Here is a 57,671-nt window from a genome sequence, read left to right as displayed (position 1 = left end):
TGACAAGGTACTGATCCCCGAGATCAATAATGGCCAGCTGATCAAAATCATCCGCGACCAGTACCTGATCGATGCGCAGGGTTATCACAAGATTATGGGCGTACCCATTACCAAGGGTGAGCTGGTGGTAAAGATCAAAGAAATGCTGGCCTAAACGCTGTTTACCGGCTTTATATTGCATGAATTGAAATAATTATTTTTTTAAATATTTTAAGCGAATCCTGCCCATCCGGGCAGGATTTTTCGTATTTTCCATATTGTAGTACAGGAGTATTTTTATGAATCGTCTTATCCGCCTGTGTTTTATAATTGGATCTTGTTTAGTGGCCAGCAACCCGCTTCAGGCACAGGTACATACATTTGAGATAAGACTGGGCTCGCACCCTGTAGGAACCGTGGAGGCGCGTTGTAACATAAACGGTGCAGCCAGGCACATGGAAATAAAAAGCAGCCTGGAAACCCGCTTTGTATCCAAGTTCACGGATATATCCTGCGACTACAATAACAATGTGCTGGTACAGTCGCGGGTAACACGCAGCTCCGGCAAGAACAGTGATGATGCCAAGGCCACCATTACCCGCCGGGAAGGCGCCCGTTACCTGATAAATGTAGAAGGGGAACAAAGCGCGCTCAATAATACCGAGATCCTGCATTCCGTATCTGATCTGTACTTTGCAGAACCCAAACAGATCAACCGTATTTATTCCGAAACCCTGGGTAAGTTCCTGGTGCTGAAATCCCTGGGTAATGGCGAATATGAACTTACATTACCGGATGGTAAAAAGAACTTTTACCGCTACCAGAAAGGAACCTTAAAAGAGGTAGAAGTAAATCATACGCTGGGGAAAGCGTTTATTGTGAGAACGGGTTGATTAGATGTGCAGATGAATTGATCTAAGCGAAATACTTTGCCATAATATAAAGCCCTGACAAGTAAAATCTGTCAGGGCTTTTTGCTTTTTATCAGTAATGTCAGCGCATTTACAGCGTTTTCTCAATAATCTGCCCGCTCTTTTTATCTTTCAATATCACTTTCTTTGCGCCAAAGTGGGTCATTTCTTCTTTTACCAGGTAGTACTGCTCATCATATTCCGTATAGCCTTTTCCTTTTTCCACACCGGTTTTACCCCGCCATACATCCAGCTGCACAGGCTCCCATAATTTGCTTTTTGCGCTGCGGTAAGCGGCATCCAGCACGGCATTCACCACATATCCGTCATAGAAGGTTTCACGGGCAGGTTTGCCGCTTTCCATGGAGTTGAACATATCGGTGAACATATGGTTATAACCCAGCTCATTCAGCTCATCGCCTACGGGGAATAACCAGCCGGTGTTGCTTTCTGCTTTTTCCGCAACATAGTCTGCGCCCTTGCCGGTGGTGAACATTTCAAAACCGGTACGCAAAAAGCTGTTCACCCAAATGGTACCTTCCGTACCCATTACTTCATCGCGCAGGTCCAGGCCGCCGCGGAAGGTCCAGCTTACTTCAAACTGCCCGATAGCGCCATTCTCATACTTTACCAGGCCAATGGCATGGTCCTCCGCATCAATGGGTTTTACCTGCGTATCGGCCCAGCACATTACTTCAACGGGTTTAATATCCTTGCCAATAAAGCTGCGGGCTATTTCCACGCAATGGCAGCCCAGGTCAAGGATACAGCCGCCGCCGGCCTGCTCCTTATCCCAGAACCATTCGCTGTGCGGGCCAGGATGTGTTTCTCTTGACTTAGCCCAGAGTATGCGGCCCAAAGCCCCGTTTTGCACGCTTTCCAGCGCTTTCAGGAATTTGGGGGTATACACCAGGTCCTCCAGGTAACCGTTAAAAATACCGGCCTTTTCTACGGCCTCCATCATACGTTTGGCTTCTTCCGCATTACGGCCCAGGGGCTTGGTGCAGATAACGCCCTTTTTATGTTTGCAGCATAACAGCACGGCTGCCTCGTGCAGGTTGTTAGGCAGGGAAATACATACTACTTCTACCTCTGGATGCGAAATAGAAGCCTCCATTTCGGTAGTCCAGTGGGCTACCTGGTAATCTTCCGCAAACTTCTTTGCGCTTTCTTCCCGGCGGGAATAAATACTAACAATCTTGTCCCTGCTTCTTTGTCCCTGCAGGGAATCTGCATAGAAGCGCCCGATAAAACCGGAGCCTAACATTGATATTTTAGCCATAGTATGAAGAGATTTTAGATGTACGATTTACGATTTTAGATCTGATGACCGTGGATGATTAATGTATACGATCCCCAAATCTAAGATCGTAAATCTAAAATCGTAAATAGAATCATTTCGTTGTTTTGCTTTCGCGGAAAAACAGCACAAAGTACACCAGTACAGCTGCTGCAATATAAACAGGCACCATCCAGATAGGTTTCCAGCTATAAGTATGATTAACGGTATAGTGTTCGGCTACAAAGCCGGAGAACCAGGTACCGATGAACATGCCTAAGCCATAAGTGGCAAAGGTAAACATGCCCTGTGCAGCGTTCTTTATATTTTCACCGGCTTTCTTTTCCGTGTACATATAACCTGTTACAAAGAAGAAGTCGTAGCAGATGCCATGCAGCACTATACCGGCATATAACATCCACAGGCCCGCTCCGCTATCGCCATAGGCAAAGCAGATGTAACGCAGTATCCAGGCGGCCATGCCCAGTAACAGCATGTTCTTAACGCCAATGCGGTTAAATAATAATGGAATAGCCAGTATGAACAGGCCTTCGGAGATCTGCCCCAGGATCATTTTACCGGCAGCATTATGCATACCTGCATCATTGAGGAACAGGTTGGCAAAGCCATAATAGAAAGAGAGCGGTATGCACACCAGTATGGCCGCAATGAAGAAGATAACATAAGACCTGTCTTTGAACAGCACAAAGGCCTCTGTGCCCAATGCTTTAGCAGCGCTGACATCACTGGCTTCCCGGGCTTTGGGCGGTGTTTTAGGCAGCATGAAGCTGAACAGGCCCAATAGAACAGAGGCGCCTGCAGCAATGTAAAAGGTGATGGAAGTAGTTTCTATACCCAGGTTGCCTACCAGTGCACCGGCTGCAATCCATCCAATGGTACCAAACACCCGTATGAACGGAAACTGTTTGCCCGGATCGCTCATCTGCGAAAAAGCCACTGTATTGGAAAGCGCTATAGTAGGCATATACAGCAATGAGTACAATAATATCACCCAGTAAAATACCAGCGTATTAGTTATTTGCGGGGTTAAAAAAAGTACAAGGCCGCCCACCAGGTGCAGCACCCCCATGAGCTTTTCCGCTGCAAAAAAGCGGTCGGCAACCATCCCTACAAAAAAAGGAGAGATCATGGTGGCAATGGCCAGTGCGCTATAGGCAGAGCCTATCTGCACCCCATTAGCCTGCAGGTGTACCGACATGTAGGTGCTCATAGTTACGTACCATGCGCACCATACAAAGTACTCAAGGAACATCATGAGGGCAAGCTGCAATATAACGGCTGGTTTCATACGTTGGACCTTTAGCTTGTTCTTGTAATAAGGGATGACGATTAGGCATTTAAGATAGTAAAAAAGATTTACGATCTGTACTACAAATTAAAACATGCAGGCAGCTTACAAACGCAGCTTGGGCTGCACGCTGATATCAGAACCTTCCGCCAGTAATGCAGATACCGGCTTTTGTGCAAGCGCCTCTGCAAATGCAGGCCCATACAGCGCTTCCGCGTTACAACGGTAATCATAATCAAATACTTCATGCACGCGCCACTGGGGATGTGTTACTTCATAAACAGAGGTAAGTTCAGGACCGCTTTGCGTATAGCCCCAGTAGTGTTCCGTAATAAATTCAGCTTCGCTGCCGGGTATAATAGCGGTGGGGGCCGCAGCTGCATTGGCTTTCAGGAAGTTCCATTCATTGCCTACTTTCCACTCATACGCTACGTGTAAGGTATTTTCATCCGGCGAATGCCAGCGGTGCCGCATGGGCAGTGTAGCATATTTTTCTTTATACAAAGTATTGGCTACAAAAGTGATCAGGTATTTGGGCACCAGCTCTTTAATGAATACCACACCGCGTTTCCAGCTGCTGCCTTCTTTATAACGAACATAAAAGCGCAGGTTCACCTCCTCAAATGTGCGGTACATGGGAAAGCCAATACCTTTTACTTTGGTATCCCGGAAAAGGAAACCCACAAGACTTATGTAGTTCGTATCGTTCCAGGTATCCAGCTCCGTGCGGTGTGGCACATATTTTTGCAGCAGGGCAGGCGTAATGGCAAAATTGATCATGAGCAAATTGCGCCATTGTGCTGTGAGGAAGGGCTTGGCCATGTGTTATTGTTGTTTACTGATCACCTGTTGGTAATACTTGCACACCTTTCTTAAACCGCATTCTCCGCACTTTGGTGTGCGTGCCACGCAAATGTAGCGCCCATGCAGTATAAGCCAGTGGTGGGCAATATGTACTTTCTCTTTAGGAATGTATTGCAGCAATTGCTGTTCTGTTTGCAGCGGTGTTTTGGCATTGGTGGTCAGGCCTATCCGGGCCGATACGCGGAACACATGTGTATCCACCGCCATGTTGGGTTGCTGATGTACAACAGAGGTGATCACATTGGCTGTTTTGCGCCCTACACCCGGCAGGGTTATCAGTTCAGCTACCGTGGCCGGTATTTCCCCGTTAAAATTTTCCACCACCATATTGGCCATGCCAATGAGGTGTTTGGTTTTATTGTTGGGGTAACTGATGCTTCTGATGTAAGGGAATAATTCGTCAAACGTGGCTTTGCTTAAGGCATAAACGTCGGGATACTTTTCAAAAATAGCAGGGGTGGTCATATTCACCCGCTTATCGGTACACTGTGCAGACAGGATCACGGCTACCAGCAGCTGGTAGGGATTGTCATAGATAAGTTCCGTTTCAGCATTGGGTGCGTGCTCTTCAAAGTAGTGCAGCACGAATGCGAAGCGCTCTTTTTTCGTCATGCTGTAAAAATAGCTTACAGCCAGCAAATTGCAATTATTTCACGTCGGCTTGTAGTACCGCCGCTGCCGCTTAGCCTTTTTTCCGGGCGTGCTCGAAAATAGCCTTTAGGGTTTCAGCGCGGGGAGAGAACTTGATGGTGTTCAAAGCCTTTTTGGTTTGGGTATGACAAACCCGCTCCTCACGGGGGAGCTCCTGATCTTTAGACATATCCTGAAAATTGTTTTTGCTATCAGCCACAGAACGTAAAACAGCAGAGAAGGATAGAGTAGAATTGCCCATGCAAATTTGTTTTAATACAATAAACTAATATTCAGCTTAATAACGGAGAACACGCGGAATCTATTGTTAAGGTATAGCAATTTTTTAGAAAAGTGCAAGCTTATTTATCAGTGGTGGCTTCTTCCCTGATAATGAACAGGTCTTCATTATCCTTTTTCATCAGGTATTGTTCCCGGGCAAATTTTTCCAGTTTTTCGGGGCTGGAAAGCAGCTCCCGTTGTTCCTCGCGGGTTTTGTCTATTTCCGTTCTAAAAAATGCTTTCTGGGACTCCAGCTTGTTCACTTCAGCTTGTAGCTGGTACTGGGAGAGCAGGTTATTACGGTCCAGGAAACCCAGCCATATTACAAAAGCTGCAATAGCTATCACAAACTTGTTGCGCAGCAGCGGGTGTATTTTTATGGACTTGGGCAGTGTCAAAATGTATTGGTTTAAGTGGCAAAGGTCTTAAAAGATCCGGGTTCTGGAATAACCCAGGACCCGGACGTATTGACCACTAAAATTGAGATCTGGTTTATTTCTTACCAAATTTAACGGATTTTCCCGGATAAAAGCCAACATTACCCAGCGCTTCTTCAATACGCAGCAGCTGGTTGTATTTAGCCATACGGTCGGTACGGGAGGCAGAACCGGTTTTGATCTGTCCGCAGTTCAGGGCTACAGCCAGGTCAGCGATGGTAGTATCTTCCGTTTCGCCGGAACGGTGGCTCATGATGGAGGTATAACCGGCTTTGTGGGCCATGTTCACCGCATCAATGGTTTCCGTTACGGTACCAATCTGGTTTACTTTGATCAGGATGCTGTTGGCAATATCCTGGTCAATGCCTTGTTTCAGGCGTTTTACGTTGGTTACGAACAGGTCGTCACCTACCAGCTGTACAGTGCTGCCTACAGCCTGGGTCAGTTTCTTCCAGCCATCCCAATCGTCTTCAGCCATACCGTCTTCAATAGACAGGATGGGGTATTTCTTACACCACTCAGCCCAGTAAGCAACCATATCATCGCTGCTGATCACTTTCTGAGAGCTTTTGTAGAATTTGTAAGTTTTGTCAGCATCGTTAAACATTTCGCTGCTGGCAGCATCCAGGGCAATACCTATCTGCTCGCCTGCTTTGTAACCGGCAGCTTCAATTGCCTGCAGTACGGTTTCAATAGCTTCTTCGTTGCTCTGAATATCCGGCGCAAAACCACCTTCATCACCTACGTTGGTGCTGTAACCTTTCTTCTTCAGTACGGATTTCAGGGTATGGAAGATCTCAACACCCCAGCGCAGGCCTTCAGAGAAGGAGGATGCGCCTACTGGGATGATCATAAATTCCTGGTAATCGATCTTGTTATCAGCATGCACACCACCGTTCAGGATGTTCATCAGCGGCAGGGGCAGGGTAGTTGCGTTTACGCCGCCCAGGTAGCGGTACAGGGGCAGGTTGCTTTCTTCAGCAGCGGCTTTGGCTACGGCCATGCTCACTGCCAGGGTAGCATTGGCGCCCAGCTTGGCTTTATTGGGGGTGCCATCCAGATCGATCAGCATTTTGTCGATGCCTGCCTGGTCATTTACATCCCATCCGGCCAGTTCTTCCGCAATGATCTCGTTCACATTTTTAACAGCCTGTAATACGCCTTTGCCTACGTAAGTTTTTTTATCGTTGTCACGCAGTTCTACGGCTTCGTGCTTACCGGTAGAAGCGCCGGAAGGTACGGCAGCACGGCCAAAATGGCCATCTTCTGTAGTGATGTCTACTTCTACGGTAGGATTACCACGGCTGTCTAAAATTTGCCTGGCATGGATCTCTGAAATGGTACTCATGGTTTTACTATTAGTGTTTTAGGATTGATTGAAGAAGTCCGTTGTCCGTGGTCCATAGTTCCATTGCCTTGTACGCAAGGCAGTTGATGCTTGTAGTTTCTATGGACCGTGGATTGTGAACCGTTATCAATTCGTAAGCTGCCGGAAGATGGCTTCCAGGCTTTGTGAATTGCTCTGCAAAGAAAGGATGTTCCGGTTATTTATCAAAGCAAATTGCAGCAGGTTTTTGCGTACTGCCTCTACATTACCTGTAAAAAGCTGCCAGGTATTGCCCTCGCTGCCCACTACCCGCGTTACTTCGGGCAGCTGTTCCAGGGCGGCCGCATCTACCGGCTCCCCAAAAGTTACCTGTATATAACCGTTACCAGCCTGGCGCTGCTGCAGGTTTTGCAGGGTATCGTCCGCAATCAGCTGGCCTTTGTTAATGATAATTACGCGGCTGCACATGGCTTCCACTTCCTGCATAATATGGGTGCTGAGTATAACGGTCTTGTTGCTGCCCAGGTTTTTGATCACCTGCCGTATATCCGCCAGCTGGTTAGGATCCAGGCCGGAGGTAGGCTCATCCAGTATCAGTACTTCAGGATCGTGCAGCAGGGCCTGAGCCAGGCCTACCCGTTGTTTATACCCTTTGGAAAGGGCGCCTATCTTCTTTTTGCTTTCCGGTTCCAGGCCGGTGAGCGCTATTACAGTACGGATGCGCTCCGCCGTGCTTTTGCCCAGCTGGTGTACGTTTGCAATAAAGCTGAGGAACTCTTTCACATACATATCAAAGTAAAGAGGATTGGCTTCCGGCAGGTACCCTACGCGTTTGCGCACTTCCAGCGGGGCTTTGCTTACATCAAACCCGCTTACCAGGGCTTGTCCGCCGCTGGGGGGCAGGTAGCCGGTTATCATTTTCATGGTGGTGGATTTGCCGGCCCCGTTAGGTCCCAGGAAACCTACAATCTCTCCTTTGTTCAGGGAAAAAGAAATGTTATCAACCGCCTTTTGTTCACCGTATGTTTTACTAAGTTCAGATACCTGGATGGACATGGTTTTATATTGCGGATACTAAAGTAAAAAAATAAGTTCACAGTATGTTAGGGAGTATTTTTGGCCTCCATTAACAATTAGTTATCAATCGTTTAGTCGATTTTTAGCCCGGATATCCAAAAATGTTATAATTTTACGTCTACAATTAACATGAAACACAAGATGTAATCAACCGTAATTATTCCTAACCTGATACCTTGAGGCGTATTTAATTTTAAATGACCCGAATCGTGTACCTATACCTGCGTCTATTCTATTAAATCACTCACCCCTGGTAAGTTAACGTAACCCAGCCTAACTGGACAATACTTCAACAATTCGTATGCACTAATGGCAAACTTTCTTAAGAAGGCGTTGGGCCTGTTTGTGGAATTTGAGCCCAATGAATCTTCATCATCTAAAGCGGAAGTAAACCTTTCGCAAAAATTCCCTTTGGGTAACATCAAAGGTCAGCCGGCCGTAACTATAAGCGAGGCGGATATTGACAAATTTGAGCAGCACTTTTCTGCACTCTTTGAGCGCAGCAACCTGCCCGGACCAGACTATTTTGAGTTCTGGAAGATGATGGAAACACTGGAGGCCCATGTACCGGACGAAAAAACACGGATGGCTGCTGTATTTGCCACGCTGAGCGTGCAGGGACTGAACAAGCAGAAACTGCTGGAAACAGCCGCACAATACAAAACCATCGTGGAAAAGGACCGTGCCGACTTTGAAAAAGCTGCCAATGAAAAAGCGTTGGCAGAAGTGCAGGGCCGCCAGCAGCAACTGTCTGACCTGGAAAAAAAGGTAGCGCAGAATGCGGAAACCATTAAAAGGTTAACCGAAGAGATCACAGCTGCCCAGCAGCAAATGGGACAAATGAAAGCACAGATCTCAGAGCAGGAGCAGAAGATTGCGGGTAGCCGTCAGGGTTACCAGCTGGCCTGCAATGCCATGATCAATAAAATAGAAACTGACTTGCAAAAAATACAAACATCCCTTTAAACTAACATCCCAAAAAAATTATGGAAACACAGTATTTCCCTGCACCTGCAGGGCAAAAGCTAAAGTCATACTGGAACCGGCCGGGCGGTAAGTTTGGTCTTATCATCGGTTTGGGTTTACTGGTACTGATCGGCTATTATGTAGTGCCCATCCTCACTAAAGTAGTATGGAACACGCTCAACTTTGGTATAGCCCTGGTATCCCTGGGTTTATTCCTGTATGCCGTTACACACCGTAAGCTGCGCTTAAGCCTGTTTTACCTGTATGAATGGCTCATGAAAAAACTGGTAGGCATTGTAATAGAGCTGGATCCCTTCATTATAGCAGAAGACTATGTGCAGGATATGGAAAAACAGCGCGAGAAGCTGTATGAGCAGTCTATTGAAGTAGACGGGCAGAAGGAGAAGATCGACATGAAGATAAAAGAAAAGGAAAAAGAAGCTAACCAGCTGATGGCACGCGCCAAAGCGGCGCAGGATAATAACATGCTGCCGGAGCTGGGCAATGCTACCCGCCAGATAGCGCGTATTAAAGAATACATTCTGCAGCTGGCGCCTATACGTGATAACCTGGCCAGGATAGGCGACTATCTTACCAAGGTGCACAAGAACAGCGGTTACATGATAGAAGATGCGCGCAATGAGCTGGAGCTGAAAAAGGACCTGTATAAATCTGTTACATCCGGTAACAAGGCGCTGACCTCTGCCCTGAAAATATTCAAGGGCGATCCGGAGAAAAAGCTGATGGTAGAGCAGTCTATGGAATTCCTGAAAGAGGATATTGCCACTAAGCTGTCCAGCATGAAAAAAGCCATTAACTACTCAACGGATTTTATGCGCTCCATTGACCTGGATAACGCTACCTATGAGCTGCAGGGCTTACAGATGCTGGAATCCTTTGACCCGGATACTACTTTCCGCCTGGATACACAGAAGTGGACACCGGCGCCGGAAAATCAGCGTGTACCCGGTACCGTTGCTAAGGATAACTATAATGATTTGCTAAGCTAAATGTTGAATGCTTAACGCCGAACGCTTAACGCTGATTGCAGCGGATGGGCGGAAAGCAGAAAGCATAAAGCACAAAGTAGAGATAAGCAGCGTTAGGCGTTTAGCCCTAAGCGTTGAGCATAATAAAAAAATTATAAGCTGAAGCAAAAGGCAGGAAGCGTTAAGCGTTCCGCATTAAGCGTTCAGCGTAACAAACTAAATTATTTAAAGATGTCAATGAAAGTAAAACCTGGTGGTAAAATATTACTGATCCTATTATTACTGGGTGGTATTTATGCAGCAAAAGTATTATGGTGGGATAAACGTCCGCAGGAAGCAAAAGCGGCTACTGATATTGGAAAGGTATCCCTGCCGGATGCACCGGAAGCTTCATTAAGCAAGAACGCAGTAATGATGCCCTTACCCGGGCAGGACGAAGCGCTGAACGGCGGTACTAAAATAGTATGGAAAATTATGGCCTGGAACTCCCAGTTCCCGGTAATGTATGCCAATGGTGGTATTAACACCACCAAGGGTTCCCTGCTGGACAAAGCCAAGCTGCAGCTGACCCTGGAACGCCAGGACGACTGTAACAAGTCTGTTGCCGACATGGTGAAGTTTGCACAGGAGTATAAGAACAACCCGAATGCACCGGGCGTATTCGCTTCTTTCATGGGCGATGGGATGCCTATGTTCTTTGCTGCTTTAAGCAAAGAGCTGGAGCCTCTGGGCCCCGACTACCAGCCTATTGCATTTTATGCCATGGGTAAAAGTTATGGTGAGGATAAGCTGATGGGCCCCTCCGATTGGAAACGCGATCCTAAGAATGCACTGGGTAAAACAGTTGCCTGCGTACTGCGCGACGGTGATATGAATATCCTGCTGAAATGGGCCGGTGATAACGGTTTGCGCGTGAACCCGGATGAAACCTCTTACGATCGTAATGCAGTGAACCTGATTGCCGCCAACGATTTCCTGGATGCCGGTAATAAATACATTGCCGGTTATTCTGAAAGCCGTAAGATGATCGTAGATGGTAAAAAAGTAAGCCGCGATACTACTGTAGGCGTAGATGGTGTTGCAACCTGGACTCCCGGCGATGTGAACGTGGCACAGAAAAAAGGCGGCCTGGTGAACATTGCCTCTACCCGCGAGTATGCATCACAAATGCCGAACATCACCATTACGATTAAAAAGTTTGCATACGATCACCGTACGGATATAGAGAACCTGATCATGGCCCTGTCGCAGGCAGGCGACCAGGTGCGTTCTTTTACAGAAGCCAAAGCCTTTGCTGCAGACGTTTCCGCTAAAGTGTATAACGAGCAGAATGGTGCATACTGGCTGAAGTATTATAACGGTATGGAAGAAAAAGACGCGCAGGGCATTAATGTGAGCCTGGGTGGCTCAATGGCCTTTAACCTGGCAGATGCCGCTAACCTGTTCGGTTTAGGTAAAGATGGACTGGACCGTTACAAGATCGTGTACAACACCTTTGGTGATATCATCATCAAAATGTACCCCGAGCTGATCCCCACTTACCCTGTGTATAATAAAGTGGTCGATAAATCTTTCCTGACCTCCGTAGTGTCTAACCACCCGGAGCTGCTGGAAGGTACGGCTATCAAGGAAACCTACGCACCGGAGATCACCCGCGAGGTATCTTCAAAGTCATACGAGATCCAGTTTGAAACCGGTAGCGCTGTGATCAAACCCGCCTCTTATACTGTGCTGGACGAGATCCTGAAAAGCGCCGTGGTAGCGGAAGGTCTGAAGCTAGGTGTTTATGGCCATACGGATAATGTAGGTAATGATGCCGCTAACCTGAAGTTGTCTGACAGCCGCGCTGAGGCGGTGAAGAGTTACCTGATCAGCAAAGGCCTGTCAGCCGACCGTTTGGAATCTAAAGGTTTTGGCGCTTCCAAACCAATAGAAGATAACGCTACTGCAGAAGGCCGTGCCCGTAACAGGCGCGTGCAGATTGTGCTGGGTAATTAATTAAACGAAGCAGGAGGTAAGACTGCACAGCAAAAGGCTGGTTTTGTATCGCTTACTTCCTGCTTCATCCTAAATAATTGAGATGAAATTCATCAAATCGATCTTTGAGCCGCTGCGTATTATCAGCAAACGTAACATGGTGTTGCTGATGGCCGTGGAAATGGTGCTGGCGCTGATAGCCTGGCAGCTGAGCGGAGGCGGGTTAATACCCACGCCCACCAAGGTGCTGCAGGCATTGGGTACCATTGTAAGCAGCCGTGATTTTGTAGATAACCTGTTTGCCAGCTTATCGCTCACTATTAAGGGAATGGTGATCTCTATTGTGATCGCATTGCTGATCAGCTACCTGGCTATGATCCCGGTCTTTTATCCTGTTGCGCGGTTTGTGGTAAAATGCCGGTACCTCACCCTCACCGGTTTAATATTCCTGTTCACCTTATGGACGCAGAACGGGCACCAGCTGAAAATAAGCCTGCTTATTTTTGGTATTGTACCCTTCTTTGTAACGTCCCTGTTAAGCGTGTTTGAAGGCATTAATGTGCAGGAGTTTGAGCTGTGCACCACCCTGCGTATGAACAGCTGGAAAACCTGGCTGGAAGTAGTGGTACGCGGGCGTTTGGACCAGGTGTTTGAAGTAATGCGGCAGAACTTTGCCATTGCCTGGTTAATGATCACCAGCGTGGAAGGCTTAAGCATGAGCGAAGGCGGCCTGGGCGTAATGCTCATTAAAGCCAACAAGTACGTGCAGCTGGAAACGGTGTTTGGTACCCTGGTCATTATTTTCATACTGGGGGTATTGTTTGATTATGTGCTGGGGCAAATGCGCCACTGGTTATTTCCTTACACCCAACTTCAAACCCGCCGTTAATGAATACTTATACCAAGCATAAAGTACTGCTGAAAGCTGAGGATGTAAACCTGCAGTACGGCGATAAACAAATACTACGGGACATTAATTTCTCCATCCAGGATATTCACCGGGAAGGCGTTGCGCAGGGACAGGTAGTATCCCTTATAGGCCGCAGCGGTATTGGTAAAACACAGCTGTTCAGGATCCTGGCCGGCTTAATTAAGCCTACTTCCGGTGTGGTACATATTGAGGAAGATCAGCACCCCGTGCAGGCCGGTGAAATGGGCATTGTACCGCAGCACTATGTGCTGTTTAATCATCGCACCATTTACCAGAACCTGAAAATAGGGCTGGATAATGCCGCGGTAAAACTCTCTGATGCGGAAAAGCAGCAGATCATAAAAGATTATGCGGACACTTTTGAGCTTACAGAGCACCTGAAAAAGTACCCGGCACAGCTGAGTGGCGGCCAGCGCCAGCGGGTAAGCATTATTCAGCAGGTATTAACCGGCAACAAATTTATTCTGCTGGATGAGCCTTTCTCCGGCCTGGATATACTGATGGTGGATAAGGTGATAAACCTGCTCCTGAAGGTATCTACCCTGCATGAGCAGAACACCCTGGTCATTGTCAGCCATGATATAGAGAATGCCGCCGCTATTTCAGATACCATCTGGATCCTCTCTACCGAAGAAGGTAAGCCCGGCGCTACGATTGTAAAAGAATACGATCTGTGCCAGATGGGCCTGGCCTGGATGCCGGATATACGCTCCAACCCGGCGTTTGTATCCCTGATAAAGGAAGTAAAGTCAAAGCTGTAAAAAGCGTTGCTGAATAGCTTATACCTCCCGAAGCAAAACCTTCGGGGGGTATTTTTTTATACTGCATATTTCCCTGACCCTTACATTTGCACTCATGATCAGGAAATTAATAGGCTTTTGCTGTTTATTCCCCCAACTTTTAAGCGCGCAGTACTTACCCGGAAAAAATTATCCGCAGGGGTATTTCCGTAACCCGCTGAATGTTCCTATTGTGCTGGCCGGCAATTTCGGGGAGCTGCGGCCCAACCACTTTCATTCCGGTATGGATATTAAAACCCAGCAGCGGGAAAACCTGCCGGTACATGCTGCTGCAGACGGGTATGTGAGCCGCATCAGCGTATCGCACGCGGGCTATGGGAATGGATTATACATTACACACCCTAACGGGTACACGACAGTATATGGGCACCTGAACCGCTTTTTCCCGGCCCTGGAGCAGTATGTAAAACAAAAGGCCTATGAGCAGGAAAGCTGGGCCATGGATATACGCATACCGCCTAACATGTTCCCGGTTAAGAAGGGCGACTTTGTAGCCTGGAGCGGTAATACCGGAGGCTCTGCGGGCCCGCACCTGCATTTTGAGATCCGTAATACGCAAACAGAAAAACCACTGAACCCTTTATTGTTCGGCTTTGATGTACCGGATACCCGCGCCCCGGAAGTATACCGCATCGCCGTGTATAATATGGATAAAAGCATTTATGAGCAGCAGCCTTTAATGGTAGGGGTGAAAAAAGTGAACGGGGAATATGTGACCACCACGCCGCTCGTTAAGGTAAGGGCCTCGCAGGCAGGCATTGGCCTGAATGCGCTGGACCGGCAGAGTAATTCCACCAATCCCAATGGCATCTACGAAGTAATGCTGTTTGATAACGATATACCCAATGAAGCCTTTCAACTGGATGATATTGGCTATGAAGAAACCCGTTACCTGAATGCGCATATCGACTATAAGGTGAAAAAAGGCGGTGGACCTTTTATACAGCTGGTATTTTCCCTACCCGGTAATAAGCTGAATATTTATCACGATATAAAGGGTGATGGCACCATTGACCTTTCTGATGGCGCGCCGCATCATATAAAGCTGCTGGTTAAAGATGCCTATGGCAACAGCAGCACTGTGAAATTTGACCTGCAGCAGGCTGGTGAGGCACCGCCAGACCCGCCCTGCGCCAATACCATGTACCCGGAAAGCCGCAATATTTTTGAAAATAACTGGGTAGAGTTCTTTTTGGATGAAGCTGCGCTGTACGACCGTATCTGCTTCCGCTATACGGAAATTCCCAGCATGAACCCTAAAGCCTGGTCCAACATCTACCACCTGCATACGCCGCTGATACCCATTCACAATGAATTTGACCTGCGCCTGAAAGCCAATAAAATGGTGCCGCTGGAGCTGCAGCATAAGATAGTGATGGTACGTAGCGGCATGGGTGAAAGTGTATCCGGCACCACGCTGGAAAATGGCTGGTACAAAGGCCGCTTCCGTGATTTTGGCGATTTTCACCTGGAAGTAGATACCACGGCGCCAAAGATTGCGGTGCTGGGTGCTGTTAAAAATGGCGCTAACCTTGCCAAAGCCGCTAAGCTGGCTTTCAGCATGAACGATAACAGCGGTATTGAAAGCTACCGCGCAGAGCTGGACGGGCACTGGCTGATGCTATCCCGCAAGAGCAACGTGCTTACCTATACTTTTGATGAGCATTGCTCCCCCGGCGCCCATACCTTAAAGCTAACAGTAACGGATATAGCCGGTAATACAGGCACCCATGTACTTACGTTTAACAGGTAGTAAAAACCAACAGCAATGGCAATAGCAACGCATCATTTAAAGGAAGGCGATAAAGCACCGGCATTCAAAGGCGTGGACCAGAACGGCAATACCGTATCCCTGGCCGGTTTAAAAGGCAAAAAGGTGATCCTTTATTTTTACCCGCACGATATGACGCCCACCTGCACCGTGCAGGCCTGCAACCTGCGGGATAATTATGAAACCTTGCTGGCAAAGGGCTACGCCGTAGTAGGCATCAGCATTGACAGTGAAAAGAGCCATCAGAAATTTGCAAAGAAATACGATCTGCCTTTTCCCTTACTGCCGGATGAGGATCTGAAGATCGTACACGCTTACGGTGTATTTGGCGAAAAGAAATTCATGGGCCGCATCTTTGACGGCACGCACCGCACTACTTTCCTGATCAATGAAAAAGGCATAATAGACAAGATCATTAACAAGCCGGTTTCCAAAAATCATACGGAGGAAATACTTCAGTTGTGGAAGTGAGCATAAAGCATAAAGCACAAAGCACAAAGCATAAAGGCCCTGACGAATAAAATACAAAAGCCCGGTATCACTACCGGGCTTTTGCTTTATGCTTTCAGCTTTACGCTTTCTGCTATCTTTTCTGTCTTTGTTTCTTAAACAGCTGACCTGTTTTAAACTTGTTACCTTCCGGGCTACCTACGCGGTCCATTGCGCAACGGAAGCCAACGGTATTGGTAGCCATATCTTCCTGCATATAGCGGCGGGTACCGGGAGACAGCCAGTAGGCACGGTCGTTCCAGCTACCACCTTTTACTACACGGGATTTATCGTTTATCAGAGAGGTTACACCGTAACCGTATTGTACCTGTGATAAGGTATCACCATCCAGGTAGTTGATCACATCACCTTTCTGGTAGTTCAAACGGTTAGCGCTTTCTTCATCGGTTACATCACGCATTTTCAGCGCACCCAGGCTATCTTTTTCCGGCTCATTTTCACCGTTCATGTAGGTAGTCTGGAATTTGTTACCACGGAAGTAGTTGAAGTCATCCCCGTCTATCGGGTTCAGCGGTCTGTAAACGTCCAGTACCCATTCGCTTACGTTACCGGACATGTTATAGATACCAAAGTTGTTCGGGAAGAAAGAGCGGATAGGACCGGGAATGGAAGCACGGTCATTCAGACCACCTGCCATACCCATGTTATCACCGGAACCGCGTTTAAAGTTCGCCAGGAACTGGCCCTGCCAGTTACCACGGCGGATATCCCTTAAACCGCTGGTGTTGGTGCCCCAGGAGTAGATCTGTTTGTTCATGATCAACTCTTCACCACGTTTACCTTCTTTCTTGGAAGGAGAGGGGTTCTGACCTATATAACCCAGTGCGGCGTATTCCCATTCTGCTTCTGTGGGCAGGCGGTAAGCCGGCAGCATAATACCATCTTCAAACTGCGCAGTACGGGGTGAGCCGTCGGCATTCTTGAATTGGTCTTTTACGCTTTTAGACATTTTACCCGGCGTACCTTCGTACAGGCCGGCGGTATATGCTTTAGTATCAAAAGTATTGTCATCAGCCTGGTTGGTGATATCACCCTTGGAAAGCAGGCCTTTATCCATCAGCAGCTTTTCGTTCACACGGTTAGAGCGCCATTTGGCATAATCGGTAGCCTGTTTCCAGGTTACGCCTACCACCGGGTAATCGTTGTAAGCAGGGTGACGGAAGTAGTATTCCACCAGCGGCTCGTTATAAGCCAGCTCGCTACGCCATACCAGGGTATCCGGTAAAGCCTGGCGGTATACCTGCGGGAAGCTTTCGCCATACATACGCTGTAACCAGAACAGGTATTCGCGGTAGTGTACGTTGGATACTTCGGATTCGTCAATGTAGAAGGAGGAAACCGTGATACGACGGGGAATGTTGTTCCAGTCCATCATCACATCCTGTTCGGTAGCGCCCATGGCAAAAGTACCACCCTGCACAAACACCAGGCCCGGACCGGTTTGCTGGTCCTTACTTTTAGCCACACTGAAACCACCCATTTTCTGGTCATTATAGTTCCAGCCGGTTGCGGAGGATTTTTCTTTTTTCTTGCCAAACAGCCCTCCGCCATCCTTATTACAGGCGGTTGTGGCCAGCATTACACTGGTGCCTAAGAGCAAAGACAGAGAGGTTAATCTATGCATGAGATTCAGCTTTTAGTATTGGTTTTATAGGTAAACGCAAATTTAGTATATTTTATTTTATAGTGAAAAAAATTAATTTGTAATGGTTTGGCCCTTAAATTTACTACAAACCGGTTTGTCTGTCAAGGGGTTATTTGCACTTTGTGTCGCCGGTTTATTAAATTTACGGGGCATACGGCCTCCGTATCCATAATAAAACCCTTATGAAGCTGTATTGCCTGCTGCTTTTGCTGTTGTGTAGTGCCTGGTTACCGGCACATGCGCAGCGCACCTATGCTTCCCATTCCGTATTGGCCACCGGTACCTGGTACAAGCTGGCGGTTACCCAACCCGGTATTTATAAGATCCCGGTATCCCAGCTCAATAGCATGGGGATCAATACACAATCGTTGTCTTCCAATAACATACGCATTTTTGGAAGCGGGGGGCAGCTGCTACCGGAAAATAACAGCCTGCCCCGGGCAGACGACCTGCCGGAGCTGGCCCTGGAAGTATCAGACGGGGGCGATGGCCTGCTGAACGGGAACGACTATGTGCTGTTTTATGCCCCCGGCCCGCATGGCTGGGTGTATAACTCTGCCGGCCGCACCTTTACCCACCAGTATAATTTGTATAGTGATACGGCCTGGTATTTCCTGGGTATTGGCGGTAACGGCCGGCGTATTTCTACGGATAATGCCACACCACCCGCACCTACGGTGGATGTTACGGCTTTTGACTACCGTGCTTTTTATGAAAAGGATAGTGTGAACCTGGTAAGCAGCGGCAAACAGTGGTGGGGCCCGGTGTTTAATAATGCACCCGGCGGCACGCTTACCCGCAGTATAGATTTTACCTTACCCGCAGCTGCCGCCCAGGTGCAGGTACGCGCCCGGGCTGCTGCCCGCAGCAGCGGCAGCCGTTTTGATATTACAGTGAACCAGGCCGCCGCCGGCAGCCTGAATTTAAACCCGGTGAGCGGAAATATATTTGAAGCCTTTGCCACCGCTGCCTATGGCGCTTTTAATGTGAATGTGAACAGCGCCCAGCTGCAGGTAGGCCTGCAATACATTGCCGGTAACGGCGACCAGGGCTGGCTGGATTATGTGGAGCTGCAGGCCCGCTGCCCCCTTACCCTGCCGTCCCAGGGCCCGCTCTTTTTCCGGGATGCAGTAAGCACAGGCCCCGGCGCTACCGGGCGCTTTACCCTGAATAATGCAGGCGCCGGCACCGCAATATGGGAGCTTACCAATACCAGCACGCCGGTGGCTATACCGGTGCAGCGCAGCGGCAGCCAGCTGCAGTTTATGCGGGATGCAGCCACCCTGCGGGAATATGTAGCCTTTGACCCTGCCCAAATGCCGCAGCCGGCCTTTGCAGGCACAGTGCCTAACCAGGACCTGCACGGCAGCGCAGCCGCAGATATGCTCATTATTACTACGCCGGCCTTAAAAGCAGCAGCAGACCGCCTGGCAGCTTACCATACCGCCCATGACCAGCTGCAGGTACAGGTAGCCCTGGTGCCGGATATTTATAATGAATTTGCTTCCGGCACACCTGATCCCACGGCTATACGTGATTTTGTGAAAATGTTCTACGATCGTGCAGGAGGTAATGGCAAAGGGCCGCGTTATTTATTGCTGTTTGGCGATGCTTCTTTCGACTACCGCCACCGCATAAACGCCAACACCAACCTGGTGCCCACCTGGGAAAGCGATGCCTCGCTGGATTTTATAAACTCCTACCCATCTGATGATTTCTTTGGTTTCCTGGATGATGCGGATAACATAACGGACATTAATACACGTAACCTGCTGGATATTGCCATTGGCCGCCTGCCTGTGCAAACAGCCGCCCAGGCCCAGCAGGTGGTAGATAAGATAATGGGTTACCATAACCCGGCAAACTTCGGCCCCTGGCGCAATCACCTCACCTTTGTGGCAGATGACGGGGACAATAATCTGCACCTGCAGGATGCAGAGGAAGTAAGCGGTATGGCTGCCCAAACCTGGCGCCAGGGCATTCCGGATAAGATCTACCTGGATGCCTATCCTAAAGTACCATCCGCGGGCGGCAGCCGCTACCCGGCCGTGAACAGCGAAATACAGCGGCAGATGAGCACCGGCAACCTGGTATGGAATTACACCGGCCATGGCAGCTACTCGCGCCTGGCGGAGGAAGTGGTGGTAGATGGCAGCACCATTAAAAACTGGAATAATGCGCAGCACCTGCCGCTGATGATCACTGCTACCTGCGATTTTGCGCCTTTTGACAACCCGGCCTATAACTCCCTGGGTGAGCAGCTGGTGCTGCAGCCAACCGGTGGCGCCATTGCGCTGATGACCACTACGCGGGCCGTATTTGCCTACTCCAACCGGGTTATGAATACCAACTACCTGCAAATGGCCTTTACGCCTTTGGCCAACGGGCATATGCCCAGCCTTGGAGAAGCAGCCATGCTGGGTAAGAACCTTACCTATACCAATTACAGTGATATAGCCAATAACCGCAAGTTCCAGCTGCTGGGCGATCCGGCGTTAACGTTAGCCTTTCCCCGGTACCACGTGGTTACAGACTCCATTAACGGGCAGGATGTTACACAGGTAACAGATACCCTGAAAGCCCTGGGAAAATATGTGGTAAAAGGCCACCTGGAAGATGAGCAGGGCCAGCCTCTGGCCGGCTTTAACGGCCAGCTGGATGTAGCGGTGTATGATAAACCCGTAACCCTGCGTACCCGTGGTAATGATGCGGGCAGCCAGCCGGCAGATTATACCCTGCAGCAGCAGGTGCTGTTCCGCGGCCAGCAAAGCATCCAGAACGGGCAGTTCAGCTTCACCTTTATTGTGCCCAACGATATTGATTATAAACCCGGCGCCGGTAAGATCAGCTATTATGCAGCTAATGAGCAGGCAGATGCTGGAGGGTATTTTGATGGCTACCAGGTGGGCGGTACTGCAGCCAATGCCCCGCAGGATACTACCGGGCCGCAGGTACAGGCTTTTATGGATACCGAATTATTCCGCAACGGCGGTATTACGGGGCCCAACCCGGTGCTGCTGGTAAACCTGTATGACAGCAGCGGTATTAATACTTCCGGTTACGGCATTGGTCATGATATGATAGCGGTGCTGGATACGGCCAGCCAGTATTTTGTGCTGAATGACTTTTATACCGCTGCGCTGAACAATTACCGGGCAGGCGCCATCCGTTTTCCCTTCTATAATTTAACGGAAGGGCCGCATACCCTTACCATTAAGGCATGGGATACATATAATAACTCTACCACGGTTACTTTGCAGTTTGTGGTGGCAGGCGCAGGTACCCTGGAGGTACAGGATGTAGGCAACTATCCTAACCCGTTCACCACAGAAACAAGATTCTTTTTTACACATAATCAGCAGGGACAGGAAATGGATGTTACCTTGCAGGTTTTTACCGTGTCTGGCCAGCTGGTAAAAACGAAGCGGCAAACAATAAATGCAACTGGTAACCGTTATGATGGCATGCTTTGGAATGGTACTGCCGACTCCGGAGCTAAACTACCACCTGGAATTTACTTTTACAGGTTGACTGTCAGCACTAAACTAAAAACTAAAATTTCAGGAGGAAAACTGATCTTATTTTAAAACCTATGCAAAAAAACATTAATTTCAGCATCCCTGGCCTGCCCCATTTTCTTGATTATTATAAATTAGGCATTATTTTTACACCTCGTTCCAAATATAGAAATTACATGATCCGTAAGGTAACATTGAGCCTTGTGTTCGTATACTGCACAGTCATCAGTTTAAAGACCTCAGCCCAGATCGGCACTGGTGATATAGACGGCCGTACTAATACCATTAATACTGCCGTACCGTTCCTACGGATCTCCCCTGACGCAAGGAGCGGCGCTATGGGCGATGTAGGTGTAGCCCTTTCGCCCGACGCTAACTCCAATTACTGGAACCTGTCCAAGCTGCCTTTTGCCACCGCTAATTCATCTGTATCTGTTACGTATACCCCCTGGTTAAAAGAGCTGGTGAACGATGTGTTCCTGGCTAACCTCAGCGGTTATTATAAGCTGAATGACCTGGAGGCTGTAGGCGCTTCACTGCGTTACTTTTCTTTAGGTACCATCAACTTTACAGATATTACCGGTACGCCCACATACGATTACCGTCCGCGTGAGCTGGCTTTTGATGCAGGTTATGCCCGTAAATTATCCGATAACTTTTCCGTAGGCGTAGCCCTCCGCTATATTTACTCCAACCTGGCCAATGGCGATATCAATGGCCGTGTAATACGCCCCGGTAAAGCATTTGCCGGCGATGTATCACTCTTTTACACGAAAGATTATGAGAAGGATGATGGCCGTGTGAACACCTGGAATGTAGGCCTGGCCATTACGAACGTAGGTACTAAAATATCCTACACCCAATCTGCCCAATACAAAGACTTTATTCCCACCAACCTTGGTTTAGGCACTGCCTACACCCTGGGCCTGGATGAATACAATAAAGTAACCTTTGCCCTGGATATTAATAAGCTGCTGGTGCCCACCCCGGACAGCAGCGGCGCTTACCGCGATAAAGGCGTGGTTGAATCCATTTTCACCTCTTTTGGTGATGCGCCGGGCGGCTTCAGCGAAGAGCTGAAGGAGCTGATGTTCTCTTTAGGTGCAGAGTACTGGTATAACAACATGTTTGCCGTACGCGCCGGTTATTATAATGAGAATAAATACAAAGGCAACCGTAAATATTTCACAGCCGGTATAGGCATTAAGTACGATGTATTTGGCCTGAACTTCTCTTACCTGGTACCCTCTGGTACCGGTATTCAACGGAACCCGCTTTCCAACACCCTGCGCTTTACCCTGACCTTTGACCTTACCAGGAATGAGGGGGATAGCGGCAGCGCCAGTAACTGGTAATAACTATTCATGGCTAAGATACGTATAGGACAAGGCATAGATTTTCATCAACTTACAGAAGGGCGCGACTTTTGGCTGGGCGGCGTATTGGTGCCGCACCATAAAGGCGCGTTAGGCCACAGCGATGCAGATGTGCTGCTGCACGCCATTTGTGATGCCATGCTGGGCGCATTAAGCCTGGGGGATATTGGCGTACACTTCCCGGACACGGACAATACCTATAAAAATATTGACAGCAAGATCCTGCTGGCCCGCTGCGCTGAGCTGATTGCAGAAAAAGGCTACCAGGTGGTGAATATAGACAGCACCCTGTGCCTGCAGGCGCCCAAAATAAAACCTTATGTGCCACAAATGCGGGAGGCCATAGCCGGCATTCTGCACCTTACCGTGGACGATGTATCCATTAAAGCTACCACCACGGAAAAGCTGGGCTTTGTAGGCCGGGAAGAAGGGGTGGTGGCGCTGGCCAGCGTGCTGCTGGAAGCGGGCGTTTAATTACGAATTAGTCAATTACAAATTACGAACTGGGCATTTCGGATGGATTGTTGTTCACGGAAATGGCGTGAATTATTTTGAGTATCAGGTAATTAATCATTAATCCTATTATCCCCAGCTAACCTTTAACCAGCTTTTTCCCGGACTACATAATAAACGTACTACTCAATTCGTAATTCGTAATTGACTAATTCGTAATTGTTAAAAATGGTAGTCCATGGACCCTGAACCATCGACTATTGACCATTAATGCTATCTTTGTCAAATGGCTGAAATAATAGTAAAGATCATTAACCGGTCGGCCAATGAGCTACCATCCTATGCCACTGCCGATGCAGCAGGAATGGACCTGCGGGCGCACCTGGAAACAGCAATGACGCTGCAACCGCTGGAAAGGTCGCTGATCCCTACCGGTTTATTTATGGAACTGCCGGAAGGTTATGAGGCACAATTAAGGCCCCGCAGCGGCTTGGCCATTAAACAGGGGCTTACCCTGCTCAATACCCCGGGCACTATTGATGCCGACTACCGGGGCGAGATCAAGGTGATTATCATCAACCTGTCCAACGAACCACAAACCATCGCTCCCGGCGACCGTATTGCGCAAATGGTCATTGCACCCGTAACCCGGGTAACCCTGGCAGCAGTAGAGATATTAACAACAACAGACCGCGGGCATGGTGGTTTCGGTCACACGGGAAAATCCTGAGGAATGCGTGTATTGATTACCGTTATAGGATTAGGATGCGCCCTTACCTGGGGCGCGTGCAGTAGTACAAAACACACGGCTACCGGGAATGTGCGTGCAATAAAAGATCCTACCATTATACAGCAGCGGTCAGACAGTTTGTTCTTTGCCGCACAGCGCTCCAAAATGCTGGGCGACTATAAAACCGCTATCACCCAATTTTCCGATTACCTGCGCCTGAACCGGCAAAATCCAACCGTATTTTACGAGTTGTCACGCCTTTTTATGGAGGTGAACAACCCTTCCTACGCGCTGGGCTTTGCACGCCGGGCAGCAGCCATGGATACTACCAACCGCTGGTTTCAGCTGGCCCTGGCCGATGCGCTGGGTATGAACCAAATGTTTGACAGCGCCGCCGTGGTATACGACCGCCTGAGCCGGCAGTATCCCGAAAGCGAGGATTACCTGTTTAACAAAGCCATGCTGCTAAGCAAAGCCGGTAAAACAGACGAAGCCCTGGCCGTATTTGATAAGCTGGAGGAAAAGACGGGCATAGTAGAGGAGCTGGTGTACCAGAAGCAGCGCCTGCTGCTAAAACAAAGCAAGGTAGAGGAAGCTGCCGCGGAAATACGGAAGCTGATCGACCAGAACCCGGCAGAAGTACGTTACTACCAGCTGCTGGCCGATGTATATGATGCCAACGACCGGGTGCAGGAAGCCACCGGTATTTACGATACTATTCTTACCAAAGATCCCAACAACGCCCGCTCCCTGATAGCCCTGGCCAATTACGCCAAACAGCGCGGGGATAGCACCGTGTACTGGGAATACCTTACCAAAGCATTTGCCAACCCGGATTACAGCATTGATGAAAAAGTAGCGTTCGTATATCCGTACCTGCAAATGATGACGCTGGACAGCTCCAAGCTGAAAGAAGGCCTGCAGCTTACCCGCCTGGTAATACGGGCCCATCCCACAGAGGCCAAGGCATATGCCCTGGAAGCTGACATGTACTCCCAGGCCGATATGCTGGACAGTGCGCTCAACGATTATAACAAAGCCATTAGCCTGGACTCTACCCGCTTTTCTGTGTGGTACCAGCTGATGTGGATCTACTCCCGTAAAGATGAAACCAAGGAGCTGCTGAAAGCCAGCACCGTGGTTACACAACGTTTTCCGGAAGAGTTCATGGGTTTTTACTTTAAAGGCGTAGCTACTTATATGCTGCAGCAGTTCCCGGATGCCATCAGATCCCTGAACAAGGCGCTGACACTGGGCAGCGGCGATAAACGTTTTATGGGTGATGTGTACTCCCTGCTGGGCGATTCCTATCACGCCCTGGGGCAGCACCAGCAGTCGGACAGTAGCTATGAGCGGGCGCTGATACTGCGGCCGGATGATGCCATGGTACTGAACAACTACAGCTACTACCTGTCTATGCGGGGCGAGCAGCTGGAAAAAGCAGCGCAAATGTCGCACCGCTCCCTGGAGCTGCAGCCGGGCAGCGCTACCTATATGGATACCTATGCATGGATCCTGTTCCGCCAGGGTAAATATGAGGATGCAAAGGAGTGGATAGAGAAAGCCCTGCAGGACCCGGAAGCTCAGAAAGATCCAAGTGTGCTGGAGCATTACGGAGATATTTTATTTAACCTGAAAGATGTTGCAAAGGCACTGGAGTACTGGCAGCGGGCTAAGGAGAAGGGCGCTTCTTCCGTAGGGCTGGCCAGGAAAATTGCTGAAAAACGGTATATTGACTTATAGTTAGGCTTAAGGCTTAACGCTTAATGCCGGACGCATAACGCTAAAGGCATAACGCAGAAAGCGTTCAGCGTTTAGCATAAAGCACTCAGCGTAATTGGACTTATGAAGCAAATCATTTTATTAGGCATCACCTGTATAATATTCGTGTCGTGCAGACATACGCGGCAGTTAGCCCGTACCAGCTTCCCGGTATCAGACACCGGTCATGTTAGTGCTACAGACAGCACTGCTTCCGCAGCCAGCATGGAGTTTAACCGTAATCTGCTGGCCGGCATTCACAAAAATCATATTGACTTCCATACATTTTCCGGTAAGCTGAAGGTAGATTTTGAGAGCGATAAGCAAAAGCAGCAGAACATCAGCACCAATATCCGTATGCTGAAGGACAGCATTATCTGGATCTCCGTATCAGCCCCTGTAATTGGAGAAGTAGCCAGGGCCGTTATTACACCTGACAGCCTGAAGGCATATGATAAGTTTAACAAACGCGTGTTCCTGCGCGCGCTGAGTGATGCCAAAGACCTGCTGAACCTTCCTTTTGATTTTACCACCCTGCAGGATCTGATCATTGGCAACCCGCTGTTCCTGACCGATTCTATTTACCAGGTGGTAAAAACCCCTGCCATTATATCTTTCAGCTGTGATACCACCATGTACACCAGCCTGTTTAATGTGTTTGCAGATGATTTTCAGCTGCAGCAAAGTAAGGTAATGGACAAGGACAGCAGCCGTAACCGCTCCTGCGAGCTTACCTATGGCGAGTATAAAGAGGTAGAAGGCCATAAGGTGCCCTTTGTGCGCCGCGTGTTCATTGAGGAAAAGAACGTTACCCGGGTGGCAATGGACTTTTCTAAAATGGAGTTTAACCAGCCACAATCCTTTCCATTTAACATACCTGCATCATATAGCAGGGAATAAGCCTGACTAATATATTGGTTTTTAAGATTTGTAAATTAACTTTAGCCTTCATAGAAATTTTTGCAGACATTCTAAATCGATCATGTTGTATCTGAAGAAGCTTATTCCGTTCATGCTTTTTATATGGTTAGCACCTGCGGTATTACACGCGCAGAGTAATCAGAATCAGCAACCCACACGGGAGGAGCTGGAGCGCCGGAAAAGGGAGCTGCAGAAAGAAATAGATGAAGCCAATGAAGCGCTGAAGGAAACCAAACGCTCTACCCGCGAAAGTATGGGCCAGCTACGGGCCCTGCGTAATAAGATTATGCTGCGCTCCCGCCTAATCAACAATATTAACGAAGAGATCAACTTTATAAACGGGGATATTAACGGCGCTTACCGCGATGTAAAAACTTTGCAGAAAGACCTGGATACCCTGAAGGCGCAGTACGCCCAGCTGGTAGTATATGCGTACAAGAACCGCAGCACGTACGACATGATCAACTTCGTGTTCTCTGCCCAGAATTTTAATGACGCCATCCGCCGTTATGCCTACCTGAAACAATACCGGGAATACCGGCACCGGCAGGCCTCCAACATAGTAGAAACACAGGAGCTGCTGAACCGCAAAATAGAAAGCCTGCAATCACAAAAGGAGAAACGTGCAGATGCGCTGAAGAGCGAGCAGGATGAGCGGCAAACACTGGAAAAGGACCGGAAGGAGCAGGATGAAGTGTTTAACAAGCTGAAAGGCCGTGAAAAAGAGCTGGTAGAAGATATTAATAAACGGAAAAAGGATGCGCAGAACGTGCAGGCCGCCATACGTGCGGTAATACGCCGTGAAATTGAAGAGGAGCGCCGCAAAGCGGAAGCTGAAGAAGTGGCCCGCAAAAAAGCCGTGGAAGAAAAACGCAAACGGGATGAAGCTGCCCGCAAAGCCGCTGCTGCTGCTGCAGCTGCCGCGGCGGCCGCCAACAATAATAACAATAATGTAGCTACCACTCCGCCGCCGGTTAAGGAAACGCCGAAAGCACCGGAACCGGAACGCCCGGCGCCCGCGCCTTCCCGCAGCGCGAATGTGCTGGAAGCTACGCCTGAAGCCCTGGCCCTGTCAGAAAGCTTTGAGAACAATCGTGGCAAGCTCCCCTGGCCGGTAAGCAATGGTAACGTTATTGGCCACTTTGGCCGCCAGCACCATGCAGTAGTGGAAAAGATCGATGTGGAGAATGATGGTATTATCATAGCCACTTCCAAAGGAGCCGCCGTGAAAACCATTTTTGAAGGAGAGGTAAGAAGGGTAATGGTGATACCGGGAAGCGGTTATGTGGTGATGATCCGCCATGGGCAATACTTTACCAACTATGTACGCCTGCAAACCGTAAGTGTAAAAACCGGTGATAAGGTACGTACCGGCCAGATGATAGGCACTGCCAGCACCAACGATATAGAAAACCAGGGTGAAGTGGAACTACAGATCTATAAAGGCGTAGTGAAACAAAATCCTGAGATCTGGATCATGAGAAGGTGAGAAAATAGCTATTAGCCTTTAGCTTTTAGCTTTTAGCCATTAGCTTTTAGCTATTAACTTTTAATATTGGGGTCAACAGCCAACAGCTAATAGCTAAAGGCTAATAGCTAATAATGCTCTTTCCCGCACACGCTCATACAACGCTTCATACTGCGGTACAATATTGTTAATGTGAAAACGCTGCGCCTGTTCCAGGGCTCCTTTGCGAACGGTTGCCAGCAGCGCCTCATTCGATAGCAGGTCAATGGCATGACGGGCCATACCGTCCACATCGCCCACAGGGCTCAGGAAACCGGTAACGCCCTGTATATTTACTTCCGGCAGGCCGCCGGCATCAGAAGAAAGTACCGGCACTTCAGAAGCCATTGCTTCCAGGGCGGCTAAACCAAAACTTTCATATTCAGAGGGGAGTACAAATAAGTCGCTGATAGACATAATATCCTCCAGCTGCTCCTGCTTGCCTACAAAACGTACATCGTCACAAATACCCAGGTCACGACACATGCATTCAATAGTAGGACGGTCGGGGCCGTCGCCTACCAGCAGCAATTTGGAAGGCAGCTGTGCGCGTACCTGCTGGAAGATCTTGATCACATCCGGCACCCGTTTTACTTTACGGAAGTTGGAAACGTGCAGCAGCACCTTTTCGCCGTTAGGTGCAACAGCCTGGCGGAAATGCGGCAGGCTGCGGCGTTTGAAGCGTTCAATATCTACAAAGTTGTAGATCACCTCAATATCTTTCTCTATCTGGAAATACTTATAGGTTTCTTCCCGCAGGTTGTTGGACACTGCGGTAATAGCATCAGATTCGTTAATGGAAAAGGTAACCACCGGTGCATAGGTCTTGTCTTTACCTACCAGTGTAATATCCGTACCGTGCAGGGTGGTGATAAAAGGCACCACGCGGCCCTGCTTGCCCACAATCTGTTTGGCCAGGTAGGCCGTGCTGGCGTGCGGTATGGCGTAATGCACATGCAGCAGGTCCAGCTGGTGGTTCATGATCACATCTACCATCGTGCTGCTGAGCGCTGATTCGTAGGGCGGAAAATCAAACAGGGGATAGGTAGGTACCTGTACTTCGTGATAATATATGTTTGCGTGAAAAGCGTTGAGGCGTACCGGTTGCTGATAGGTGATGAAATGCACCATATGTCCCTTATCTGCCAGGGCCTTGCCCAGCTCCGTTGCCAATACACCACTACCTCCGTAGGTAGGATAACATACTATTCCTATACGCATGGGAATTACAGTTTTTTGAAGAGCTTAAAGCTGAAAGCAAAAAGCGTAAAGCTTTTCACCTTTTACCTTAAGTAACTTTTGTGCCTGATGCTTTGCGCCTTTCGCTCTGAGCTTTCTGCTTTCTGCTTTCTGCTTTCTGCTTTCTGCTTTCTGCTCTGTCGCATTCTGCCCCGCTAAGGTACTTTACAAAATTCATTTGCCCTTTACCGCTTAGCCATTTATTTGTAATAACAGTGCGAATTAGTTAGTTTTAGCGCAAAAATCCGCCTGTTTATGCTACGATTACTGTTGCCAATTACAATGGCTTTTTCCATATCTGTGGCGCATGCCCAAACTTCTCCCGACGATTCTGTGACTTTGCGCAAACTGGCTGATGAAGTGCTGACACATAGCACTGCCTATGCAAATTTAAGGATACTTACCAAAGAGGTAGGCGGCCGCCTTGCCGGCTCCCCGCAAATGCCCAAAGCAGAGCAATGGGGCTATAAAGCGCTGAAAGCTGCCGGTGCAGATACTGTGTATTTCCAGGAGTGTATGGTACCGCATTGGGTACGCGGCGAAAAGGAGGAAGTACGCATTATTTCCAAACGCCGCGATTTTGTGCCCGCCCTGCAGGTGCTGGCCCTGGGTAATTCAGAAGGCAGCGGCGCTGCCGGCGTAACGGCGCCGGTGCTGGAAGTAAGCTCTTTTGACGACCTGGAAGCTAAAAAGAATGATGTGAAAGGGAAGGTGGTTTTTTACAACTACCATTTTAACCCTACGTTCATTAAAACCTTTCATGCCTATGGCGATGCGTTCATGTACCGTGCCACCGGCGCCAGCCGGGCTGCCAAATACGGCGCGCTGGCAGTAATAGTAAGGTCTATGTCGCACGGGGCTAATAATTTCCCGCACACCGGTGCTATGCGTTATAATGATTCCTTTCCCAGGATCCCTGCCGTGGCTATTGGCCTGGAAGATGCCGACCGCTTAAGCGACCGCATAAAGGATGATAAGGACATGAAAATATACCTGCACACCAGCGCTAAATTTTTACCGGATACCATTGGCCATAACGTAATTGCAGAGATCCGCGGTACAGAGCACCCGGAAGAGATCATTACCATTGGCGGCCACCTGGATTCATGGGATGTGAATGAAGGCGCGCATGATGATGGTACCGGCTGCGTGCAGTCCATAGAAATTATCCGCGCATTCAAAGCGCTGGGCATACGGCCTAAACGTACCATCCGCATTGTATTATTTGCGAATGAGGAAAATGGTACGCGTGGCGCCAATAAGTATGCGGAGGTGGCCAAGGCTACTCCTGCCGAACATCATATTTTTGCACTGGAAAGCGATGCCGGCGGCTTTACACCCCGTGGTTTTTCATTTACCATGCCTGCAGAAAAAAAGGCAAAGATCATAAGCTGGAAACCCCTGTTCCTGCCCTATGGCTTATATGATTTTGAAGATGAAGGCGGCGGTACGGATGTAGGCGCATTAAATGAAGCTGTAGGCACGCCAATGGGCGAGCTGGCGCCGGATTCACAGCGGTACTTTGACCTGCACCATGCAACCAATGATGTGTTTGAAGCCGTGAATAAACGGGAAATGGAGCTGGGTGCTTTTGGTATGGCTGGGCTGGTGTATATGATCGATAAATACGGGCTGTAATAAACGATGGAAGAAGTAAGAGGTCAGCCTCTTACTTCTTATCTTCATATACCTCAAATAAAAAGCTATGCGCAGATTTGTACTTCTGATCTTTGGTACCATAGTGCTCATTGTAGCGCTGTTTATTGCCTACCGCTATTACTTTGTATTTGGCCGCGGCGTAAAGGCCGGAGAGCTGAACTTTTTTGTGCAGAAGGGATATATCTTCAAAACCTATGAAGGGCGGCTCATTCAAACGGGCTACCGGTCCAAGCAGCCGGGTTCCCTGCAGTCCAATGAATTTGAATTTTCTGTGGTAGATGAAAAGGTGGCGCAAAAGCTGATGAGCAGCAGTGGTAAGCTGGTAGAGCTGCATTATAAAGAATACCTGGGAGCCATTCCCTGGCGTGGCTTTAGCCCGTTTATAGTAGATAGTATTGTTGCCATCACGAACCAGCAGAATATACAGACCATTCCTTAGCGGACCACAGTCCTCCGTCCGAGGATAGAATGTGCGTGTTGCTGTATGCTTAACGATATAGTTGTAATTACACTCCCCGGACTGCCAACTGCGGACTGCCAACTATTTAGCATGCAATAAAAATATAGCAGGCCGCTTGTGCAGCTCCGGCAGCGCGGCTTTCCACTCCTTCACCGTTTTGGTGTGAATGTACTCCTCCGGCCCGGTAATATCTGCGGCAATACATAACAGCGTTTGGTCCTTACAGTTAGCCAGCAGATCTTTCAGCAGCGGATTATTTCTATAAGGGGTTTCAATAAAGATCTGCGTTTGGTCCTTTTTCAGGGAAAGGGCTTCCAGCTCACGGATGGCTTTAATACGCTCCGGTGGCTTTACCGGCAGGTAACCGGTGAACTGGAAATTCTGCCCGTTCATACCGGACGCCATTAAAGCTAATAAAATGGAATTAGGTCCTACCATGGGTATTACCTGGGCATTGATCTTATGCGCCACCTGTACTACCAGATGCCCGGGATCGGCTATGGCCGGGCATCCTGCCTCACTCATTATACCAATGTCATTACCTTCCAGCAGTAATTTTTTTGCCAGCGCCGTATCCGGCGGATGGTTTTCGTGCATCAGGTGCAGCTGCAGCGCATCAATGTTAATGTTACGGTCCAGCGCTTTCAGGAAGCGGCGGGCCGTACGCTCATTCTCCACAAAAAAGAACCGTAACGGCTGCACGGCGGCAGTAATATATGCAGGAATGGTATGCAATGCCTCCGGGCTCAATACGGTGGGTATCAGGTACACTTTGCCGGGCGTGCTCATTACAACAGGCGTTTATCTTGTAAGTGAATAGTGGCTGCTATTACGGCGTAGGACGGCGCCAGCGCCCAGCCTATAACAGGTATGAACATGAACAGGTAAAATACAATGCCATTGCCCAGGGCCATACCCCGGTGCGCTTTTATGAAGATAATGCTTTGGCGCATGTTCATACGGTGGCGCTCGCAGCTATAATCCATCATGGAAAAACCGTAAAAGTAGGCTTCAATGAAAAAGCCTGCCAGTGGTGTTATCCAGCCCAGTATGGGTATAAAGGAAAGCAGGAATAGCAGCAGCAGGGTAATGGTTTGGAATACCATATTGCGGAATGATATGCGGATGCCGCGCACCATATCTTTCAAAAACTCCTGCCAGCTGAAAGGGAACTCACGGTGCTGTAAAATAGCTTCTGTTTTTTCTGAGAGGTAGGCAAACAGGGGCGAGCCCAGTATGAGGAAAAAATATTTGAAGTAAGCAAAATAAAGGAGCATCAGGATAAGGCGGATGCAGAGCCCCAGAAGAATAAAAACAAAGCTTACCCAGCTGCTTTCCAGGTCCTGGATCCAGGTGCGCAGGGGCAGCAGCCCAAGAAGATACTCCACAAAATCACCTGAATAGCTCCACACAAAATAAATACCGGCTATAAATAACAAACAATAAATGATACCGGGTAACAGTATCCATTTCCAAAGTTTATTGGCGGTGATGAAGTGATGGGCCTTTCCGTAAGATTGTATGGCAGCTATAACTTCTCTGAATGAAAACAAGGTCCGCTTTTTTAGTATGACAGAATAAATAATGCCGTAAATAACTAAAAAATCAACGGAACGAAAATAAAAATATTTCAGCCACCGGCTTTGTGCCGCTGGTAATTAGCTTTTACTCAAAGAATATTTGCATTGCACGCGCTAACCGCTGCCTACCAAATGGTATCAGCAGCAGCCGTACTAGAACTTCGGGCACAAGGTTTTATACTTGCTGTTTTCGCTGGAACGGTGAATATAAATAACAGATATTTCCATACCGCCCCTGTAGTTGGAGGCCGGTTTCAGAGAAGACACGTTCAGGTCATAGGTCAGGCCTACGTTAAAGCCGCCGATCTCTAACCCTACATAGGGGTTAATAGCATCTTTCAGGCGGTACCAGCTACCCAGGTAAAACATAGTTGGGTTATCTTCCGGCACACCGCTCAGGTTAAAGCCGTAGGCTGCACCAAAAGAGGTTTCAGAAGCCGTGCTTTGTTTCATGTACAATGCGCTGGCATGTATGCGGTTATAACCATTTACCGGGAAAGAACCCCCACCGTGTATGGTATAACGGTAGCTTAAACGGTTGTTATCCTGGCTCATGAAAGTTTCAGTAGGCTGGGTAATGTGATAATAGGAAGCGCCCAGGTAAATATTGGAAGCTTCGCCCACCAGGCCATTATATAATATACCTACGTTGGGATCAAAGTAAGATATTTTAGGATTGGTGAGGAATTCGTTGCTGGGCAGCCCAGGGTTGTACCCGTTATTATCTATCTGGTTCTCAAACATCAGCTTACTCTGGTCAATACGTTTTTGCATAAACGCACCCTGTAAACCGATAGCCAGGGTATGGTTTCCTTCCGGATCCAGACCTTTATGATAAGAAGTGCTGATAGCGATATAGTTAGATACCAGCGCGCCGCCGCCGGTTTTATCGTACAGGGCCATAATACCTACGCCCCATACATCTGTATAGGAAATAACATTCTTTAAAATGCTAAAGTCGGCAGAAAGGGTTCCCGTAACATAGGGGGTGGCGATGCTTCTCCACTGTGAACGATAGTTGCCGGCTATACGATAATCGCCGGAAAACAAGCCGGTAAAAGCCGGGTTCAGGGTCATAGGCGAGGCAAAGAACTGCGAAAAATGCGGGTCCTGTGCCTTGCTGGCAGGAATCAAATAGAGAAAGATGGTTAATATTAGTAAAGCCTTTTTCATAAAGGTTAATGCATTATGGTATAGGATAGGATAAAAACAGTTCACTTTTACCAGTCTAAGGTACGAAAAGAGCTTAATATTTCAAATTTAATTCATATAATATAGAACGTTTTACTGCTGCAGTTTGTTACCAAAGGCCAGATCACCGGCATCTCCAAGGCCGGGAACAATGTATCCTTTGGCGGTAAGCTCGTCGTCAATATCCCCTGCCCATATGCTAAGATTGGGACTGGCATGGCGTTGTACGTATTCTATACCAACAGTGCAGGCAATAGCTACTACCAGGTGAATGTGTTTAGGTTTGCCTATATCCTCCAGGTGCTCAATGGTTTTTACCAGGGAAGCCCCGGTAGCCAGCATAGGATCGGAGAGGATAACCACCTGCCCGTCAATAGAGGGGCTGGACACATATTCCAGGCTAATATCAAAAGAACCGTCTGTTTTATGTTTGCGGTAGGCAGATATAAAGGCATGATCGGCTTTATCGTAATAATGCAGTAATCCCTGGTGCAGCGCCAAACCGGCCCGCAAAATGGTGGCCAGCACCGGCTGCTCCTTCAATACCCGGCAGTTGGCAATGCCCAGTGGGGTCTGGATCTCTTTTTCCTCGTACTCCAACGTTTTGCTGATCTCGTAGGCAGCCACTTCGCCCAGGCGTTCCATATTACGACGGAAACGCATGCGGTCTGTTTGGATGTCCATACTTCTGATCTCGCTAAGCCATTCTCCCACCAGCGAATTAGTCTCACTCAGATTAATTATCATTACTAGCCGTTTGGGGGGCAAAATACCAAAAAACACAGGAAAGGCGAAGGGAAAAGGTTTTTTTAACATGAAAAAGCAAATGCAGTGCAGACGGGGAGCCCGGGAAGGCCAATGGAAATAACATTAGGTGATATCATTATATTATGATGCAGGAAAAGGGTAGGGTTTTATGTAGGGGGGAGGAGTTGCGCAGCAATGTCGCAGCAATTACGGGGCCTTTTTAGGAGGGAAGGGTACCAGTATCACAGCAATTGGAATAGGGAAAAATGGATGAACTAAAAGGAATGTAAAATTATAACTGCAAAACTTCAAACCGGCGAAGGAGGTTCATACAGACCGTTGAAAAAACGTTATGAACGAGATAACCCTAAAAGTAAAATGCCACGATACCGGGTACAGACCCATGTTCGCGGCATTTTACTTTTACATTTTACATTCTTTTGGGTTACTCCCCTGCGGGAAAACAACAACGGGAAAGGCCGGCCGCTATTCCCGGGAAGCCTGGCTGCCCGGTTGCAGCAGGGCGGCCTTTTTTACCAGCTGTAAAAATTCAGCGCGGTAACCTTCCGGATCATCGCCCCGGGCATCCTTAGCCAGGGAAAGCACCTGCTCATAGCTGGCCTGCCCTTTATGGGCGGAGTTACGGAGCAGCTGCCCAAACTCAGCTACTGCAGCGCACATACGAAAATCTATAGGGGCGGCGGTAATGGCCTGTACCTGGTAGGGCAGCACTTTGGTCATTAGCTGGCTTTGACTGTCGGCGGGCCTTTTATAGCGCAGTTTTACGGTCAGCACTTCGTTTGCCGGGTTGCTGATCACCGCTCGTTGCTGATACTTCAGCGGATCCACCCAGCTAACGGCATCTGTTTTAGCGCCGGAGGGTACTATCTCGTACAGGGCGGTTACAGTGTGGCCGGCGCCCATATCGCCCGCATCTTTTTTATCGTTATTAAAATCTTCGTTCTGCAGCAGGCGGTTTTCGTACCCTACTAACCGGTATGACTGCACGTATTTGGGATTAAACTCTATCTGCAGCTTTACATCTTTGGCAATGGTGAACAGGGTACCGCCAAATTCCGTTACAAAGGTGCGGCGGGCTTCTTCAAAATTATCTATGTAGGCGTAGTTGCCGTTGCCTTTATCGGCCAGCAGCTCCAGCTTATTATCTTTATAATTACCCATACCAAAGCCTAGCACAGACAGGAAAATGCCTTTATCCCGCTCTTTTTCTATAATGCGCTGCAGCTCGCCGTCGCTGGAAGGGCCTACGTTGAAATCGCCGTCTGTGGCTATGATCACGCGGTTATTACCTTCTTTCATAAAGTTGGCGGCAGCGGTTTTATAAGCCAGCAGAATACCTTCCCCACCGGCAGTGGAGCCACCGGCCTGCAATTGATCCAGCGCATCCAGGATGGTGGTTTTTTCACTGCCGGGTGTAGCGGGCAGCACCAGGCCGGCAGCGCCTGCATATACGGCAATGGCTACTTTATCTGCAGGGCGCAGCTGCTGCACCAGTGTTTTTAATGCCTGTTTTACCAGGGGCAGCTTGTTGGCATCTTCCATAGAGCCGGAAACATCTATCAGGAACACCAGGTTAGAGGGCGGTACCTTATCGGCCGTAACAGTTCTGCCTTTCAGGCCAATGCGTACCAGCTGATGTGCGGTGTTCCAGGGACATATAGCCATATCCGTATAAATAGCTACGGGGTCTGCACTGCCGGGAGCTTTGTACTGGTAATCAAAATAATTGATCATTTCTTCTACCCGCACGGCATCGGCAGGTGGCATTTGCCCGTTGTTCAGGAACCGGCGGATGTTGCTGTAGGCAGCACGGTCCACATCAATGGAAAAGGTGCTGAGCGGCTGATCCGTAGCGGTATGAAAATCATTTTCATTAATAGGGCTGTAATCTTCTGTGTTATAATCTTTGTAAACGCCCTGTGGCATAGGAGCGGCGTACGACATAGCCATATCAGCGTTTGTCTCATATTCCACCAAACCCCTTGCGGCCTTTGCCTGCACACTTTGCGCAGCCCGTACCCGCTTCTTTTCCTCCAGCTTAAATACCCGCGCCGTGGAATCAGCCAGGGTTAATGGCTGCAGCAGGATCAGCACCTTACCTGCGTTGGGTTTTATTACTACTTCCTGGGTTTGATAACCGCTATAACGCAGCTGCAGCACTACGGGGCCGGTTGGGATCTGCAGCCGGAAGCCGCCCGCAGCATCACTTTGTACGGATGGCTTACCTGCTTTTACCTGGATGGTAACCCCGGCAAGCGGTTTATGGGAGCCTGCTTCCTGCACAATACCTTTGATCTCACGGGTTTGTGCATTGACTGTCAGGGCAGTAAAACAGGCCAGCAGCAACAGGGAAAAATATTTTTGCATAGTGATTTGTTTTGATCTGCTAAGAGGATGCATCAATGAGGTCAAATTCCATATTATCTTTGATGAAAATTTTTTGAGCATGGTATATCATGTAATTGGCATTATGTCGGGTAGTTCGCTGGACGGGCTGGATATTGCTTTTGTGGAGCTGGCCGAAGTACGCGGCAAGTGGGAGTACACCATTCAGGCGGCAGACTGCCTGGCGTATGAGCCGGAGTGGGTGGAGCAGCTGAGCGGCGCTACGGGCCTGCCTGCAGGCGAATACCTGCTGCTGCACAGCCGTTATGGCCATTACATAGGAGAAAAAATAAAACAGTTTATAGCGCAGCATGGGCTGGAACATAAAGTACACTTCATAGCCTCTCACGGGCATACCACGTTTCATATGCCGGCACAGAAAATGACGGCGCAGCTGGGCGAAGGCGCTGCTATAGCTGCTGTTACCGGCCTGCCGGTGATCAGCGATCTGCGTGCCATGGATGTAGCCCTGGGCGGGCAGGGCGCGCCCATAGTACCTGTTGGCGAACAACTGCTGCTGCCGGGTTACCAGTACTGGTTAAACCTGGGCGGTATTGCCAATGTATCCGCTAACCTGGAAAGCGAGTTTACAGCTTTTGATATTTGCCCTGCCAACCGGGTGCTGAATGCCCTGGCCGGCGAGCTGGGACGCGCTTACGATGAAAACGGTGCGCTGGCAGCCGGTGGCATTACGGATAAACATTTACTGGCCGCATTAAATGAGCTGCCTTATTATACATTGCCCTGGCCAAAATCACTGGCCAATGATTTTGGTACAGATACAGTGCTGCCATTAATAAAGAACACGCGCATTTCCATACAGGGTAAGCTTAACACCTATACGCAGCATATAGCCGTGCAGGTAGCCCATGCAGTAGCACAGCTGCAAAAGCAGCAAGGGGCAGCGGAAGGAGAGCAGAAGATGCTCATCACCGGCGGCGGCGCTTTTAATGGATTTCTGGTAAAACAGATCCAGGAACAATTACAACCTTATAATGTAACGGTAGTAGTGCCGGATGCCCAGACAGTAAATTATAAAGAGGCGCTGATAATGGCGCTGATAGGTACTTTGCGCTGGCGGCAGGAGCCGAATGTACTATCCTCCGTAACGGGTGCGCAGCGGGATAGTGTGGGGGGAGCGCTGTGGCAATCTTAAGTAAAAAAGCAAAAGGTAAAAATTAAAAAGGGCACGGAGATCTTCGCGCCCTTTTTAATTTTTGCTTTTTTACTTTTTATTTAATCACAGAAGTAAAGGTGAAGGTATCTCCATTAAACAGGCCTTTATCGCTGAGCTTTAAGTGTGGTATTACTAGCAGCGCCATAAAAGAGAGGGTCATGAAAGGTGCGGCCAGCGGGCTGCCCAGGGCTTTGGCCGCTTTATCGAGATGACTGTACCGGGCCGCTACTTCGTAGCCATCCAGGTGGCTCATTAAGCCGGCTACCGGGAGGGGCAATACATCTATCTCCATACCATTTACTACACTAATACCACCTTTTTCACGGATCACGGCATTTACTGCGGCGCAAATACTTTCATCATCTACCCCAACGGCAATAATGTTATGGCTGTCGTGCGCTACGGAAGATGCAATAGCGCCTTTGGTAAATCCAAAGCTGCGGATAAAACCTGCTGCTGCCGGCGCCGGAAAATAGCGGTTCACCACCACCATCTTCAGCACATCCTGTGAGGGATCGCTGTGCAGGGCGCCGTTTTGCACGGGCAGGGTGGCGGTAATGTTATTGGTGATCAGCTGCCCGTCCAGCGCTTCAATTACATTTACAGCTGCGCTGGTACCGTTGGCGGGTATACGAAAATCTTCCACATGCTGCGGGCGGCAATCAAAGTTATTGATAATGCCGGCGGTAACGGGCTCAATCAGCGTTTGGCCGTTAGCCGCTACCTGTATGCCATTCACATAGGTAGCCTTTACAGTAAAATCGGTGGTGTTGTTAATGATGATAAGGTCTGCAGGATCGCCTTCACGCAACAGGCCTACCTCCATTTTATAATGCAGCACCGGGTTTATACAGGCGGCGCGCAGCACTTTAAACAGGTCGATACCCTTTGCCAGCGCACGTTTTACCAGCACGTTAATATGCCCTTCCACCAGGCTGTCGGGATGTTTATCATCGCTGCAGAACATCATTTTTTCCGGGTAGTCGTGCAGCAGGGGGATCAGCGCTTCAAAGTTCTTGGCTGCGCTGCCTTCCCGTATCAGGATGTGCATGCCGTACTGTAGCTTGTCCTGCGCTTCTTCCAGTGTAAAACATTCATGATCGGTGCTGATGCCGGCATCTATATACTGTTTGGCAGCAGCGCCCCGCAGACCTGGGGCATGGCCATCCACCGGCTTACTGGCTTTATGGGCAGCGGCTATTTTTTCCATTACATCCGGCTGCTGCTGCAGCACACCGGGAAAGTTCATCATTTCAGAAAGGTAGCGGATCTCGGGGTGTGCCAGCAGGTTTTTTACATCCTGTACGCTTACCACTGCGCCGGCTGTTTCAAACGGGGTGGCCGGCACGCAGGAGGGCGCGCCAAAGTTGCATTTGAACGGGGTATGCTGGCAGTTGGCGATCATGTAATTCACGCCGGCCACGCCTAATACATTGGCTATTTCATGCGGGTCGGAAATGGTGCCTACGGTGCCGTGCACTACTGCCAGGCGGGCAAATTCCGCCGGGGTAAGCATAGCGCTTTCTATGTGCACATGCGCATCAATAAAGCCCGGTAGCAGGTATTGATCATAAGGCTGGCTATCGCGCACAATTTGCCGGATACGTCCATGTGAGATGTGTACGGTAGCGGGGTATATTTCCTGGTTTAGGATATCTATCAGGTTGCCTGAAAGCTGGAAAGTACTCATATGTTAAAGATATAATTACCCGGTGGGAATTGGCATAATTCGTGTAATTTGTGTACCACTAAAACGAATAATATGAGAGTAAATAAAATGTTAACCCTCCTGTTCCTGGCCGTTATAGCAGTATGCAGCGGGCTGCAGGCGCAAACAGTAGATGAGATCGTAAACAAGCACATTGACGCCATGGGCGGCAAGGATAAACTGAAAGGCCTGCAAAGCATGTATACAGAAGGAATTATGGAAGTACGCGGTATGGAAATACCCCTGAAGCTGTGGCTGGTAAACGATAAGGCCATGCGTATGGAGTTTGAGGTTATGGGCTCCAACAACATACAGGTGGTAACCCGCAACGGCGGCTGGATGCAAATGCCTATGCAGGGACCGGATCCTAAAGTAATGGATTCCAGCATGGTGCATGCTATGCAATCCCGCCTGGACCTGGCCGGCGAGCTGTATGATTATAAAGCCAAAGGCCGTACCGTAACGCTGGAAGGCAAGGAAACCAAAGACGGAATGGATACTTACAAATTAAAGGTAACCAACCGTGACGGCAGCGTGATCATCTTATATGTAGATGCCAATACGTATTACATAGACCAGATGCAGACGCATATTAAAGCACAGGGACAGGAAATGGATATTACCACTGTATTATCCGATTATAAGAAAACAGATAATGGTTTCGTGTACCCCGCATCTACTTCCCAGGAGCCCATTGGCACCAAGATCAGTGTAAGCAAGGTAGAGGTGAACAAGCCGGTAGATGATACCATTTTTGTAATGCCTAAGAAATCATAAGCATAGCTTATTTATATAACTCCTTCATGGCGGCTGTTTCGGCCGCCATTTTTTGTACCAGCTCCTGTGGTGCCAGCACTTTTACATTAGCGCCATAACCTAACAGCAGCATATGCAGCTCCGGGTTAATTACTACGTTCAGGGATATACGGCATTCCTTCTCATTATCTTCCAGCACCTGCTGGGAAGTATGAATAGGTTGTGATTTAATGTATTTACCCTGGTGCGGGGTAAAGGATAACACTACATTTTGCGGCTCACCTTCCAGCACCGTAATGCCAATGGCGTGGCGGTAGTAGCTGGCATCATCAAAATTCTTTTCATCAAAATTAGTATTGGTAGGCCACAGCTTTACAATGCGGTCCAGCGCAAACGTAAGCAGGGTACCGCCTTTGGCTTTCTGACTTTTGCCGATCAGGTAAAAGCGGTGCTGGTATTCCCGCAAATGATACGGCTCTACCCAATGCTCTTTAGGCTCATTCCGGTCAAAGCTCTGGTAGGCAATACGGATCACCTCCAGGTTCTTGATGGCATCTACAATATCGGGGATATGCTCTGCGCCTTTGTACTGCGCGGTGCGTGAAAATTTGATCATGCCTTTATGTTCCAGCGTTTGCCGGTTCATTTTCAGGCTGGCGGCTATTTTCAGGATAGCGTCCTCAAACTGCTGTATTACAGGCAGGCTGCGGAACTGTTCCAGGATGCCGATGGCTATTTCCAGCCCCTGCAGGTCGGCCTCTTCAATGGGTATATTGCTGATGGAGTAAGATTCATCTTCATAGCGGTAAGTACCGGTGCTGCGCTCATATAAGATGGGTGCCATATAGTTCAGCTCCGGATCCTGGCGCATATCCTGTATATCCTTTTGTATGGTGCGTGTAGAGATAGATGCATCCATTTTTTCAGACACATAGGCAATCAGCACATCCAGGGTAGGCTTGGGCAGGCGCTTGTTGCGCAGCCGTTCATCTATCCAGCGGTAACGGGAAAGGGCATCTTTATTCTTTGGCATGAAGAGGGTTTTGGTGCGCAAAATAATGTAATTGTACAGATGTGCAAATATGCAGCGGTGCAAATAAAGATTGCTTAAACTCATCTGCACACCTGGATATCTGTAGATCTGCACATTTTTTTTTGCTACGCAAATTCCCTGCGTTTTGCGCGGATAGCTTTGTATTGTCATTAAACATCAGGGTTATGAACAAAGTAAAAAATACAAGCACCGCCGCCAAATGCCAGGCCATCTCCATCAGCCAGATCATACTGGATGAGTCTAATTTTTTAACCTTCTGGGGTTATATAAAGCAGGAAGGTACCTGGCACCGTTGCGATTTTGTAACTAATTACGATGTGCTGAATGATATACTGCGCTATTCCGGCCACCAGAACGATGGCATACAAATGAGCATTGTACAGCACCTGGAAGATATGCGCCACATACCGGAGGTCATTGACCTGGAGGCTACCCATGGGGAAGCCGTGGTACTGGAAAATATGAGCTTTCAGCTTAGCCGTCCCCGCCTGCAGCAGCGTGGTAACTGGGTAGAATATACGGATGGCGAATGTTACTACATCAGCAAAGTAACCCCGCAACCCGCACCGGTAAAGGAAAAAGAAACAGCACATACCGAACAGCAGATAGACCAGTGCATGCTGCTGCTGAGCAAAAGCTATGAGCTGTACCTGGGTTACCTGGAGCTGGAATTTGACGAAGCAGCGGCCCGCCAGGAAGCCAATTTACTGGATGACCTCAAATACACCATGGCATATTGCGCCTGGAAACAACACGGCAATTGAACACTACATATTCATCCCTGTTAACCCTATACCATTGAAACTGTTAGCCCCGAATGCCCTGACCCTCAGTTGTTTGTTAACACCTTTCCCTACCCCGCAACGGGTAGGGAAAATTTTTTTCCAAAAACCATCCTAAAGTCTATAAAAATTGTAGGAAATTATTACATTTGGAGTCATAAAAGAGGTGTAATATGAGTTTAAGACTAGGAGACATAGCGCCTAATTTCAAGGCGAAGACCACACAAGGCGACATCGATTTTTACGAATACCTGGGCGATAGCTGGGGCGTTTTATTTTCGCACCCTGCAGATTATACCCCGGTATGTACCACAGAACTAGGCAGAACCGCCCTTTTGAAGGATGAATTTGCCAAGCGCAATGTAAAAGTGCTGGCCCTGAGCGTAGACCCGCTGGATAAGCACCTGGGCTGGATCAATGATATTAACGAAACGCAGAATTGCGAAGTGAACTTCCCGATCATTGCGGATGAAGACAAAACGGTGGCCAATCTGTATGGTATGATACACCCGAATGCTTCTGAAACATTCACCGTACGTTCCCTGTTTGTAATAGGCCCGGATAAGAAAGTGAAATTAACCATCACTTACCCGGCCTCTACCGGCAGAAACTTCTTTGAAGTGCTGCGGGTAATAGATTCCCTGCAGCTGACAGCCCAGTACAGCGTGGCCACACCGGCCAACTGGCAGGAAGGGGAAGATGTGATTGTAGTGCCGGCAGTGAAAACGGAAGACATTCCGGCGAAGTTCCCGAAAGGGCACAAAATTATTAAGCCTTACCTGAGAACCACTCCGCAGCCGAACAAATAGGCGGCAGAGCGTGTTTTAACCGGTAACAGTAAAGCGTAACGAATAGGGCCGCAAGGCTTTTATTGATAAGAATTTTTAATGGTTGGTTTTTGATTTTTACGAAACGGGGATTTTTCCCCGTTTTTTCGTTTTACCAACCGGGAGGGGGAGCGTTTAGCTTTTAGCGTTCGGCCTTCAGCACTTAATATCCAACTTTGAGCCTTAAACATTCAGTTAGGTATCCAACATTCAGCTTCGCTTTTGTCTTTAGCGTTTCACGTTCGGCCTTTAGCTTTATGCTTTCTGCTTTACGCTTTCAGCTTCTTATGTTTTCTCAACTGGCTTAACACCGCCTGCAGATCCTTTGGCAAGGGGGCTTCCAGCTGGTGGGCCACGCCCTGCTGATCTTTAAATTGCAGCTGCCAGGCATGCAGCGCCAGACGGGCCATAAGGGGGCGCTCTTCTTCCGTGAACTTACCTAAACGGTATTTTTTCTTGATAGTGGATAATAAAATGGGGGCGGGATCGCCATATAGGTCATCCACAGCTATGGGATGGCCCAGGTGTTTCATGTGTACGCGGATCTGGTGGGTACGGCCGGTATGGATCTCCAGCTTCACCAGGCTGTAAAGCCCAAAGGCTTCCTGCATCTCGTAATCCGTAAGGGAAGCCTTGCCCCGGCGGTTGGTAACCATTTTACCCTTTTGCACCGGGTGCTCCATAATGGGCTCATCCACGCTGCCCTGCGGCGGTTCCAGCTGGCCGGTAACCAGGCCCAGGTAAAACTTGCGTACTTCGCGGGATTCAAATAACTGGGAAAAATAACGGTGCGCGGCCTCATTACGGGCAAACAGGATCAGGCCACTGGTATCCTTATCCAGCCGGTGTACGGTAAAAATATTGCCATAAGCCTTTTTCAGCAGGGTTTGCAGGGAAGGTAGCTCCTGGTCATGCCGGTCCGGGATGGTAAGCATTCCCGCCGGTTTGTTGAGCACCATAAAATCGTCCGTAATATGTATGAGGAGTTCGTTAACGCGCATAATATTCAAAAGTGGTTAGCGGTTAGCACAAAATTACTAACCGCCAACACTAACAACTTTATTTAAAATGTTTCAGCAGTATCACTTCTTTTTCCGTTAAAAGGCGCCACCTGCCACGGTTTACGTTCTTTTTGGTTAAGCCGGCGTACATCACACGATCCAGCTTCTCCACCTGGTATTCCAGGTGCTCGAAAATACGGCGCACAATACGGTTCTTACCGCTGTGGATCTCTATACCTACCTGTGATCGGTCCTTGCTGTCCACATATCCCAGGGCATCTACCAGGGCCACACCGTCTTCCAGCGTAACGCCGGCAATGATCTGGTCAAAGTGAGCTTTGGTTAAGGGTTTATCTAACCCCACCTGGTATATTTTTTTGATGTTGTGCTTGGGATGCGCCAGCTTCTGGGCCAGCTCACCATCGTTGGTAAGCAGCAGCAGGCCGGAGGTATTGCGGTCCAGGCGGCCTACGGGAAATACCCTTTCTGAAGTGGCATCCTGGATCAGCTCCATCACGGTCTGGCGGCCTTCCGGATCATCGGTGGTGGTAATAAATCCTTTAGGTTTATTCAGCAGAATGTACACCAGGTTCTTTTGCAGGCTTACAGGTTTGTTGGCAATCTTTACCCGGTCTTTGTCCGTTACCTTAAAGGCAGGTTCCAATACCGGTTTATCATTCACCGTTACCTTACCTTCTTTAATAACATCCACAGCTTTACGGCGGGAGCACAGGCCGGTGTGGGCAATGTACTTGTTCAGCGGCATGCCTTCGCTGCTGCCGGGTGCTTCCTCGTTCTGGCGGCTTTTGCTAATGTTTTTGTTATCGGGTTTACGTTTTGTGGGATCGGTTTTGCGGGCCTGTTTCTCAGCAAAACGTTCGTTGGTGCGGTCAAAGAATTTTTTACGGTTAAAACCACTGGGTGTTTCCCGGGTTGGGCGGTTGCCTTTACGGTCGCTGCTCCGCTGGAAATCGCCATGGAAGCTGCTGTCGCCATCATCCCGTTTGGGTGCGGTATGTGCGCGGCCGGACGGGCGCTTATCCCCGCGGTCACCATCATTACGTTGAGCTCTGGGCTGAAAACCTTTTTTATCGTCATCTTTAGGCGCGGTGCGTACACGAACGCGCGGGCGTTTATCCCCGTGGTCATCGTCACTGCGCTGGCTTCCCGACTGAAAGCCTTTGCTGTCATCATCTTTGGGCTTGATGCGCACACGTATGGGCGGACGTTTATTTTCACCACTGTCTTTCCTGTCCTCGCCACTGCGCTGGAACTTGGGCCGGAAGGCTTTGTTCTCCTCCTCACGTGCGGGTGCAGGGCGGGTGGGGCGGTCGGTGCCGCCGCGTTTAAAGTCTTTACCGGCGGGTCTTTCACGATCCCCGGACTGCGTACGGTTCTTATCACCGGTACGGTTACTGCTCATGTTCTCTTTAAAGGGAGAGAAGCCTTTTGTTGCAGCAGGTTTGTTTTTTCTCATACTATCTGTTGGCGGAAGCTCATGATTTCCACGATCCTCCTGTTGTTAACGCTTTTATTATTAACCCTTGTTGGCCAGCTGTCCGCAGGCGGCATCAATATCTTTGCCCCGGCTGCGGCGCAGGCGTGCATTTACGCGGTGCTTGCCCAGGTACTGCATGAATTTTTCCACTGCTTCCTCATCCGGTTTCTGGAACCGGGCCCTATCGATCGGGTTGTATTCGATAATGTTGATCAGGTCTGCCGGTACCTGCCGGTAGATCTTGATCAGCTCATCGGCATCCTTCTGGGAATCGTTAAAGTCGCGGAAAAGGATGTATTCAAAAGAGATCTGGCTCTGGGTAGCTTTATAGAAATAGTTCAGCGCCTCTATTAATCCCTGCAGGTTGTTGGTTTCATTTATGGGCATGATCTCGCTGCGCTTTTTATCATTGGCGGCGTGCAGGGATAGGGCCAGGTTAAAACGTACCTGGTCATCGCCTAGCTGTTTGATCATTTTTGCCACACCGGCAGTAGATACAGTAATACGTTTAGGCGACATGGCCAGGCCATCTGCCGCAGTAATACGCTCTATTGACTGCAGTACATTCTTATAGTTGAGCAGGGGTTCGCCCATGCCCATATATACGATGTTCGTGAGTTTTTTGCCGGATGATTCCAGGGACTGCTGGTTCAGCAGGGCTACCTCATCATAGATCTCATCAAAGTCCAGGTTGCGTTTACGGTCCATGAAACCGGTGGCGCAGAACTTGCAGCTCAGGCTGCAGCCTACCTGCGAGGATACGCAGGCTGTTTGCCGGCTTTCGGTAGGGATCAGTACGCCCTCTACTAAGTGGCCGTCGTGCAGGCGGAAGCGGTTTTTGATGGTGCCGTCCTCACTGTGCTGGGTAGCATCTATTTTTAAAGCCGGGAGGGTAAAATGCTCCTCCAGGGAGCTACGCAGCGTTTTGGAGAGGTTGGTCATGGCCTCAAAGCTGCCTGCATGCTTTAACCACAGCCACTCATACACCTGTTTGGCGCGAAAGGGCTTTTCTCCAATTGTGTTAAAGTATTCCTGTATAGCAGGTAAGCTGAGGTGCCGGATGTTTTTCTTATCAGATTTCATATTCTCAAGTTAATGTCTGCCTTACGGCAGTCGGAAAGAAGCTGCAAAGGTAGTGAAAATAGTTGACAGTCCACGGGTGGGGGGCTACGGGCCACTGTAGCTGTGCGTAGTTGACGGATTACAGACAACGGGATAGTACAAGGGGGCCCGTGGACTTTAGTCCATGGTCGATGGTCCATAGCATGGTGCGGAGATGAGGTGCTGCAGGAAAGACCGTTGTTGGGTGGGGTTAGAACATGGCCTGGAGAAGGGATAATAAGTGAAGGCTTTGAGACCTATAACCATAAACCACGTACATCAACTATACGCAGTAGGCCATGGACCATGGACCATCGACCATGGACGGCGGACGCAGTCCGCCAGATTTCATATATTCACACCTCAATTTTGAAAAATATGCAAGCTGCTTATATAGTAGATGCGGTACGCACGCCCATTGGCCGTTATGGCGGGGCGCTGAAGACCGTACGGCCGGATGATATGCTGGCGCTCATGATCCGTTCCCTCCTGGTCCGCAATCCCGGTATAGATCCCGCAGCCATTGAAGATGTAATTGCCGGTGATGCTAACCAGGCCGGGGAAGATAACCGCAATGTGGCCCGTATGGCTGCTTTGCTGGCTGGCTTGCCGGTAACAGTGGCTGGCAATACCGTGAACCGCCTGTGTGCCAGCGGATTGCAGGCTATTATGGATGCTGCCCGCGCCGTGATGTGCGGGGAGGGCGAGGTATACCTGGCTGGTGGCGTGGAAAGCATGACCCGCGCACCTTTTGTAATGGCCAAGGCAGACAGCCCCTTTAGCCGCAGCGCTGAAGTACATGACAGCACCATTGGCTGGCGCTTTACCAATAAAAAGCTGGTGGAAATGTATTACCCTTATTCCATGGGCGAAACTGCGGAGAATGTAGCCCGGCAATGGAACATTAGCCGGGAGCAGCAGGACCTGTTTGCCTTTAACAGCCAGCAAAAATATAAAGAGGCCTTTACTGCCGGCAGGTGGGAGGCGGAGATCATTCCCGTGGAGATCACGCCCAATAAGGAGGAGCGCGTAGTGTTTTCCAAAGACGAACCGCCCCGGGAAACCTTCCTGGAAAAGCTGGCCGCCCTGAAACCTGCATTTGCAAAGGATGGCACGGTAACGGCAGGTAACTCGTCCGGTATTAACGACGGCGCTTCTATGGTGATGATCGTTTCTGAAAGCGCCTTAAAACGCTTTGGGCTCACACCCATCGTACAAATAAAGTCCATGGCCATTGCAGGGGTAGACCCTTCCATTATGGGCATTGGCCCTGTACCGGCTACTACCAAAGCTTTGCAGCGCGCCGGCTTAACCGCGGCGCAGCTGGACCTGGCAGAATTGAATGAAGCATTTGCCTCCCAGTCCCTGGCCTGTATCCGCGACCTGGGCCTGGATCCTGCAAAGGTGAATGTGAACGGCGGCTCTATTGCCATCGGGCATCCGCTTGGCTGCAGTGGCGCACGTATTACCACTACCTTGCTACATGAGCTGAAACGCAGACCGGCAGCACGTTATGGGCTGGCCACTATGTGTGTGGGCGTAGGGCAGGGGGCGGCTGTGGTGTATGAGAAATGTTAGCATTTAGCAGTTAGCTGTTGGCTATTAGCAGTTAGCAGTAATGGAGGTAGTGTGGGGAAAATTAAGCCTGTGATTGTGGTTGACGGAAGTGTAAGGTAGGTGCCAGGTAGTTAAAGTTGCAATTAGTAGAAAGTATATGAGATGAATAGATGGTGGTACAAAATAGGCCGTACGGTTGCTATGATTGCATAGGGAAAGAATAGATAGCGGTGCAAATTATTTGTAATTGCACTTGACGAAGTGCGGTTGCTATAATTGCGTAAAGCAGGCAGGATGCAAGTAACTAAGGTTGCAATGATGGTGGGTGAAAGTATATATCAGAAAATATGCAGGATAGGTGCAGATGCAAATAATTAAGTTGCAGCTGTAGTTGTTGTAATTGTAGTTGTAGTTGAGGTGTACTTAGTTAAGGCGGTATGCTAGGGCGGCATACTCAAAAAAATTAAATCCCTGAAAAGCCCCATGGGCACTCTATAAACCTGGCAGCCCGCCAAAGTCTGCCAGCTGCTAACTGTCCACTGCTAACAGCTAATCGCCAATAGCTAACTGCTTAAAAATGAACGAGCGGTCGGACTTTCGCCGGCCGCCCGTTGATGGCAAGCAAAAAAGGGATTATTACAAACAAATCTGCTTCTCCGTCATCATCTTCCGGAGATTGATCAGACCGTAACGCATACGGCCTAATGCGGTATTGATGCTCACTTGCGTGAGGTCTGCAATTTCTTTGAAACTTAATTCAGCGTAGTGCCGCAGGATAATTACCTCCCGTTGCTCTTCCGGCAGCATATCCAGCATCTTACGTACCCGGTCATGGCTCTGGCGTGTGATCATCTTGTCCTCGGCACAGCTGTCGCTGAAGCCCAGCACATTAAAGATGTCTTTATCATCGCCGGTCTTAATAACAGGTGTCCGCTTGATCTTCCGGAAATGGTCCACACACAGGTTGTGTGCAATACGCATAGCCCAGGGAAGGAACTTACCTTTCTCCGTATAACGTTCCGCGCGGATCGTATCAATAATCTTAATAAAGGTATCCTGGAAAATGTCTTCAGCTAGGAAGGGATCTTTTACGAGTAATACGATTGAAGTAAACAGCTTATCCTTATGCCGTTGCACTAATTCCTCCAATGCAGAGGTGTGCCCCTTTTTGAAAAGGGTAATCAATTGTTCATCGCTTAATTTATACATTACTTGCATAAACTTTCTACTAATAGACGGGTGAGTAAATAATACGAACCTAACAGTCTGTAGGTGTTTGTTTGAGTAGAGTTTATGCTATAATTTGGATGTTTTTTTTGTTAAAATTCGCTGTTCTGTCTAAAGGGTATAGGTGTTCGTCTGGATGCAAATATAATTGAATAGTTTATAAAAACAACTTCTCCAAAATAAATTTCACCGGGAATTCATCGATACATTTAACCCGCTGTATTTGCCTGCCAGCAACGGTTAGCCCTGCCCCGCCCGGGCTAAAAAGCGTAACTTCAACATTATCAGCTTTATTCGTTCCTGTCACCCCGCTGTCCGCGCTCATTTGCGGCTATACGAATAATATCTAATATGGGGAATTGTACCCCATATTGGTAAAGCCGGCAACCGCAAATTCAGATGGTATGATAGTATATACGTCAGGGCGCCGGCAAAAGTTCAAAAAATGTAAAACAAACGCTAAGCGGAACAAGGCGGTGGTATCTGTTACCTTAACTTTCATCAGAAAATCTTACTTTCGGAGATACATTTGGCGGAACCCTTTTTCACAGAACCGTTCCCGCATCTGTAACGGATACATTGCTTAATAACAACCGACAGTGAGCCTGGTCCCTGAACCGTGGACCTATTCAGATTGTCAACTTTTTCGTGGAAATTTGCCCAATAATCATGGCTACAAAAGTTAAGAAACAGGAAGCAGTAATTGATGATCAGTCAGTTAGCACACAAGATCATATTTTCATAAAAGGCGCCCGGGTACATAATCTCAAAAATGTAAGCGTAGCTATTCCCCGCAGCAAGCTGGTAGTAGTAACCGGGGTATCAGGGTCCGGTAAGTCGTCCCTGACGATGGACACCCTGTATGCAGAGGGGCAGCGCCGTTATGCGGAAAGCCTCAGCTCCTACGCCCGGCAGTTCCTGATGCGTATGAACAAACCGGATGTGGACTATATCAAAGGTATTTGTCCGGCCATTGCTATTGAACAAAAGGTGATCACCCGCACGCCCCGCAGTACCGTGGGGTCTATGACGGAGATCTATGATTACCTGCGTTTGTTGTTTGCACGTATTGGTAAAACGTATTCGCCCGTATCCGGCCAGCTGGTTAAAAAGCATGAGGTGAGCGATGTGGTGGACTTCATTACCAAACTGCCTGCCGGCGCTAAAGTACAGATCCTGGTACCTTTCCGGCGGCATGCCAAACGCGATGTAAAGGAGGAGCTGAACATCCTGATGCAGAAAGGTTTTTCCCGCCTGTATATGAGTGGTAAGGACGGCGGGCAAATGCAGCGTATTGAGGAGCTGCTGGAGGAAAAGAAACCCGCCATCAACGAAAATACCTATGTGCTGATAGACCGCGTGGTGGCAAAGGATTTTGATGAAGATGATAAACACCGCCTTGCAGACAGTGTGCAAACAGCATTCTATGAAAGCGAAGGCGATTGCCTGATAGAGATCGACGGTAGCCGGCACCAGCATTTCTCCAGCCGTTTTGAGCTGGATGGTGTGCAGTTTGAGGAGCCGGTGCCCAACTTATTCTCCTTTAACAACCCATACGGCGCTTGCCCGGTGTGTGAAGGTTTTGGACAGGTGCTGGGCATAGACCCCGACCTGGTAATACCGGATAAGCGCTTAAGCGTGTATGAAGGCGGTATTGCACCCTGGCGAGGGGAAAAAATGGGTGAGTATAAAGAAACGCTCATTAAAGCATCCCGTAAATTCAACTTCCCCGTACATAAGCCTATTGCAGAACTGTCTGATGAGCAGCAAAAACTACTTTGGACCGGTAACGAGCATTTTTACGGCATCAACGAGTTCTTTAAAATGGTGGAGCAGAACCTGTACAAGGTGCAATACCGTGTGCTGCAGGCGCGCTACCGGGGCCGTACCGTATGCCATGAATGTGGCGGCGGCAGGCTGCGTAAAGAAGCGCTGTATGTGAAAATAGGCGGTAAAAATATTGCCGACCTGGTAGATATGCCGGTAACGGACCTGAAGCAGTGGTTTGATGAGCTGACCCTCAGCGAGTACGATCAGCAGGTGGCCAAACGGATCCTGATAGAAGTGCACCACCGCATTAAAACCTTGCTGGATGTAGGTTTGGGCTACCTTACCATGAACCGCGTAGCCAATACGCTCAGCGGCGGTGAAAGCCAGCGCATACAGCTTACCCGCTCCCTGGGGAGCAACCTTACCAACTCATTATACATACTGGATGAACCCAGTATTGGCCTGCATGCCCGCGATACGCACCGCCTGATAGGCGTGCTGAAAGAGCTGCGTAACCTGGGTAACACCGTGGTAGTAGTGGAGCATGATGAGCAGATGATGGAGGAAGCGGATTACATTATAGATATGGGCCCGCTGGCCAGCCACCTGGGTGGGGAAGTGATCTTTGCCGGCGATTATCCCACCATGCTGAAAGATCCCAACAGCCTTACCGGTAAGTACCTGAGCGGCGCCCTTACCATAGAGCCGCCCACGCATGTACGTAAATGGAAAAAGGCTATTACCCTGGAAGGCTGCCGGCAGCATAACCTTAAGAATATTTCCGTAGACTTTCCTTTGCAGGTGCTATGTGTGGTGAGCGGCGTAAGCGGCTCAGGTAAAACCACATTGGTAAAGCAGATCCTGTACCCGGCCCTTATGAAGCTGAAAGGCGAGTTTGCAGAAAGGGTAGGGCAGCACCGGGCGTTAAAAGGCGCGGTAGATGATGTTACCCAGATAGAGATGATAGATCAGAACCCGATCGGTAAATCATCCCGCTCTAACCCGGTTACCTATATAAAGGCGTATGATGAGATCCGCGACCTGTTCTCCAAACAGCCGCTGAGCAAAATGCGCGGTTTCCAGGCCAAACATTTTTCCTTTAACGTGGATGGCGGCCGTTGTGATGCCTGTAAGGGAGAAGGAGAGGTGATTGTAGAAATGCAGTTCCTGGCAGATGTGCATCTGACCTGTGAAAGCTGCGGTGGTAAACGCTTTAAGGATGAAGTGCTGGAAGTGAACTATAAAGGCAAAAGCATTTATGATGTGCTGGAAATGGGAGTAGATGAAGCGCTGGACTTTTTTAAAGATGAAAAAGATGTGTGCAACAAAATACGCCCCTTAAGCGATGTGGGTTTGGGATACGTAAAGCTGGGACAAAGCAGCGATACCCTGAGCGGCGGCGAAGCGCAGCGTGTAAAGCTGGCTTCCTTCCTGGGCAAAGGCCGTGCACAGGGGCATATCCTTTTCATTTTTGATGAACCTACCACGGGCCTGCATTTCCACGACATTAAAAAACTGCTGAATTCCTTTAATGCCCTCATTGACCAGGGCCACACTGTGCTGGTGATAGAACATAACCTGGATGTTATACGCAGTGCCGACTGGTTAATAGACCTGGGGCCGGAAGGCGGCGCCGGTGGCGGTAGTCTGCTGTATGCCGGGGTACCTACGGGATTAAAGAAAGTAAAGGAAAGCTATACGGGAAAATACCTGTAATAACTAATATAAGTATTACTTAAATGAGCACACCAAATGGTGTGCTTTTTTATTGCAACGCCGCAACAGGAGCGCTTATTGTGCTATTAAAAATGAGCCCGCTGATGTATATTTGATGCTGTTGTTCATGGATAAGGAATTGTAATTAACACCGGCCATATAACCCAACTGCATGTTATTTAACTCTATTGATTTTGCCATCTTTTTACCAATAGTATTCGGGCTCTATTGGCTGGCTAACAACAAACTGAAACTGCAAAACATCCTGCTGCTGGTTGCCAGCTATTTCTTTTATGCCTGCTGGGATTGGCGGTTTATGTTCCTGCTTATTTTCTCTACGCTGCTGGATTATTATACAGGATTAAAAATGTCGGATACCAACAGTGCAGGCATGAAAAAATTCTGGTTCTGGTTAAGTATTTCTGTGAACCTGGGTTTCCTGGGCGTATTCAAGTACTATAACTTTTTTGTAACCTCTTTTGCAGATGGGCTCTCGCAGCTAGGGCTACACGTAAATCCATGGACCATAAAGATCATACTGCCCATTGGCATCTCGTTCTACACCTTCCATGGCCTCTCTTACGTGATAGATATTTATAAAGACCGTATAAAGGCAGAAAAGAATTTTATTGACTATGCTTTGTTCGTAAGCTTCTTTCCCCTGCTGGTGGCGGGTCCTATTGAAAGGGCTACGCACCTGCTGCCGCAGATCCAGCGGGAACGGCATTTCAATTACGCAAAAGCGGTAGACGGTTTACGGCAGATCCTGTGGGGGCTTTTTAAGAAAATTGTAATTGCAGATAACTGTGCGGAATACGCCAACCAGATCTTCAACCATTCAGCCACCTACTCCGGCAGCACGCTGGTGCTGGGCGCGTTGTTCTTCACCTTCCAGATCTATGCCGACTTTTCCGGTTATTCAGATATAGCCCTGGGTACAGCCAGGCTGTTTGGTATAGAGCTGTTAAGGAACTTTGCTTACCCGTATTTCTCCCGCGATATTGCGGAGTTCTGGCGGCGCTGGCATATTTCCCTTTCCAGCTGGTTCAGGGATTACCTGTACATACCGCTGGGTGGCAGCCGTGGCGGCACCTGGATGAAGGTGCGTAATACCTTTATTATTTTTATTGTAAGTGGTTTCTGGCATGGCGCCGCATGGACGTTTATTGTATGGGGCGCATTAAATGCCGTGTACTTTTTACCGCTGCTGCTTACCAATAATAACCGTAATAATCTTGAAACCGTAGCACAGGGTAAAACCTTTCCTACGTTCCGGGAATTTTTCAGCATCCTGCTCACATTCGGTTTAACGGTGCTGGCCTGGATCTTTTTCCGCGCGGCAGATATACACCATGCCATCAGCTACATTGCAGGTATCTTTAAACCTTCGCTGTTTAGCATACCGGAGGTAAAACCGCTCACCGTTATACTGCTGGTAATACTGTTCATATTAATAGAGTGGAGGGGCCGGGAGCAGCCCTATGCAATCGCTGATTTTGGCCTGCAGTGGAAAAAACCGTTGCGGTATGCCTTATACTATGCCATCATTTTTGCCATCATCTGGTTTGGAGGTAAGGAACAAGAATTTATTTATTTTCAGTTTTAGGTTATGCGCAAGTTCATTGTAAAAATATTTTCCTTCAGCATTATTCCTTTTATCCTGATACTGGTGCCAACGTTGCTGTATATGAAAAGGGATGTGTATGCTGATTTTAAACAGTATAATAATTACTCCTGGAAATACTCCTTTCAGCAGCTAGGCGATCTGTCCACCAAAAAGCTGCTGAAGGCGCCTAACACCAAGTATAACTCTTTCATTTTTGGCAGCAGCCGTACCACCGGTGTATATGCCTGTTACCTGCAGCAAAAGATCCCGAATGCACATTTTTTCCATTATGCCAACTGGAATGAAAGCATTGGCGGTATGGATGAAAAGCTAAAGCTGCTGGATACTTTAGGATATAACATCAGCAACGTGATTATATACCTGGATACGGATAACACTTTTGAAAATGACGGCGCTTGCCACCCCTCAGACCATTACCTGCTAACCCAAAAGAGTGAAAGGGATTATATGCTCAGCCATTATAAGAGCTTTTTTTCCTCGTTGAATGCAGATAAGATAAAGATCCTTTGCGGCATGCCGGTAAGCGGCGGTATCTACCCTAACTGGGAATCGGACCCGGTGACCAATGATTGCAAGCACTTTTGTACGGATAGTATTATTGCTACTTATGACGATGTGCTGCACGATGAAAAATTCATACATAAAATGGATTCCCTGAAAGCAAACGGGTACTTATATAAAAGAAGTGCTACCCAGCAATACAGGCCGCAGCAGATCTCAGCAGGAGAAGAACGGATGCTGTTAAGCATGAAAAAGACCTTTGAGAAACATAACACCAGCTACTACATTGTAATAGCGCCTTTATATGACCAGGAGAAATTTGCCCCGGCGGATATGGCCATCCTGCAGCGCTGTTTTGGCAGCCACCTGTATGATTTTTCAGGTATAAACGCTATTACAAATAATGTATACAACTACCCGGACCGCAAACATTTTCAGCCCTATATTTCAAAAATGATCCTGGATTCCATTATCACGGATAAAAGCAGTGTGCGGGTGCAAATGACCAAAAGATAACAAACAATTAAAGTGCTATAAATACAACAGCCGGATGAGATCTTCATCCGGCTGTTGTATTATATTCTTTGCTGGTGGCCTATCGCAGCCGGTCAAGGGATTTGATCAGCTTTTCATCCTTATAAATACCCCGGGCGGCCAGGAACAGGAATATTAATATGAGCACCGGTAAAAAGGCGCCGGGTAAATAGGTAGCGGAAATAATGCTTACGCCGGAGCTTACCAGCGTATTGGCATGGTCCTGCACTTTAAAATATTGCAGGATAATAGCGGCAACGGCAAAAAGTATATTGATCACCGTTAGGCGGAACTGTAGCTTACGGTTCTTGTACAGGAAAATACAGATCAGGGCCAGCAGTACAATCAGCATGTAAAGAACAAATACCAGGAAGCTGGATTGGGCGTTAAAATAACTTTCGGTGTTATTGCTGAGCTTAGCCTTCCATAAGTTCAAAAACCAGGTAGCAGTGCCGGCGCCGGCGGCCAGCAGCAGGTATAGACTTTGAATGCGTTGTATCATGATATTTGCCAGTGTTTTAACTGCGTAAATGTAATAATTTATGCTTAAACAGCAGTGCCTTCCTGTGTCATACAACCATTGGGTCATTTAGCCATAGGCCAATACTTTGTATATTGCAGCCCCGAACGGTCTTTTATAATTTATTTATGGCGAGAAAAAAACTGAATAAGCAGGATGCGCTGGACTACCATGCATTAGGCAGGCCAGGCAAAATTGAGGTAGTACCTACAAAGAACACCAAAACACAATGGGACCTTTCACTGGCTTACTCTCCCGGAGTAGCAGAGCCCTGCAAGGAAATTCATAACGACGTGGAAAATGTTTACAAATACACGGCTAAAAGCAACCTGGTAGCGGTTATCAGCAATGGTACAGCTGTGCTGGGCCTGGGCGATATTGGCCCGGAAGCAAGCAAGCCGGTTATGGAGGGCAAGGGTGTATTATTCAAAATATTTGCGGATATAGATGTATTTGATATTGAGCTGAATGCCCGCGGGGTAGATGAGTTTGTGCAGGTGGTAAAGGCGCTGGAACCTACATTTGGGGGCATTAACCTGGAGGATATTAAAAGCCCGGAATGTTTTGCCATTGAGGAGCGCCTGAAAAAAGAGCTAAAGATCCCCATTATGCACGATGATCAGCATGGTACCGCTATTATATCCAGCGCCGCTCTGCTGAATGCGCTGGAGCTGGTAAAAAAGAAAATAGAAAAGGTAAAGTTTGTAATAAACGGCGCCGGCGCGGCCGCCATGGCCTGCGTAAAGCTGTATGTAGCCCTGGGCGCTAAACCGGAGAACTTTATCATGTTCGACAAGAACGGCGTTATTACCAAACAGCGTACAGATCTTACTGAGATGCACCTGCAGTTTGCCACCACCTCGAAAGTAACGGAGCTGGCAGCAGCTATGAAAGGCGCCGATGTATTTGTAGGCCTGTCTGTAGGCAATGTGGTAACCCCGGAAATGGTAAAAAGCATGGCCAAGCAGCCCATTGTATTTGCCATGGCCAACCCGGACCCTGAAATAGCCTACGAGCTGGCCATACAGGCCCGCCCGGACATTATTTTTGCTACCGGCCGCTCCGATTATCCCAACCAGGTAA

General features: G+C 48.7%; 49 protein-coding genes (2 of these 49 cut by a window edge). 27 read left to right on the top strand and 22 right to left on the bottom strand.

Annotated elements, in window-relative coordinates; all coding sequences use genetic code 11:
- On the top strand, window positions 1–154 hold the 3' portion of the coding sequence (locus BMZ54_RS29920; RefSeq protein ID WP_089920486.1) for a 2-oxoacid:acceptor oxidoreductase subunit alpha. The gene continues 1,700 nt to the left of window position 1, outside the view; 154 of the gene's 1,854 nt are visible here — the last part of the coding sequence; its start codon lies beyond the left edge, outside the window; the stop codon is at window positions 152–154.
- A gap of 124 nt (window positions 155–278) precedes the next feature.
- Entirely contained in the window at window positions 279–872 is a 594-nt protein-coding gene (locus BMZ54_RS29915; RefSeq protein ID WP_143081182.1) for a DUF6134 family protein, read from the top strand.
- Window positions 873–981: 109 nt separating this feature from the next.
- Here BMZ54_RS29915 and BMZ54_RS29910 read toward each other — a convergent pair whose 3' ends face one another.
- The 8 genes from BMZ54_RS29910 to gldA form a co-directional block, all read right to left on the bottom strand.
- A complete protein-coding gene (locus BMZ54_RS29910; protein ID WP_089920482.1) occupies window positions 982–2,172 on the bottom strand; it encodes a Gfo/Idh/MocA family protein in 1,191 nt (396 codons plus the stop codon).
- A 112-nt stretch (window positions 2,173–2,284) separates the two neighbouring features.
- Complete coding sequence (locus tag BMZ54_RS29905; RefSeq protein WP_089920480.1) at window positions 2,285–3,478, bottom strand: nucleoside permease; 1,194 nt, start codon at window positions 3,476–3,478, stop codon at window positions 2,285–2,287.
- A 105-nt stretch (window positions 3,479–3,583) separates the two neighbouring features.
- On the bottom strand, window positions 3,584–4,300 hold the full coding sequence (locus tag BMZ54_RS29900; RefSeq protein WP_089920478.1) for a YqjF family protein: 717 nt from the start codon (window positions 4,298–4,300) through the stop codon (window positions 3,584–3,586).
- A gap of 3 nt (window positions 4,301–4,303) precedes the next feature.
- Entirely contained in the window at window positions 4,304–4,954 is a 651-nt protein-coding gene (nth, locus tag BMZ54_RS29895) for an endonuclease III (RefSeq protein ID WP_089920531.1), read from the bottom strand.
- A 70-nt stretch (window positions 4,955–5,024) separates the two neighbouring features.
- The gene (locus tag BMZ54_RS29890) at window positions 5,025–5,234 is read right to left on the bottom strand and encodes a hypothetical protein (RefSeq protein WP_089920476.1); all 210 of its coding nucleotides are present in this window, start codon (window positions 5,232–5,234) and stop codon (window positions 5,025–5,027) included.
- 100 nt (window positions 5,235–5,334) lie between these two features.
- Entirely contained in the window at window positions 5,335–5,652 is a 318-nt protein-coding gene (locus tag BMZ54_RS29885) for an FtsB family cell division protein (protein ID WP_238386725.1), read from the bottom strand.
- Window positions 5,653–5,746: 94 nt separating this feature from the next.
- Entirely contained in the window at window positions 5,747–7,039 is a 1,293-nt protein-coding gene (eno, locus tag BMZ54_RS29880) for a phosphopyruvate hydratase (RefSeq protein WP_089920474.1), read from the bottom strand.
- Between the two features lie 126 nt (window positions 7,040–7,165).
- Window positions 7,166–8,074, bottom strand: a complete 909-nt coding sequence (gldA, locus tag BMZ54_RS29875; RefSeq protein WP_089920472.1) for a gliding motility-associated ABC transporter ATP-binding subunit GldA — start codon at window positions 8,072–8,074, stop codon at window positions 7,166–7,168.
- A gap of 330 nt (window positions 8,075–8,404) precedes the next feature.
- Here gldA and BMZ54_RS29870 point away from each other — a divergent pair, with 330 nt between their 5' ends.
- The 7 genes from BMZ54_RS29870 to bcp all read left to right on the top strand — a co-directional run bounded on the left by BMZ54_RS29870 (window position 8,405) and on the right by bcp (window position 16,000).
- A complete protein-coding gene (locus tag BMZ54_RS29870) occupies window positions 8,405–9,061 on the top strand; it encodes a hypothetical protein (RefSeq protein ID WP_089920470.1) in 657 nt (218 codons plus the stop codon).
- Window positions 9,062–9,081: 20 nt separating this feature from the next.
- Window positions 9,082–10,071: a PspA/IM30 family protein gene (locus tag BMZ54_RS29865; RefSeq protein WP_089920468.1), complete on the top strand. Its 990-nt coding sequence runs from the start codon at window positions 9,082–9,084 to the stop codon at window positions 10,069–10,071.
- 216 nt (window positions 10,072–10,287) lie between these two features.
- Entirely contained in the window at window positions 10,288–12,048 is a 1,761-nt protein-coding gene (locus BMZ54_RS29860; RefSeq protein ID WP_162277705.1) for an OmpA family protein, read from the top strand.
- 82 nt (window positions 12,049–12,130) lie between these two features.
- Window positions 12,131–12,916 carry an ABC transporter permease gene (locus BMZ54_RS29855; protein ID WP_089920464.1) on the top strand — a complete coding sequence of 262 codons (786 nt, stop codon included), beginning with the start codon at window positions 12,131–12,133 and terminating at the stop codon, window positions 12,914–12,916.
- Window positions 12,916–13,719 carry an ABC transporter ATP-binding protein gene (locus tag BMZ54_RS29850; protein ID WP_089920462.1) on the top strand — a complete coding sequence of 268 codons (804 nt, stop codon included), beginning with the start codon at window positions 12,916–12,918 and terminating at the stop codon, window positions 13,717–13,719. The genes BMZ54_RS29855 and BMZ54_RS29850 overlap by 1 nt, the downstream gene beginning before the upstream one ends.
- A 94-nt stretch (window positions 13,720–13,813) precedes the next feature.
- Entirely contained in the window at window positions 13,814–15,511 is a 1,698-nt protein-coding gene (locus BMZ54_RS29845; RefSeq protein ID WP_089920460.1) for a peptidoglycan DD-metalloendopeptidase family protein, read from the top strand.
- Between the two features lie 15 nt (window positions 15,512–15,526).
- Window positions 15,527–16,000, top strand: coding sequence for a thioredoxin-dependent thiol peroxidase (gene bcp, locus BMZ54_RS29840; RefSeq protein ID WP_089920458.1), 474 nt, complete (start codon window positions 15,527–15,529; stop codon window positions 15,998–16,000).
- A gap of 112 nt (window positions 16,001–16,112) precedes the next feature.
- Here bcp and BMZ54_RS29835 read toward each other — a convergent pair whose 3' ends face one another.
- Window positions 16,113–17,663, bottom strand: coding sequence for an SUMF1/EgtB/PvdO family nonheme iron enzyme (locus BMZ54_RS29835; protein ID WP_089920456.1), 1,551 nt, complete (start codon window positions 17,661–17,663; stop codon window positions 16,113–16,115).
- A 203-nt stretch (window positions 17,664–17,866) separates the two neighbouring features.
- Here BMZ54_RS29835 and porU point away from each other — a divergent pair, with 203 nt between their 5' ends.
- The 7 genes from porU to BMZ54_RS29800 all read left to right on the top strand — a co-directional run bounded on the left by porU (window position 17,867) and on the right by BMZ54_RS29800 (window position 27,932).
- Window positions 17,867–21,271, top strand: a complete 3,405-nt coding sequence (gene porU / locus BMZ54_RS29830; protein WP_089920454.1) for a type IX secretion system sortase PorU — start codon at window positions 17,867–17,869, stop codon at window positions 21,269–21,271.
- 107 nt (window positions 21,272–21,378) lie between these two features.
- A complete protein-coding gene (gene porV / locus BMZ54_RS29825) occupies window positions 21,379–22,557 on the top strand; it encodes a type IX secretion system outer membrane channel protein PorV (RefSeq protein ID WP_089920527.1) in 1,179 nt (392 codons plus the stop codon).
- A 9-nt stretch (window positions 22,558–22,566) separates the two neighbouring features.
- A complete protein-coding gene (gene ispF / locus BMZ54_RS29820) occupies window positions 22,567–23,052 on the top strand; it encodes a 2-C-methyl-D-erythritol 2,4-cyclodiphosphate synthase (RefSeq protein WP_089920452.1) in 486 nt (161 codons plus the stop codon).
- A 265-nt stretch (window positions 23,053–23,317) separates the two neighbouring features.
- Window positions 23,318–23,761 (top strand): dUTP diphosphatase, encoded by a 444-nt coding sequence (gene dut, locus BMZ54_RS29815; RefSeq protein WP_089920450.1) that lies wholly within the window; start codon window positions 23,318–23,320, stop codon window positions 23,759–23,761.
- A gap of 3 nt (window positions 23,762–23,764) precedes the next feature.
- On the top strand, window positions 23,765–25,504 hold the full coding sequence (locus BMZ54_RS29810; protein ID WP_089920449.1) for a tetratricopeptide repeat protein: 1,740 nt from the start codon (window positions 23,765–23,767) through the stop codon (window positions 25,502–25,504).
- Window positions 25,505–25,606: 102 nt separating this feature from the next.
- Window positions 25,607–26,422 (top strand): lipoprotein insertase outer membrane protein LolB1, encoded by an 816-nt coding sequence (locus BMZ54_RS29805; protein WP_089920447.1) that lies wholly within the window; start codon window positions 25,607–25,609, stop codon window positions 26,420–26,422.
- 82 nt (window positions 26,423–26,504) lie between these two features.
- A complete protein-coding gene (locus BMZ54_RS29800; RefSeq protein ID WP_089920445.1) occupies window positions 26,505–27,932 on the top strand; it encodes a murein hydrolase activator EnvC family protein in 1,428 nt (475 codons plus the stop codon).
- Window positions 27,933–28,025: 93 nt separating this feature from the next.
- Here BMZ54_RS29800 and bshA read toward each other — a convergent pair whose 3' ends face one another.
- On the bottom strand, window positions 28,026–29,171 hold the full coding sequence (gene bshA, locus BMZ54_RS29795; protein ID WP_089920443.1) for an N-acetyl-alpha-D-glucosaminyl L-malate synthase BshA: 1,146 nt from the start codon (window positions 29,169–29,171) through the stop codon (window positions 28,026–28,028).
- Between the two features lie 273 nt (window positions 29,172–29,444).
- Here bshA and BMZ54_RS29790 point away from each other — a divergent pair, with 273 nt between their 5' ends.
- Together BMZ54_RS29790 and BMZ54_RS29785 are read left to right on the top strand one after the other, a co-directional pair.
- On the top strand, window positions 29,445–30,827 hold the full coding sequence (locus BMZ54_RS29790) for a M20/M25/M40 family metallo-hydrolase (RefSeq protein WP_089920441.1): 1,383 nt from the start codon (window positions 29,445–29,447) through the stop codon (window positions 30,825–30,827).
- 67 nt (window positions 30,828–30,894) lie between these two features.
- Window positions 30,895–31,287, top strand: coding sequence for a hypothetical protein (locus tag BMZ54_RS29785; protein WP_089920439.1), 393 nt, complete (start codon window positions 30,895–30,897; stop codon window positions 31,285–31,287).
- Between the two features lie 102 nt (window positions 31,288–31,389).
- Here the strand turns inward: BMZ54_RS29785 and BMZ54_RS29780 are convergent, their stop codons facing one another.
- The 5 genes from BMZ54_RS29780 to BMZ54_RS29760 all read right to left on the bottom strand — a co-directional run bounded on the left by BMZ54_RS29780 (window position 31,390) and on the right by BMZ54_RS29760 (window position 37,214).
- Window positions 31,390–32,097: an SAM-dependent methyltransferase gene (locus BMZ54_RS29780; RefSeq protein WP_089920437.1), complete on the bottom strand. Its 708-nt coding sequence runs from the start codon at window positions 32,095–32,097 to the stop codon at window positions 31,390–31,392.
- The gene (locus BMZ54_RS29775) at window positions 32,097–32,861 is read right to left on the bottom strand and encodes an EI24 domain-containing protein (RefSeq protein WP_089920435.1); all 765 of its coding nucleotides are present in this window, start codon (window positions 32,859–32,861) and stop codon (window positions 32,097–32,099) included. The genes BMZ54_RS29780 and BMZ54_RS29775 overlap by 1 nt, the downstream gene beginning before the upstream one ends.
- Window positions 32,862–33,041: 180 nt before the next feature.
- Complete coding sequence (locus BMZ54_RS29770) at window positions 33,042–34,061, bottom strand: PorP/SprF family type IX secretion system membrane protein (RefSeq protein ID WP_143081181.1); 1,020 nt, start codon at window positions 34,059–34,061, stop codon at window positions 33,042–33,044.
- 111 nt (window positions 34,062–34,172) lie between these two features.
- On the bottom strand, window positions 34,173–34,826 hold the full coding sequence (gene upp, locus BMZ54_RS29765) for a uracil phosphoribosyltransferase (protein ID WP_089920524.1): 654 nt from the start codon (window positions 34,824–34,826) through the stop codon (window positions 34,173–34,175).
- A gap of 486 nt (window positions 34,827–35,312) precedes the next feature.
- A complete protein-coding gene (locus tag BMZ54_RS29760) occupies window positions 35,313–37,214 on the bottom strand; it encodes a YfbK domain-containing protein (RefSeq protein WP_089920431.1) in 1,902 nt (633 codons plus the stop codon).
- Window positions 37,215–37,293: 79 nt separating this feature from the next.
- On the opposite strand from BMZ54_RS29760, the gene BMZ54_RS29755 reads away from it, so the two are divergent.
- Window positions 37,294–38,388, top strand: a complete 1,095-nt coding sequence (locus tag BMZ54_RS29755; protein WP_089920429.1) for an anhydro-N-acetylmuramic acid kinase — start codon at window positions 37,294–37,296, stop codon at window positions 38,386–38,388.
- A 76-nt stretch (window positions 38,389–38,464) separates the two neighbouring features.
- On the opposite strand, the gene ade is transcribed toward BMZ54_RS29755, so the two are convergent.
- Window positions 38,465–40,099, bottom strand: coding sequence for an adenine deaminase (gene ade, locus BMZ54_RS29750; RefSeq protein ID WP_089920427.1), 1,635 nt, complete (start codon window positions 40,097–40,099; stop codon window positions 38,465–38,467).
- Window positions 40,100–40,171: 72 nt separating this feature from the next.
- On the opposite strand from ade, the gene BMZ54_RS29745 reads away from it, so the two are divergent.
- Entirely contained in the window at window positions 40,172–40,894 is a 723-nt protein-coding gene (locus BMZ54_RS29745; protein WP_089920425.1) for a LolA-like protein, read from the top strand.
- A 7-nt stretch (window positions 40,895–40,901) separates the two neighbouring features.
- Here BMZ54_RS29745 and BMZ54_RS29740 read toward each other — a convergent pair whose 3' ends face one another.
- Window positions 40,902–41,906, bottom strand: a complete 1,005-nt coding sequence (locus BMZ54_RS29740; protein WP_162277704.1) for a helix-turn-helix transcriptional regulator — start codon at window positions 41,904–41,906, stop codon at window positions 40,902–40,904.
- A 185-nt stretch (window positions 41,907–42,091) separates the two neighbouring features.
- Here BMZ54_RS29740 and BMZ54_RS29735 point away from each other — a divergent pair, with 185 nt between their 5' ends.
- On the top strand, window positions 42,092–42,691 hold the full coding sequence (locus BMZ54_RS29735) for a hypothetical protein (RefSeq protein ID WP_089920421.1): 600 nt from the start codon (window positions 42,092–42,094) through the stop codon (window positions 42,689–42,691).
- Between the two features lie 191 nt (window positions 42,692–42,882).
- Window positions 42,883–43,518, top strand: coding sequence for a peroxiredoxin (locus BMZ54_RS29730; RefSeq protein ID WP_089920419.1), 636 nt, complete (start codon window positions 42,883–42,885; stop codon window positions 43,516–43,518).
- Window positions 43,519–43,805: 287 nt separating this feature from the next.
- On the opposite strand, the gene BMZ54_RS29725 is transcribed toward BMZ54_RS29730, so the two are convergent.
- From BMZ54_RS29725 to rlmN, 3 genes are read right to left on the bottom strand one after another with little or no spacing between them, the layout of a single operon-like run.
- Window positions 43,806–44,537: an RluA family pseudouridine synthase gene (locus BMZ54_RS29725; RefSeq protein WP_089920417.1), complete on the bottom strand. Its 732-nt coding sequence runs from the start codon at window positions 44,535–44,537 to the stop codon at window positions 43,806–43,808.
- 58 nt (window positions 44,538–44,595) lie between these two features.
- Window positions 44,596–46,014: a pseudouridine synthase gene (locus BMZ54_RS33405; protein WP_089920415.1), complete on the bottom strand. Its 1,419-nt coding sequence runs from the start codon at window positions 46,012–46,014 to the stop codon at window positions 44,596–44,598.
- 60 nt (window positions 46,015–46,074) lie between these two features.
- The gene (gene rlmN / locus BMZ54_RS29715; protein ID WP_089920413.1) at window positions 46,075–47,118 is read right to left on the bottom strand and encodes a dual-specificity RNA methyltransferase RlmN; all 1,044 of its coding nucleotides are present in this window, start codon (window positions 47,116–47,118) and stop codon (window positions 46,075–46,077) included.
- A gap of 396 nt (window positions 47,119–47,514) precedes the next feature.
- Between rlmN and BMZ54_RS29710 the strand changes: the two genes are divergently transcribed.
- Window positions 47,515–48,714 carry an acetyl-CoA C-acyltransferase gene (locus BMZ54_RS29710; RefSeq protein WP_089920410.1) on the top strand — a complete coding sequence of 400 codons (1,200 nt, stop codon included), beginning with the start codon at window positions 47,515–47,517 and terminating at the stop codon, window positions 48,712–48,714.
- Window positions 48,715–49,329: 615 nt separating this feature from the next.
- Here the strand turns inward: BMZ54_RS29710 and BMZ54_RS29705 are convergent.
- The gene (locus BMZ54_RS29705) at window positions 49,330–49,911 is read right to left on the bottom strand and encodes an RNA polymerase sigma factor (protein ID WP_238386724.1); all 582 of its coding nucleotides are present in this window, start codon (window positions 49,909–49,911) and stop codon (window positions 49,330–49,332) included.
- Window positions 49,912–50,589: 678 nt separating this feature from the next.
- On the opposite strand from BMZ54_RS29705, the gene uvrA reads away from it, so the two are divergent.
- The 3 genes from uvrA to BMZ54_RS29685 all read left to right on the top strand — a co-directional run bounded on the left by uvrA (window position 50,590) and on the right by BMZ54_RS29685 (window position 56,050).
- Entirely contained in the window at window positions 50,590–53,406 is a 2,817-nt protein-coding gene (uvrA, locus tag BMZ54_RS29695) for an excinuclease ABC subunit UvrA (protein ID WP_089920404.1), read from the top strand.
- Window positions 53,407–53,578: 172 nt separating this feature from the next.
- Window positions 53,579–55,012: an MBOAT family O-acyltransferase gene (locus tag BMZ54_RS29690; protein ID WP_089920402.1), complete on the top strand. Its 1,434-nt coding sequence runs from the start codon at window positions 53,579–53,581 to the stop codon at window positions 55,010–55,012.
- A gap of 3 nt (window positions 55,013–55,015) precedes the next feature.
- Window positions 55,016–56,050 (top strand): hypothetical protein, encoded by a 1,035-nt coding sequence (locus BMZ54_RS29685; protein ID WP_089920400.1) that lies wholly within the window; start codon window positions 55,016–55,018, stop codon window positions 56,048–56,050.
- 79 nt (window positions 56,051–56,129) lie between these two features.
- Here the strand turns inward: BMZ54_RS29685 and BMZ54_RS29680 are convergent, their stop codons facing one another.
- On the bottom strand, window positions 56,130–56,570 hold the full coding sequence (locus BMZ54_RS29680; RefSeq protein WP_162277703.1) for a DUF4293 domain-containing protein: 441 nt from the start codon (window positions 56,568–56,570) through the stop codon (window positions 56,130–56,132).
- A 146-nt stretch (window positions 56,571–56,716) separates the two neighbouring features.
- Here BMZ54_RS29680 and BMZ54_RS33645 point away from each other — a divergent pair, with 146 nt between their 5' ends.
- Window positions 56,717–57,671, top strand: partial view of an NADP-dependent malic enzyme gene (locus tag BMZ54_RS33645; RefSeq protein ID WP_089920396.1) — the 5' portion only. 1,355 nt of this gene lie beyond the right edge of the window; 955 of the gene's 2,310 nt are visible here — the first part of the coding sequence; the start codon lies at window positions 56,717–56,719; its stop codon lies beyond the right edge, outside the window.

It is taken from the genome of Chitinophaga rupis, from assembly GCF_900109685.1.
GTDB lineage: Bacteria > Bacteroidota > Bacteroidia > Chitinophagales > Chitinophagaceae > Chitinophaga > Chitinophaga rupis.
This window is presented reverse-complemented; position numbering and strand designations above follow the sequence as displayed.

What these genes read in the sequence shown, in the direction of transcription:
- uvrA (WP_089920404.1), top strand. Translation starts at nt 50,590, where the DNA reads ATGGCTACAAAAGTTAAGAAACAGGAAGCAGTAATTGATGATCAGTCA.
- BMZ54_RS29855 (WP_089920464.1), top strand. Translation starts at nt 12,131, where the DNA reads ATGAAATTCATCAAATCGATCTTTGAGCCGCTGCGTATTATCAGCAAA.
- BMZ54_RS29710 (WP_089920410.1), top strand. Translation starts at nt 47,515, where the DNA reads ATGCAAGCTGCTTATATAGTAGATGCGGTACGCACGCCCATTGGCCGT.
- bcp (WP_089920458.1), top strand. Translation starts at nt 15,527, where the DNA reads ATGGCAATAGCAACGCATCATTTAAAGGAAGGCGATAAAGCACCGGCA.
- BMZ54_RS29800 (WP_089920445.1), top strand. Translation starts at nt 26,505, where the DNA reads ATGTTGTATCTGAAGAAGCTTATTCCGTTCATGCTTTTTATATGGTTA.
- BMZ54_RS29735 (WP_089920421.1), top strand. Translation starts at nt 42,092, where the DNA reads ATGAACAAAGTAAAAAATACAAGCACCGCCGCCAAATGCCAGGCCATC.
- porU (WP_089920454.1), top strand. Translation starts at nt 17,867, where the DNA reads ATGAAGCTGTATTGCCTGCTGCTTTTGCTGTTGTGTAGTGCCTGGTTA.
- BMZ54_RS29730 (WP_089920419.1), top strand. Translation starts at nt 42,883, where the DNA reads ATGAGTTTAAGACTAGGAGACATAGCGCCTAATTTCAAGGCGAAGACC.
- porV (WP_089920527.1), top strand. Translation starts at nt 21,379, where the DNA reads ATGATCCGTAAGGTAACATTGAGCCTTGTGTTCGTATACTGCACAGTC.
- BMZ54_RS29760 (WP_089920431.1), bottom strand. Translation starts at nt 37,214, where the DNA reads ATGCAAAAATATTTTTCCCTGTTGCTGCTGGCCTGTTTTACTGCCCTG.
- BMZ54_RS29755 (WP_089920429.1), top strand. Translation starts at nt 37,294, where the DNA reads ATGGTATATCATGTAATTGGCATTATGTCGGGTAGTTCGCTGGACGGG.
- BMZ54_RS29890 (WP_089920476.1), bottom strand. Translation starts at nt 5,234, where the DNA reads ATGGGCAATTCTACTCTATCCTTCTCTGCTGTTTTACGTTCTGTGGCT.
- BMZ54_RS29835 (WP_089920456.1), bottom strand. Translation starts at nt 17,663, where the DNA reads ATGCATAGATTAACCTCTCTGTCTTTGCTCTTAGGCACCAGTGTAATG.
- BMZ54_RS29690 (WP_089920402.1), top strand. Translation starts at nt 53,579, where the DNA reads ATGTTATTTAACTCTATTGATTTTGCCATCTTTTTACCAATAGTATTC.
- upp (WP_089920524.1), bottom strand. Translation starts at nt 34,826, where the DNA reads ATGATAATTAATCTGAGTGAGACTAATTCGCTGGTGGGAGAATGGCTT.
- BMZ54_RS29860 (WP_162277705.1), top strand. Translation starts at nt 10,288, where the DNA reads ATGAAAGTAAAACCTGGTGGTAAAATATTACTGATCCTATTATTACTG.
- nth (WP_089920531.1), bottom strand. Translation starts at nt 4,954, where the DNA reads ATGACGAAAAAAGAGCGCTTCGCATTCGTGCTGCACTACTTTGAAGAG.
- BMZ54_RS29705 (WP_238386724.1), bottom strand. Translation starts at nt 49,911, where the DNA reads ATGCAAGTAATGTATAAATTAAGCGATGAACAATTGATTACCCTTTTC.
- BMZ54_RS29780 (WP_089920437.1), bottom strand. Translation starts at nt 32,097, where the DNA reads ATGAGCACGCCCGGCAAAGTGTACCTGATACCCACCGTATTGAGCCCG.
- ispF (WP_089920452.1), top strand. Translation starts at nt 22,567, where the DNA reads ATGGCTAAGATACGTATAGGACAAGGCATAGATTTTCATCAACTTACA.
- BMZ54_RS29790 (WP_089920441.1), top strand. Translation starts at nt 29,445, where the DNA reads ATGCTACGATTACTGTTGCCAATTACAATGGCTTTTTCCATATCTGTG.
- BMZ54_RS29770 (WP_143081181.1), bottom strand. Translation starts at nt 34,061, where the DNA reads ATGAAAAAGGCTTTACTAATATTAACCATCTTTCTCTATTTGATTCCT.
- BMZ54_RS33405 (WP_089920415.1), bottom strand. Translation starts at nt 46,014, where the DNA reads ATGAGAAAAAACAAACCTGCTGCAACAAAAGGCTTCTCTCCCTTTAAA.
- BMZ54_RS29740 (WP_162277704.1), bottom strand. Translation starts at nt 41,906, where the DNA reads ATGCCAAAGAATAAAGATGCCCTTTCCCGTTACCGCTGGATAGATGAA.
- BMZ54_RS29915 (WP_143081182.1), top strand. Translation starts at nt 279, where the DNA reads ATGAATCGTCTTATCCGCCTGTGTTTTATAATTGGATCTTGTTTAGTG.
- BMZ54_RS29685 (WP_089920400.1), top strand. Translation starts at nt 55,016, where the DNA reads ATGCGCAAGTTCATTGTAAAAATATTTTCCTTCAGCATTATTCCTTTT.
- BMZ54_RS29900 (WP_089920478.1), bottom strand. Translation starts at nt 4,300, where the DNA reads ATGGCCAAGCCCTTCCTCACAGCACAATGGCGCAATTTGCTCATGATC.
- dut (WP_089920450.1), top strand. Translation starts at nt 23,318, where the DNA reads ATGGCTGAAATAATAGTAAAGATCATTAACCGGTCGGCCAATGAGCTA.
- ade (WP_089920427.1), bottom strand. Translation starts at nt 40,099, where the DNA reads ATGAGTACTTTCCAGCTTTCAGGCAACCTGATAGATATCCTAAACCAG.
- BMZ54_RS29845 (WP_089920460.1), top strand. Translation starts at nt 13,814, where the DNA reads ATGATCAGGAAATTAATAGGCTTTTGCTGTTTATTCCCCCAACTTTTA.
- eno (WP_089920474.1), bottom strand. Translation starts at nt 7,039, where the DNA reads ATGAGTACCATTTCAGAGATCCATGCCAGGCAAATTTTAGACAGCCGT.
- BMZ54_RS29680 (WP_162277703.1), bottom strand. Translation starts at nt 56,570, where the DNA reads ATGATACAACGCATTCAAAGTCTATACCTGCTGCTGGCCGCCGGCGCC.
- gldA (WP_089920472.1), bottom strand. Translation starts at nt 8,074, where the DNA reads ATGTCCATCCAGGTATCTGAACTTAGTAAAACATACGGTGAACAAAAG.
- BMZ54_RS29805 (WP_089920447.1), top strand. Translation starts at nt 25,607, where the DNA reads ATGAAGCAAATCATTTTATTAGGCATCACCTGTATAATATTCGTGTCG.
- BMZ54_RS29905 (WP_089920480.1), bottom strand. Translation starts at nt 3,478, where the DNA reads ATGAAACCAGCCGTTATATTGCAGCTTGCCCTCATGATGTTCCTTGAG.
- BMZ54_RS29865 (WP_089920468.1), top strand. Translation starts at nt 9,082, where the DNA reads ATGGAAACACAGTATTTCCCTGCACCTGCAGGGCAAAAGCTAAAGTCA.
- bshA (WP_089920443.1), bottom strand. Translation starts at nt 29,171, where the DNA reads ATGCGTATAGGAATAGTATGTTATCCTACCTACGGAGGTAGTGGTGTA.
- BMZ54_RS29725 (WP_089920417.1), bottom strand. Translation starts at nt 44,537, where the DNA reads ATGCGCGTTAACGAACTCCTCATACATATTACGGACGATTTTATGGTG.
- BMZ54_RS29745 (WP_089920425.1), top strand. Translation starts at nt 40,172, where the DNA reads ATGAGAGTAAATAAAATGTTAACCCTCCTGTTCCTGGCCGTTATAGCA.
- rlmN (WP_089920413.1), bottom strand. Translation starts at nt 47,118, where the DNA reads ATGAAATCTGATAAGAAAAACATCCGGCACCTCAGCTTACCTGCTATA.
- BMZ54_RS29810 (WP_089920449.1), top strand. Translation starts at nt 23,765, where the DNA reads ATGCGTGTATTGATTACCGTTATAGGATTAGGATGCGCCCTTACCTGG.
- BMZ54_RS29850 (WP_089920462.1), top strand. Translation starts at nt 12,916, where the DNA reads ATGAATACTTATACCAAGCATAAAGTACTGCTGAAAGCTGAGGATGTA.
- BMZ54_RS29870 (WP_089920470.1), top strand. Translation starts at nt 8,405, where the DNA reads ATGGCAAACTTTCTTAAGAAGGCGTTGGGCCTGTTTGTGGAATTTGAG.
- BMZ54_RS29785 (WP_089920439.1), top strand. Translation starts at nt 30,895, where the DNA reads ATGCGCAGATTTGTACTTCTGATCTTTGGTACCATAGTGCTCATTGTA.
- BMZ54_RS29910 (WP_089920482.1), bottom strand. Translation starts at nt 2,172, where the DNA reads ATGGCTAAAATATCAATGTTAGGCTCCGGTTTTATCGGGCGCTTCTAT.